The following is a 56,661-nucleotide window of genomic DNA, read 5'->3' as shown; positions in this document are numbered from 1 at the left end:
TATCGTGGGCGGCGTTGTGCACGGCCTCGATATGCGAGAAGCCGGCGAAGAAGATCAGCGCGGCGCCGAGCACCACACTGGAGATCGCCAGGATCAGACGCTGCGAGAGGGAAAGCGGGAGTGATGCCGAGGTCGACAAAGTGCTGCTGGACATGATCTGAACCTTCCAGGGTTATAGGGCGATGCTAAGGAAGGAACGCAGCACGAGCAGATCCGCTGGACCTGATTCCGACGCGTTCCCGCCCACCGCGGGTTGCCAAACGGGGCTTCCAGGCCGGTCTCCGGGCTTGCGATGACTGCTATCAGCAGCAGAGATCAAACGTCCCAGCCTGTTGGCGGGCGATCCCGGACATTCGCGTACCGTTGCGGGGGCAGCACCGGACTCGAACCGGCTTCCCGTTTCACCTTGCACACGGCGGCGCAAGACACCTGGAAAAACCGCGCTAGAACACCACGAAGTACCGATTGCGTCAACTTGTTACCAAGGCCATCCGCCGCACCGCGATTGACCGCCCCACAGGCACTGCGTAGCCTTGCCGCTTTCGAGGTTCTTCGCCGCCTGCCGGTCGCGAAGCTAAGAGGGAACACGGCAAGCCGTGGCTGCCCCCGCAACTGTGAACGACTGCTGCCTTTCAATACGCCACTGCGATGACGCGGGAAGGCGAAAGGCATGCGCCAAGCGCCGGTCGTGAGCCAGGAGACCTGCCTCGCTGAACGCTTAGAGCCTGTTTACGATCTTCTGGATTAGAACCAGACAAGGCAAAAACGCCCGAGGAAGCGCAGTTTACAAGTAGTAAATGAGCATTCCGAGGGCGTTTTTAACGCCGTATGGCCGCGAGCCAGGAGATCGTAAACAGGTTCTTAGACAACCGGGCGGGGTGATCCGGTGATGTCCGCGCGCCAGCTTCGGCTGGTGCCTGTCATCGCATTGCCCGCTCGCCGCTCCTACTGATGCCAGGGCCCTCCATGAAAACGCTCGCCAAACTTCCCGTCACCATCGTCACCGGCTTTCTCGGCGCCGGTAAAACCACGCTGCTGCGCCACATGCTGGACAACGCCGAAGGCCGGCGCATCGCGGTGATCGTCAACGAATTCGGCGAGCTGGGCATCGACGGCGCCATCCTGCAGCAGTGCAGCATAGGCTGCACCGAGGAAGAAGCCATCGGCCGCGTCTACGAACTGGCCAACGGCTGCGTCTGCTGCACCGTGCAGGAAGAGTTCTTCCCGGTCATGCGCGAACTGGTGGCACGTCGCGGCGACCTCGACCACATCCTTATCGAGACTTCCGGCCTGGCCCTGCCCAAGCCGCTGGTACAGGCCTTCAACTGGCCGGAAATCCGCAATGCCTGCACCGTCGATGCAGTCATCACCGTGGTCGACAGCCCTGCCGTGGCCGCCGGCACCTTCGCCGCCTTCCCGGATCAGGTCGACGCCCTGCGCAAACAGGACCCCAACCTCGATCATGAGTCGCCGCTGCACGAGCTGTTCGCCGACCAACTGGCCAGCGCCGACCTGGTGATCCTCAACAAGACCGACCTGCTCGACGCCGACGCCCTGGCCGCCGTGCGTGCCGAAGTGGCCGAAGAACTGCCGGAGGCGGTCAAGGTCATCGAAGCCCGTAGCGGTCAGTTGCCGCTTTCCGTGCTGCTCGGCCTGAACAGCGAAACCGAGCTGCACATCGACGCGCGCAAGACCCACCACGACCTCGAAGACCATGAAGAGCACGATCACGATGAGTTCGACTCCTTCTCCGTCGACCTGCCCGAGGCCGAGGAAGCACGCCTGCTGCAAGCCCTGAAAGACGCCGTGGGCAACCATGGCATCCTGCGCATCAAAGGCTTCGCCGCCATTCCCGGCAAACCCATGCGCCTGTTGCTGCAAGGCGTTGGCCAGCGCTTCGACAAGCATTTCGACCGCGCCTGGAAAGCCGATGAAAGCCGTATCAGCCGCCTGGTGGTGATCGGCCAGGAGCTGGATCAGGCGGCCATCAGCGCCGAGCTGCACGCCGCACTGGCATGAGTTGCCAGTGACCGCCGGAATGCAGGACCACAGCACACGCGCTGCCCGTACAGGAGCCCTTCTGCTGGGGTTCGGCACGCCAGCGACGCTCTTTCCCTCTGCACGTCCGAGCACCTGACCCATGCACCTGCTGCGCACCCAGCCCGGCGTCGCCCTGCCGGCCGACAGCATCGCCGACCTCGGCCAGACGCCCGCCGAACTGGTGGTGCTGTGCACCGGCGATTCGCACCTGTCGCTGCTCGCCGAGGTCGCCCGCCACCTGCCCGAGGATTACCCCAGCCTGCGCCTGGCCAGCCCGGCACAGCTGGGCAACCACGCTTCGGTGGACTTCTACGTCGAGCAGGTGCTGCAGCACGCCAAGGTCATCCTGATTTCCGTGCACGGTGGCGTCAGTTACTGGCGCTACGGTATCGAACGCCTGGTCGAACTGGCCGGGCGCGGGGCGAAGCTGATCCTGGTGCCCGGTGACGACAGCCCGGACCCCGAGCTGACCGGCCTCGGCAATGTCGCCGCCGAAGACGCCGAGCGCCTGTGGCAATACCTGCGCCAGGGCGGCGTGGACAACGCCCGGCAGTTCTTCCACTGCATCGCCAACCGCTACCTGGATCGCAACTACACCTGGGAAGCGCCGCGCGCCCTGCCCCGCGTCGGCCTCTATCACCCGCACAAGGGCGACGCGCACCTGGATGACTGGCGCGCCGATTGGCAGCCGAACGCACCCGTCGCCGCGCTGCTGTTCTATCGCACTCATGTGCAGGCGGCGAACACCGCCTTCGTCGATACGTTCTGCCAACGCTTGCAGGCCCAGGGCCTCAACCCGCTGCCCATCGCCGTCGCCAGCCTCAAGGAGGCTGCCTGTCTGCAACAGGTCGAGGATTGGCTGGACGAAGCCGGTGCGAGCGTCATTCTCAACACCACCGGCTTCGCTCAATCCAACCCTGAAGCACCGCAATCACGGCCATTTCGCCGCGACGTACCGGTACTGCAAGCGCTCTGCGCCCTGGACAGCGAAGAACAGTGGCAGGCCAATGCCCAGGGGCTCGGCCCACGCGACCTGGCTATGCACATTGCCTTGCCGGAGCTGGACGGCCGGCTGATTACCCGACCGATCAGCTTCAAGGGCCTGGCCTGGCGCAGCGAGCGCAGCCAGAGCGATGTGGTCTGCTACCGCGCGCACCTGCCAGGCATGGATTTCGTCGCCGAACTGGCGCGGCACTGGAGCGATCTGCAGCGCACGCCCGCAGCGGACAAACGTGTCGCCCTGGTGCTGGCCAACTACCCGACCCGCGATGGCCGCATCGGCAACGGCGTCGGCCTGGATACCCCGGCGGCCGCGCTGAATATCCTGCAGGCCCTGCAGCAGCAGGGTTATCCGGTCGATGAATTGCCGGACAGCGGTACCGCGCTGATCCACCAGTTGCTCGGCGGCGTGACCAACGACCTCGACAACCTCGACCTGCGCCCCTGCGCACAAAGTCTGGCGCTGGACGACTACCGGCGGTTTTTCGCCACCCTGCCCGAGGCCAACTGTCAGGCCGTGCTGGAGCGCTGGGGCGCGCCGGAAAACGACCCGATGTTCCGCAGCGGCCGCCTGATGATCGCCGGCCTGCGCTTCGGCCTGACCTTCGTCGGCATCCAGCCGGCACGGGGTTATCAGGTCGACGCCGCGGCGGTCTACCACGACCCCGACCTGGTGCCGCCCCACGGCTACCTGGCGTTCTACTTCTGGATGCGCCAGGTGTTCGCCGCCAATGCGGTGATCCACGTCGGCAAGCACGGCAACCTGGAATGGCTGCCGGGCAAGAGCGTCGGCCTCTCCGAGAGCTGCTGGCCAACGGCGATCCTCGGCGCACTGCCGAATATCTACCCGTTTATCGTCAACGACCCCGGCGAAGGCGCCCAGGCCAAGCGCCGCACCCAGGCGGTGATCATCGACCACCTGATGCCGCCGCTGACCCGTGCCGAAAGCTACGGCCCGCTGCGTGACCTGGAACGGTTGGCCGACGAGTACTACGACGCCAGCCAGCTCGACCTGCGCCGCGCCGCCGAGCTGCGTGGCGAGATCCTGCTCAAGGTGCGCGAAGCCAGTCTGGATCGCGAACTGGGCCTGCAGCTCAACGACGATCCGCAGAGCTGGCTGCCGCAACTCGACGCCTACCTGTGCGACCTCAAGGAATCGCAGATTCGCGATGGCCTGCATGTGTTCGGCGCATCGCCAGCCGGCCAATTGCGTCGCGATACCCTACTGGCGCTGCTGCGCATTCCCCGCGGTGATGGCCAGGGTGGCAATGCCAGCCTGCTGCGCGCCCTCGCCCGCGACCTGGCGCTTGACTTCGACCCGCTGGACTGTGATATGGCCGCGCCCTGGGCGGGGCCGCATCCGGAGATCCTGGCGAACCTCAGCGATGACCCCTGGCGCAGTTTTGGCGATACCCGCGAACGCCTGGAGCTGCTCGGGCTGAGCCTGATCGAAGCAACGGATTGCGAATCCATCGGCCCGGCCAGTGATGCCGTACTGCACAGCCTGCGAGAGCAGATCGCCCCGCTGCTCGACGCCTGTGGCGCTGCGGAAATGCACGGCCTGCTTGCCGCCCTGAATGGCCGCTTCGTGCCCTCCGGCCCGAGCGGCGCGCCGAGTCGCGGTCGTCTCGACGTGCTGCCCACCGGGCGCAATTTCTATTCGGTGGATGTGCGCAACCTGCCCACACCCACCGCCTGGCGCCTCGGAGTGCAGGCCGCCGACCGTCTGCTCGAACGCCATCTGCAGGATGAAGGCGACCACCTGCGCCAGCTCGGCCTGTCCGTATGGGGCACCGCGACCATGCGCACTGGCGGTGACGATATCGCCCAGGCCATGGCCCTGATGGGCGTGCGCCCGGTGTGGCAGGCCGGTAGCCAGCGGGTCGAACGCTTCGAGGTGCTGCCCCTGGAGCAGCTCGGCCGTCCACGGGTCGATGTAACCCTGCGCGTATCCGGTTTCTTCCGCGACGCCTTCGCCAACCTGATCCGCCTGTTCGACGACGCCGTGCAAGCCGTCATCGACCTGGACGAACCGGAAGACATGAACCCGCTCTCGGCGCGCGTCTGGCAGGAAGCCCTGGCCTTGCAGGATGACGGCCTGGATGAAGCCGAAGCACGACGTCAGGCCGGTTGGCGGATCTTCGGCGCCAAGCCCGGCGCTTACGGTGCCGGGGTGCAGAACGCCATCGAGGAACGCCTCTGGCAAAGCCGTGCGGATCTCGCCGAGGTGTACCTGAACTGGGGCGGCTACGCCTACGGCAAAGGCAGCGAAGGCACACCGGCGCGGGCACAGTTCGCCGAGCGCCTGGAGCACCTGCAGGCGGTGCTGCACAACCAGGACAACCGCGAGCACGACATTCTCGATTCCAACGACTACTACCAGTTCCAGGGCGGCATGCTGGCAGCGGTGGAAACCCTGCGTGGCGCCAGGGTGGCCAGCTACCACGGCGACAACAGCCAGCCGGACACCCCGCGCATCCGCACCCTCAAGCAGGAACTGGCACGCGTGGTACGCGCCCGCGCGGCCAACCCGAAGTGGATCGAGGGCATGAAGCGCCACGGTTACAAGGGCGCCTTCGAACTGGCCGCGACCATCGACTACCTGTTCGCCTTCGACGCCACCAGCGAGCTGGTCGACGACCACCAGTACGCGCTGCTCACCGACGCCTACCTGCTCGACCGGGACACCCGCGACTTCATCCAGCAGCACAACCCCGGCGCCCTGCAGGACATCATCGAACGCCTGCTCGAAGCCCAGCAGCGCGGTATGTGGCAGGAGCCGGGCGAGTACCGCGAAGCCCTGGAAAACCTGCTGATCGACAGCGAGGAAAGCTGAGCCCTGATATCGCGGCCGAGAGCCGGCTGCGCCACTGGCAGGGTGGATCACGCTTCACCGATCCACCCTGCCAGTGGTGGATGCACAGAGCGTCGGCTACGCGGCCCATCCCCCCCACCGCTCGCTGAGTGCAATGGTGGACAAAAAAGAGCATTGTCCACCCTTCGGCTGCTATCACCTTGAGCGCTTTTCGGCTTTTACACGCGTCCTCGGTTGCCCTGGCCTGGCCTTGGGTTTAGCCTACGCGCTCATTTCCCGAAGGAGTTTCGTCCAATGCGCCAGTAATGCCGTCGTGTCCGCACGACCTGTGATTCGCCGCCGCGGCCCCTGGCTGCGCGTGTTCACGGCATTAGCTGGAGTCATTCATGACGAACTCGCCTTTTATCGCGCTCGATCGCGTTTCCTTTCAATTCCCCAACGGCACCTTGCTGCTCGATACCCTGAGCGAGACATTCGATGCTCGCCACACCGGCCTCGTCGGGCGTAACGGCAGCGGCAAGAGCGTGCTCGCACGCCTGCTCGCCGGGCAGCTGCAACCCACTACAGGCCATATCACGCGCCCTGCCCTGTTGCGCTACCTGCCACAGATCATCACGCCACCTGGCAGCGCCAGTGTCGCCGACCTGGCCGGTATAGGCCCGCAGATCAGCGCGCTGGCGCGACTCGAACGCGGCCAGATGCACGATGGCGATATCGACTTGCTCGATGGCCAGTGGGACATCGCCGAACGCCTGCGTGCTGCGCTGCAGGATGACGGCCTTGGTCACCTTGACCTGAATGCACCCGCTGCCCGCCTCAGCGGGGGTGAATGCACCCGCGTGGCCTTGCTCGGGGCGCTGCTCACCCCTGCCGACTTTCTGATCCTCGATGAGCCGAGCAATCACCTGGACCGTGCAGGCAGGCACCGTCTCTACCAACGCCTGGCCGCCTGGCGAGGCGGGTTACTGGTGGTCAGCCATGACCGTGAACTGCTCGACGGCATGCAGCGTCTCGTCGAGCTTTCACCCAGAGGGCTGCGCAGCTACGGCGGCAACTACCGCTTCTACCGGGCGGCTCAGGAACGTGAGCGCCTGGCCGCCCAGCATGCCCTTGAGCACGCCCGCCTGGAACGCAAACGTGGCGAGCGGGAACTGCAGCTCCAGCATGAACGCCAGCAACGACGCACGGCCAGCGGCAAGCGCGCGGGCAAGGAAGGCAACCAGGCCAGAATTCTGCTCGATGCGCAGAAGGGTCGCAGCGAAGTCAGTGCCGGCCGCTTCGAACGGCGCCTGGACGAGACGCGCCGGCAGTTCGATACCGCGGTACGTGACGCAGCAGCACACGTCGCAGCCGATACCCGTATCGACCTGCATGGCCAGCAAGCGGATCTGGCGGATGGCAAGCGGGTACTGAGCCTGACGGACCTGCGCCTGCCATTCTCTCCCGGCACAGTGCCCGACCTCGAACTGTTCGGCCCACGACGCCTGGCTATCAGCGGCCCCAATGGCTGCGGCAAGTCCTCCCTGCTAGCGTTGCTGGCGGGCAGGCTAGCACCTGCTGCAGGTGAGTGTCGGGTAGACGTCACCTCGGCCTATCTCGACCAACATCTGGTCCGCCTAGGTGGCGCTGCATCGGCGCTCGAGCATTTGCGCACGTGCAACGCCGACCTCAGCGAAGCGACCGCCCGCACCCGCTTGATGCACCTGGGCCTCGACGCTGAAAAGGCCCTGTTGCCCTGTGCACGGCTCAGCGGCGGCGAACGCCTGAAAGTCGCGCTGGCCGCCGTGATCGGTGCGGCACCGGCCGCCCAGCTCCTGCTGCTCGATGAACCGGACAACCATATCGACCTGGACTCGCTGCTCGCGGTGGAAGCCATGTTGCGGGACTACCAGGGCGCCTTGGTCGTGGTGTCACACGACGCAGCCTTTATCGACGCGCTGGCACCGACAGAACACCTGCGCTGGACGTGCGCGGGCTGGCAGTACGAGCGCTGTTGACGGTGATCAGCTCCCCGCCAGGCATGACGGCGTAGCCGCCACCAGGGCATCGATAGCACAGCGTGTCTTGGCTGGCATATACGGTGCCGTGGGCCAGACGACGTGAATTGGCAAGGGCTGCCCGCGGTAGTTCGTCAGCACCGGCTCCAGTTGCCCGCGCAATACATAGTGTGCGAGCAGCCAGCTCGGCAACCAGGCCAGGCCCACGCCGGCAATGGCGGCATCGGCCACGGCCTGCAGGTCGTCCAGCCACAGCGGGGAGGCCACCCGCGCGTGGTGCAGGCGCCCTTGTGCGTCACTCAGCTCCCAGCCCGAACGCGGCCCGGCACCGCCGTAACCAATGCCTCGATGGCCGACGAGGTCCTCGATTCGCTCGATTCGACCGCAACGCTGCAGGTAAGCAGGCGAGGCGCCCAGGCCCATGGCCTGTTCGCCCAGGCGGCGGGCGCTCAGGCGGTCCGTATCGGGCAACTGGCCGATGCGTACGGTCAGGTCGAACCCTTCCTGCGCCACATCCACCAGGCGGTCGGAGAAGGAAATCTCGATTTCCAGCTCCGGGTAATGATCCAGCAGGCCCCATAGCGCCGGCGCGGCATAGTGGTGACCGAAGGCCAGCGGCACGCTCACCCGCAATCGCCCGCGTGGTTGCTGCCGGCCACTTTCCAGGACGGATTCGGCAGCCTCCAGCTCGGCCAGCGCGCGCAGGCAATGCTCGTAGTAGGCCTGCCCGTCTTCGGTCAGGCGCTGGCGACGGGTGGAGCGCTGCAACAGGCGCGTGCCCAGCCGCGCCTCCAGTCGCGCCAGCCCCTTGCCGACGGCGGAGCGGGTGAGATTCAGCCGCTCGGCGGCCTCCGTCAGGTTGCCGCTCTCGACGATTTGCAGAAAGAGTTCGACGCCGTCAAAACGTGGAGTGGCCATTCAATTGTCGCTCAAAAATCCCCAATGAATGGAAAACTTATCACGAATAAAGAAACAGATTCCCCTGAGAATGGCATGCACACCCTATGGCGCCACTCGAAGGAGATATCCCATGCCCCCCGCCAGTACCCCTACCACCGCCGACATCGCAGCGGCTCACCCGCCGCGCGCCGGCCGGGATGGCCTTGCCCTTACCGCCATCTGCCTGGTGGCGCTGATGTTCGGCCTGGAGATTTCCAGCGTGCCGGTCATCCTGCCGACGCTCGAGCAGCAACTGGGCACGGGCTTCCAGGATGCCCAATGGATCATGAATGCCTACACCCTGGCCTGCACCAGCGTACTGATGGCGGCGGGCACATTGGCCGATCGCTTCGGCCGGCGACGCATACTGGTGCTGTGCCTCTGGGTCTTCGGCCTGGCCTCGCTGGCCTGCGGGCTGGCCAGCGAGGCGTCCACCCTGATCGTGGCGCGCTTCGTCCAGGGCGTGGGAGCTGGCGCGATGATGATCTGCCAGTTCGCCATCCTCTCGCACCAGTTTCGTGAGCCCAAGGCCCGTGCCCGTGCATTCGCGCTGTGGGGTGTGATTGCCGGTGTGGGCCTGGGTTTCGGGCCGATGGTGGGGGCACTGATCCTGGCCGTGGCGGATTGGCGCTGGGTGTTTCTGGTGCATGCACCACTCACCCTGCTGACGTTGGCGCTGCTGCGTGTGAGCGTGCAGGAATCGCGCGATCCGGCTGCTCATCGTCTCGACATTGCCGGCATGACGACCCTGACGCTGACGGTGTTCGCCCTGGTCTACTTCATCACCCAAGGCACCGAGAGCGGCTTCGGCACACCCGTGATGCTCGGTTGGGCGGGCTTGTCGGTGGCCGGGCTGTTGCTGTTCATCTTCATCGAGCGGCGCAGCGCACAGCCGATGTTCGATTTCTCGGTGTTCCGCATCCAGCGTTTCAACGGCGCGTTGATGGGCTCGGTCGGCATGAACTTCAGTTTCTGGCCCTTCATGATCTACCTGCCGCTATATTTCCAGGCCGGCCTGGGCTACGACACGATGACCGCTGGCGGCGCCCTGCTCGCCTACACGCTGCCCACCTTGCTGGTGCCACCGCTGGCCGAACGCCTGGCCCTGCGCTATGGCGCCGAACGCATCATTCCGCTGGGTCTGGGCATGATGGGCACAGGCTTTATCGTCATGGCTGCGGTCAACCAGGCCGATCAGCCCAGCATTGCGCTGATTCTTCTCGGCTGTGCCATTGCCGGCGCGGGGCTGGCACTGACCAACTCGCCCACCACCAACACCACCACCGGCTCGGTCTCGGCCGACCGGGCCGGCATGGCCTCGGGCATCGACTTCAGCGCCCGACTCATCACGCTGGCACTGAACATCGCCCTGATGGGCCTGGTGCTCATACTCGGGATCGCCCAATACCTTGTCGATGTGCTGCCCGGTACGACAGCCGCGCAGTGGGCCACCCTCAGCCAGGAGATTGCAGCCGGCAAACTGGACACCCTGACCTTGCCAGGGCTGACGGAGACAGGCCCGGCAATCGCCCAGGCCGCACTTCGCCACGGCGCGGGTTGGACCATGCTCTACGCAGGTCTTGGTGCTTGCGCGCTTGGCCTGCTGAGCAGGCTGTTCTTCCGGCGCGGCAAGGGTAATACGCAGTAGACCGCTAACGTTTAATGCGCCCCCAGAACGAAAACGGGCCTGCGTTGCAGGCCCGTTTTCATTGAAGGGGAGCTATCGGCTGCGCAAGCGCTCCGCTGCCTCGAGCAACATCTGCTCGGTACCCACCCAGCCCAGGCAGGCATCGGTGATCGACACACCGTAACGCAGTTCGCCGCCAAGGCTCTGCGCGCCGTCGAACAGGTGGCTCTCGATCATCACCGCACGCAGTGCGGCATCGCCGGCCAGGCGCTGGTCGAGCACGCTGCGCAGCACATCGGGTTGGCGCAACGGGTTCTTGCCGCTGTTGGCGTGGCTGCAATCGACCATGATCCGCGGCGTGATGCCCTGCCGTTCCAGCTCGGCCCGCGCCACCGCCACGCTGGCCGCATCATGGTTGGGGCCGCCATGGCCACCGCGCAGGACCAGGTGGGTATCCGGGTTGCCCTGGGTCTCTACCAGCGCTGGCCGGCCGTGACCATCGACGCCGAAATGCTGATGGGCGTGAGCCGCCGAACGCATGGCGTCACAGGCGATGCCGAGGCTGCCGTCGGTGCCGTTCTTGAAGCCCACCGGCATCTCCAGGCCGCTGACCAGCTCGCGGTGCACCTGGGATTCGCTGGTGCGCGCACCGATGGCAGCCCAGCCGAGCAGGTCATCGAAGTAGCCGGCCACCAGCGGTTGCAGCAGTTCGCTGGCCAGCGGCAAGCCCTGCTCCAGCAGGCGTAGCATCAACTGACGCGAGCGTCGCAGGCCCTCGGCCATATCGCTGCTGCCATCCAGCGCCGGGTCGTAGACCAGGCCTTTCCAGCCCACCGTGGTCCGTGGCTTTTCCACGTAGGCGCGCATCACCAACAGCAGACGATCACTCACCCGTTCGCTCAGTGCGGCCAGGCGCCCGGCGTACTCGAGCACGGCCTGCTCGTCGTGCAGCGAGCAGGGGCCGACCACCACCAGCAGGCGCGGGTCGCTGCCATCGAGAATCGCGCGAATGGCCTGGCGCTGCTGTTGCACCTGGCGAGCCAGTAGCGGGGCTAGGGGCAACTGCTCGCGCAACTGGCTGGCGCTCGGCAGGGGTGACGTCTGGCGCCGGGCACTGGAGACCAGGTGCAGGTCGGCGTTGGCGGCGGGCGAAAGGCGGGGGGAAACGGCTGCGGTCATGCTGGACTCCTCGGCCGGCGCGGGCTGGGCCGCGCGCGGCGTGCTATCTGCTGGATGTTCGATTCAGGGGAATGGCGGCGCTGCGGGCGGTAAATCGCCAGTCGTAGCGGGAGTCGGCGTAATAGGTGGCGTATGCGGTCATGATCGATTCCTCGTGATGCTGTGGCTGGCCGTTATTGGCCGGAAAAAACAAAACCCCCGGTCGGGTGGCCGACCGGGGGTTTCGAGAAACTGTCTGGTGGCGACCCTGCTTGCTAGGGCGCCTGTGGGGTATCAGGCGCGCCTATGGCTAAACCAATACCCATAAAAGGAATAACCAGCCGCGGCCGCCACGACTTGCGCACGCGCAATCACGACGCGGAAAGCATCGAGGGCGGCGAGCGAAAGGGACGAGGCAGACGACATGGGAAACTCCGTTGAATGTCCCGCAAGGTAATCCATCGGGCGCCAGGGTTCAACACCCGGCACACAACCTCATAAAGAGTGGCGCCAGTGGCCGGCCGTGCTTGTTACCATGCACGCCTTGCTCCCGCCGGAACCTCACCATGACCGACACGCCTCACTTCCCCCTCGCCGCCGTGGTGGGTGCCGACGACCTCAAACTGGCGCTGTGCCTGGTCGCTACCGACCCGGCCATTGGTGGCGTACTGATCGAAGGGCCGCGCGGCATGGCCAAGTCGACCCTGGCCCGCGGCCTCGCCGAGCTGCTGCCCAGCGGCCAGTTCATCACCCTGCCGCTGGGCGCCAGCGAGGAACGCATCGTCGGCACCCTCGACCTGGATGCCGCCCTGGGCCAGGGGCGCGCGCAGTTCTCGCCAGGCCTGCTGAGCAAGGCCGATGGCGGCGTGCTCTATGTCGACGAGGTCAACCTGCTGCCCGACCATCTGGTCGACCTGCTGCTGGATGCCGCCGCCAGCGGTATCAACCACATCGAACGCGACGGCATCTCCCACCGGCATACGGCGCGCTTCATCCTCATCGGCACCATGAACAGCGAGGAAGGCGAACTGCGCCCGCAGTTGCTCGACCGCTTCGGCCTCAACCTGGCCCTCGACGGCCAGCCGCAGCCCGAGCAACGGGCAGAGATCGTGCGCCGGCGCCTGGCGTTCGACAGTGACCCGCAGGCCTTCCTGCAGCACTGGCATAGCGAGCAGGATGCCCTGCGCCAGCGTTGCCAGACTGCCCGTGAACGGCTCGCTGCGATTGCCCTGGACGGCCCGGCCCTCGACCTGATCACCCAGCGCTGCTTCAGTGCCGGTGTGGACGGGCTGCGTGCCGACCTGGTCTGGTTGCGCGCCGCACGGGCACATGCTGCCTGGCGCGGCGCGGACAGCATCGAGCCCGAGGATATCGATGCCGTGGCGCACTTCGTCCTGCGTCACCGACAGCGCCAGGCAGCCGCCAACACCGCGCCGCCGCAACACTCAACGCAACAACCCACTCAGCAGCCCGTGCAGTCACCGGCTACGCAACAGAACGAACCTCGCCAGGGTGAAGGTCAATGGGGCGAACTGCCCGCGCAGCCACAGAGCATCGGTGAACGGCGCGAACCGCCACGCTGGCCAAAAAAGCCCTGAGCATCCGCCCACGCCCAGCCCCTGGCGCGGATGCCAGACCCGGGCCAGGCAAGCAGGCAGGCGGCCATAACGGCGCGGCCCGCAACGGCAGGCTCGGAAGTATTGACTGGCCAGCCACGCTGCTGAACGGACGCCCGATCCGCCGCCGCGACCTGATCCGCCGCCCCCGCAGCAGCCGTCCGGAACAGCTCTGGGTCGTCATCGTCGACGCTTCCGCCTCGACCCGCCGCCAAGGCGCCTTGGGCAAGGCCAAGGGGCTGCTGCTCAGGCTGTTCGAGCAGGCCTACCGCCAGCGCGCACGGATCGCCCTGCTGCACGCCACCGGCAACCAGCCCCAGTGGCTGTGGCAAGGGCGCAAGAGCGCCACCGCCCTGCACCACTGGCTGCAGGACCTCGGCGCCGGTGGTGGTACGCCGTTGATCGACGCGGTGCGCCAGGCGGCACACTGGCAATTACGCCGGCAACGCCTGAAACCCGGCGAACAACAACGCCTGCTGATCCTCACCGATGGTCGCCTGCGCGATTGGCAACCCCTGCCAGCCTGCGCCTGTCCAGCCCTGCTGGTAGACCTGGAAAGCACCAGCATCCGCCTCGGCCGCGCGCAAAAGCTCGCCAGCGAACTGGGCGCCGACTACCGCCATATCGACTCACTGCTCAGCCATTGAGCGCTGGCGGCATAAGCCCATAACCAAACGATCTACATCTTTCTCCCGTCTCGTTGCACATACAGGGACCAGGCCGCCGCGTAGCGGTCGCCCCTATTCTGCACAGGACGTTTCATGCTTACCCCATTCCGCCATCACCACGCCTGCCAAGCCGGCCCCCGCCTGCCATCGTGGAGGCGCCCATGAGCCATTACCTCGACGCCGCGCAGCGTCTCGATATCGAACGCCTGAGCCAGGATTTCACCGGCCGTACCGAATGGCCCACCTGGCTGCTGCTGATCGGCGTGCAAGTCGCCTGGTTCGGCCTGCTGCTGGGCAGTTCGTGGCTGGGCGTGTGGCCCACTACCCTGCTGCTGATTCCGCTGGTGACGCTGTGGATGTCGGTGCAGCATGAGCTGCTGCATGGCCATCCGACCCGCTGGGACGCGCTGAACAAGGTGCTTGGCTATGCCCCTTATGCCGTCTGGTATCCCTACACGCTGTATCGCGACAGCCACCTCACCCACCATCGCGATGAAGACCTGACCCTGCCCGGCGTCGACCCGGAAAGCCGCTACCTCGACCAGGCCAACTGGCGCCACAGCCCGACCCTGCTTCGCGCCCTGCTCTGGCTGAACAAGACCGTACTGGGTCGCCTGTTGATCGGTGCCCCGCTGGCTCTGCTAGGCCTGGCCAGTAGCGAACTGCAGCGCCTGCGCCAGGGCGACCGGCAAGCCTGGACGATGTGGCTGACCCACGGCAGCCTGACCGTACTGATGCTGCTGTTCATCGAGCACTACAGCGTGCTGTCGGCCTGGCACTACCTGCTGCTGGTCAGCGTGCCCGGCCTGAGCCTGGCGATGCTGCGCTCGTTCTACGAACACCGCCCCCATGCCAACCCCGAACAGCGCACGGTGATCAACGAAGCGGCCTGGCCCTGGACCTGGCTGTTCCTCAACCTGAACCTGCACCTGGTGCACCACGACCTGCCCAGCCTGCCCTGGTATCGCCTGCCCCAGGTCTATCGGGCACGCCGTGAACAATGGCTGAGCCGCAGCGGTCACTTCCATATCCAGGGTTACAGCCAACTGGTGCGCCAGCATGGCCTGCGCCCGGTGGACAGCCCCGCCCACCCCTTTGCCGAAGGAGCGCGCCCATGAGCACCGGTTACGCTGAACTGCATATGTACACCGCACCCGATGCCATCCACGCAGCCAATGAAGCCTGGCTGACCCTGATCCTTGAGCGACTGGGCGCCCAGCGTTTGCCAGCGCAGCACCTGCCCCTGCACGCGCTGTTCGAGTCCCCGCAGTTGCTCTTCACCCAGACCTGTGGCTACCCGCTGATGACGGCCCTGCGTGGTCGCGTGCAGGTGATCGGGCGCCCGGCCTACGACCTTCCGGACAGCCACGACGGCAGCCATTGCAGCCTGCTGCTGGTCCGCCAGGATGATCCCCGTGAGACGCTTGCCGAGCTGCACGGCTGCCGTGGCGCGATCAACAACGAAGACTCGAACACCGGCATGAACCTGCTGCGCCACACCCTCGCACCCTGGCAGCGCGACGGGCGTTTCTTTTCCAGCCTGGCGCTCAGTGGCGGCCACCGCAACAGCTTGCGGCTGCTGCGCGAAGGCGTAGTCGACCTGGTTGCCGTGGACAGCGTCACCTATGCCTACCTGGCCCGCGCCGGCAGTGAAGAAGTCGCCGGCCTACGCATCCTCGCCCGCAGCGCGCCGAGCCCGACCCTGCCCTATATCGGCCCGGCATCGCTGACTGCCGAACAGGCCGGGCAGATCCGCAGCGTGCTGAACCAGACCCTGCATGAGCATCCCGATATCGCCGCGACCCTGGCGATCAGCCAGGTATTGCCCGCCAGCGAGGCGGATTACCAGGTGCTGCTCGATTACCAGAACCAAGCCAGGCAACGCGGCCTGACTCATCTTGAACCCACTCTTTAATTCCTAAAAAGAATATAAATCTACAACTACGGTATTTTTACAGAATAAGTGGCTTTGTTAGCATGCGGCCACCGGAACACCGGACTTCCTGTGCATCAACCCGAGTCTGGAGCAGTCATGTCCGGTGCTGAAAATTCTCATAGCGAATACGTGGGCCTGCTGTTTCGTAGCCATTACGACTGGCTATGCAGCAGGTTGCGCCGTCATCTGGACTCCACGGCCAGTGCCGAGGACATCGCCGCGGAAACCTTTGTCCAGGTCCTGAGTTCGCCCAGCGTGGCGCCGATCCGCCAACCACGCGCGTTGCTCACGACCATCGCCAAGCGCCTGATGTACCAGCTCTGGCGCCGGCGCGATCTGGAGCGGGCCTACCTCGATGCCCTGCGCGATGACAGCCTAGAGGAGTCCTCCTCCCCCGAAGAACTGTCGCAGATGTTCGAGGCGCTGCAGGTGATCGATAGCCTGCTCGACGGACTTCCGGGCAAGGTCAAGGCCACCTTCCTGCTCTCGCAGGTCGACGGCCTGACCTATCCGGAGATTGCCGCCACGCTGGGTATTTCCCAGCGCTCGGTCAGCGACTACATGAGTAAGGCCTTCAAACGTTGCCTGCAAGCCAGCCTGGAGTGACATGAGCGAAAGCACCCCCACCGAGCAGTTGATCGAACAAGCCACGCAATGGCTGGTGCTGCTGCGCTCCGGTGCGGCCAGCGAGGCCCAGGTGCAGGCCTACCAGGCCTGGCGCGCACAGGACCCACGCCACGACCACCTCTGCGCGCAACTGGAAAGGACGCTCGGCGTCTTCCAGGTGCCCATTGCCCAGGGCATCGGCAGTGGCGTACTGAACCGGGCCATCGGCACCACCAGTCGACGCAAGGTGCTGCAAGGGGCCCTGGTTGGCGCCGGCGTGATGCTTGGCGCGGGCTTCATCTCCCATCGCATCAGCCCTTTCAACGGACTGACTGCCGACCTGCGTACCGCCACCGGCCAACGCCAGCGGATCGCGCTGGACGATGGCAGCGAGCTGATCCTCAATGCACGCAGTGTCGTCGACCTGAACTTCAGCCGCGAACAGCGCCTGCTGCGCCTGTACAGCGGCGAACTGCTCGCCCGCGTGACCGACGATAGCCGGCCCTTCAGGGTGCAGACGCCACAAGGCCTGGTCCAGATTCAGAACAGTCAGTTGCTGGTACGCCAACGCGATACCCAGAGCCAGGTCATCGCCTTCGAAACCCCGGCGGAGATTGCGCTTCAGGGCGGTGATCGCCTGCACTTGCAGGCCGGCCAGCACATCAGCTTCGACGGCAATCGCTTCGGCACACCAAGCCCTGCTCTCCTTTCGGAAACAGCCTGGGTCGATGGTTTTCTCGAGCTGCATGACCGTCCACTGAGCGACGTCATCGACGCCCTGCGCCCCTATCGCGCCGGTGTTCTTCGCCTCGACCCGCAGATTGCCGGGTTGCGCGTCAGCGGCCTGTTCCGCCTCGACGACAGCGACCTGGTACTGGATTCCCTGGAACGCACCCTGCCCATTCGCGTAACACGCCGGACCAACCTGTGGGTGAGTCTGGTCGCCGCCTGACTCTCGACCGCACAGCCTGCCCATGCCGGGATGGCCGGTCGGCGCGCATTCAGCACGCCTTCCGCTTTAGAACCTGTTTACGATCTCTTGCCCGGCGGCCATACCGCGTTAAAAACAGGCTCGGAATGCTCATTTACAGCTCGTAAACTCCGCTTCCTCACCTGTTTTTGCCTTGCCTGGCTCTAGTCCAAAAGATCGTAAACAGATTCTTAGATCCTTTTGGAGTGACGAAATAGAGCCTGATAACAATTAGGTTCTAACGCCATAACAAAACGATCTGCAAGTTTTCTCCTCGCCATTGCACACCTATCCCGAACGGCGCCAATGGGGCGGCGTATTGAATTCGAGGAGGGAAGCCATGCTGCGTCATCACATGTCCGCGTTTCAGCGCAGCGCGCTGTCCCTCACCCTGGCTCCGCTGACCAGCCTGTTCCTGCTCAATGCCCAGGCCAGCGAGCAGGCCTACCACATCGACGCCGGCCCACTGGACCAGGTGCTGCTGCTGATCAGCCGCCAAAGCGGCCAGGTGATTTCCTTCACCCCCGAGGTGGGTCGTTATGCCTCCGCGCCGGTCAGTGGCAGCCTGTCTGCCGAACAGGCGGTCAAGGAGGCCCTGCGCGGCTCCGGCCTGGTGCTGCAGATCAGCCCCGGTGGTGCCTTCATCGTCAAGGAAGTGCCCGCAAGCCAGGCCCCTGCCGAGCAAGCAGCCCAACCCGCGATCACCGCGCCGACCCTGGGCCGGGTGGTCTCCATCGGCACCCGCCGCCATGGCATCACGACCCTCAACAGCGTCACCCCGGTGGATGTGATCACCGTCGCCGAACTCAAGCAGAGCGGCGCCACCAGCCTCAACCAGGCCCTGTTCCAGCTGCTGCCCTCGTTCAATTTCCCGCAGAACCAGAGCGCCACGCGGGGGCAGATGCCCAAAGGCGCCTCGCTGCGTGGCTTGTCCCCCGACCAGACGCTGGTGCTGGTCAATGGCAAGCGCCGGCACGCGTCGGCCGTGGTGAACATATCGGCGGGCGTGCCCTTCATCGGCACGCAACTGGTCGACCTGGACATGATTGCCCTGAGCGCCATCGACCACATCGAGGTCCTGCGCGACGGCGCCTCCGCCCAATATGGCTCCGATGCCGTGGCCGGGGTGATCAACATCGTGCTCAAGGAGCGCGACAGCGGCGGCCAGTTCAGCAGCCAGGTCGGCAAATACGCCCAGGGCGACGGCTTCAGCAAGTCGGCCGATGGCTGGTACGGCCTGTCGCTACCAGGCGACGGATTTCTCAACCTGAGCGCCAGCAGCCTGACCAGCAAACCCACCGAAACCGGTACCTCCTACATCGCCGATGATCAATGGCAGACGCCACGCTGGGGCGGCGCCGACCGTGATCGCCTGAACCTGGCAGCCAATGCCGAAACCGGGCTTAACGAGCAGTGGCGCCTGTACGGCTTTGCCCTGTGGACCCATGACGAGTCGCACAACAACACCTCGCCGCTGCTGGCAACCAGCCCCAACAACGTACCGAGCATCTACCCCAACGGCAGCACGCCGAACTATCGCTTCCGCTACGAGGATGCGGCGCTGACCCTTGGTGCACGTTTCAATGACGAGCGCATCGGCCGTCTCGACATCAGCGCCACCTATGGCCGGGACCGGCACGATGAGCACGCCAGCAACACCCTGAACCCGAGCTACGGCAGCGCCAGCCCAACCCGCTTCCACGTCGTGGAACTGGTCAATGAACAGACCAACCTGACCCTGGATTACGCCCACGACCTGAGCATCGCAGGCTCCGATAACCCACTGACCTTCTCTGCCGGCGTGGCCTGGCGCAACGAGCGCTATCGCCTGCGCCCAGGCGATGCCAGCTCGTACTCCTTCGGCGGCGTCAGTGGCGTGCAGATTGGTGCAGTGCAGGCCTCCGGACTGACGCCCGACGATGCCGGCACGTACACCCGGCAGGTCAGCGGCCTCTATCTGGGCCTGGAAAACCAGCTCACCGACAAACTCCAATGGGGCGTTGCCGCACGCAGCGAGCACTACAGCGACTTCGGCTCGACCACCACCGGCAAGCTCTCGGCGCGCTATGAAATCACCCCGCAGGTCGGCGTGCGCGCCACCCTCAACAGCGCCTACCGTGCCCCCACACTCGGGCAGATCGGCACCTCCTGGACCACTACCACCAACAACGATGGCAGCGGTAACGGGCTGATGACGCGCATCCTGCCGGTCGATCACCCGGCAGCCCAGGCCCTGGGTGCGGAGAAGCTCAAGCCGGAGCAATCCACCAACTACTCGGTGGGCCTGGTCCTGCGCCCCACCGAGCAAGCCTCGCTGACGCTCGATGCCTACCGTATCGATATTCGTGACCGCATCCTGTTCAGCGGTGGCATCGCTGGCCCGGAGGCCGAACGGATTCTCGCCGATGCCGGCTTCGGCCAGTACCGCTGGGCCCAGTTCATGACCAATGCCGCCGATACCCGCAGCCGCGGCATCGACCTGGTCGGCAGCTACGCCCTGGACCTGCAGGAACACGGCGAACTGACCCTGTCCGCCGGCTACACCCGGGTACGCACCCAGCTCGACAAGGTGCATGCCAACCCTAATGGCTTCGAGGTGGTCACCCGTGAGTCGCGTGGCTACCTGGAACATGGCTATCCGGACGACAAACTGATTGTCGGTGCCGTGCATGTTCGCGGCCCCTGGACCATCAGCCTGTCTGCCACCCGCTTTGGCGAATACCGCAAGTACGCGGTGCAGGCGAGCAATGCCCAGTATGACCAGACGTTTTCCGCACAGTGGATCGCCGACCTCGATATCGGCTATGCCGCGACCCGCCACCTGAAGGTGTCGCTGGGCGCCAACAACCTGTTCGACAGCCACCCCGACACCTTCGACCAACGCCACCTGCAGGCCCGGGCACAGCGCTACAGCCATCTGTCACCTGCGGCGCCAGAGGGCGCGTTCTATTACACCCGTCTGACGTATGACTTCTGATTACCCGGCCCCGCTCACCCCACTCATGGACTTGATCAAAGAACCAGAACACCCCTGACGACAGCCTGAAACACCGAATCAACCCGACAACTTTTTTCAACTTCGCACGTGGGCGAAGCGGGTTCGTATTGCCGAAAAACAGCCGTTTCACCGTTTGAACGTACCACCCAAAACACAGGAAGCAGGTAATCGGAAACTGCGCATCACGCGCACTTCCCCGCCCTATTTCGAACGCTGTACAACAACGAGGAGAGTGTTATGTCCACCACCAAAACCGGGGAAACCCCGGGTATTCATATCGAACGCACCCCACGCTGGGTTCGCGTACGTTTCGCCGGGGTCACGGTTGCCGACAGCCGCAATGCGCTGCTGGTGATCGAGCGTGGCACGCTGCCGCGTTACTACTTCCCGAAGAAGGATGTACGCACCGACCTGCTGGTCGAGTCGAGCCACAAGACCCGCTCCGAAGTCGCCGGCCAGGCCACCTGGCTGAGCCTGGAATCCGGTCCGCGTTTTTCCGAGGACGCCGCCTGGTTCTACAGCTCGCCGACACCCGCCGCCAAGGAACTGAAGGACTACATCAGCTTCGAGTGGAACAAGGTGGACAGCTGGTTCGAAGAAGAGAAGGAAGTCTTCCGCCACGCACGCGACCCGTATCACCGTGTCGATGCGGTAGCCAGCTCGCGGCACATCAAGATCGTGCTCGGCGGTGAAGTCATCGCTGAAAGCCGCCGCGCCCTCCTGGTCTTCGAGACCGGCATCCGCACCCGCTACTACCTGCCTCGCCTGGACGTACGCGAAGACCTGCTCACTCCCACGCAAACCCACACCCGCTGCCCCTACAAGGGCGAGGCCTCCTACTGGACAGCCAAGGTCGGCGGCCGCGAGTACAAGGACATCGTCTGGGGCTACATCGACCCCATCGCCGAGTGCCCGAAGATCGCCGGCTACTACGCCTTCTACAACGAGAAGGTCGATGCGGTTTACGTCGACGACGTGAAGGAACCAGCCGAGCTGAGCTGGAACCGTCGCCTGCCGGTAGAAGGTTGAGAGCAGCCAGCATGAATAATCAGAATTCGATCGCCAACACCCGCACGCTGCTCGCCTGCGCCATCGCTGCCGCACTCTCCGGCACCACCCTCGGTGCCTTCGCCGACACGCCTGAAAAGCCCGTCGACAAACAGGCCGCGGCACTCGCCAGTCGCCTGGACACCGTGGTGGTTGTCGGTACCCGCAGCCGCGACACCACCGTGCTGACCAGCACCGCCCCGGTCGATGTGATCGGTGGCGAAGAGCTGACCAAAACCGGCGCCACCACGCTGAACCAGGCGCTGTGGCAACTGGTGCCGTCGTTCAACTTCCCGCAGAACCAGCCGACCACCCGCGGCCAGAACCCCAAGGGCGCCTCGCTGCGCGGCCTGTCCACCGACCAGACCCTGGTGCTGTTCAACGGCAAGCGCCGGCATGCCTCGTCCATCGTGCAGATTTCTTCCGGCCTCGGCCTGGGCACGCAACCGGTGGACCTGGATGCCATTCCCTTCAGCGCCATCGAGCGCATCGAAGTGCTGCGTGATGGTGCCTCCGCCCAGTACGGCTCCGACGCCATCGCCGGGGTGATCAACATCATCCTCAAGAAGAAAACCGGCAGCGGTGTCACCGGGCAAATCGGCCAGTTCGCCCAGGGTGAAGGTCTGCGCCGCTCGGCCGGCGGCTGGACCAGCTTCGACCTGCCTGGCGACGGTTTTCTCACCCTCAGCATCGATGCGCTCGACGCCGACAGCACCGACAACTCCAAGCTCGACACCGCCCAGCATTACTTCAACGGTGACCCGCGCGAAGCGACCGTCGACCGCCGCCACCCCATCGGCTCCCCCGAGCGCAAGGTCTACAACCTGGCCCTCAACGCCGAAGGCAGCCTGAGCGATGAAGCCCGTCTGTACGGCTTCGCCACCTACGGCAACAGCGAGTCGCGCAACAACGTGATCGGTGTGCTCTACCCACGCTCGGACTGGAACGTGCGCAACCTGTACCCGGACGGTTCGCACCCTTGGTACAAGTACCGCAACGAGGACATTTCCGGCACCGCCGGCCTGCGCATCGGTGATGAGTCCAGCGGCCTGTTCGATTTCAGCGTCAACTACGGCAGCAACGACCACGACGAGAACATCTACGACTCGGTGAACCCGAGCTATGGCCTCAACAGCCCGACCGACTTCCTCGTCGCCCGCCTGAAGAACCAGCAGCAGAACGTCGCCCTCGACTACGTGCGCGACTTCGACGTGTCCGGCCTGGCCGGTCCGCTGACGATTTCCTCGGGCCTGGCCTACCGCCACGAGCGCTACTCCGTGGGCGCTGGCGACTACGCCTCCTACGCCAACGGCGGTGTGCCGATCCTCGATGGTCCCAACATCGGCAAACCCGCCAACGGTGGCGCCTTCCAGGGCCAGGGCATCCAGACCGTGGACGCCGGCAGCTACACCCGTGGCGTGAAGAGCGTGTACCTGGGCGCGGAAACTCTGGTGACACCAGAGCTGACGCTGAGCCTGACCGGCCGTGCGGAGAAGTATTCGGACTTCGGCTCCACCACCAACGCCAAGCTGTCCGCGCGCTACGAGTTCATTCCGGAAATCGCCTTGCGCGGCACCATCGGCACCGGCTACCGGGCACCATCGCTGGGCCAGATCGGCACCTCCTGGACCACCTCCACCGGCACCATCCTGGCACCGGACGGCACACCGCTGCTGACACGTATCGTCCCGGTCGACCATTCGCTGGCCAAAGCCCTGGGTGCGACCAGCCTCAAGCCGGAGAAATCCACCGACATCAACGTCGGCCTGGTGCTGCGCCCGACCAGCAACTCGTGGGTCACCCTGGATGCCTACGACATCAGCATCCGTGACCGTATCACCCTTAGCGAGCGCCTCAGCGGCACAGCCGTCACCAATGTGCTCAACGCTGCGGGCTACACCAACTATGCCGCGGTCCAGTACTTCACCAATGCCGCCGATACCCGCACCCGCGGCTTCGACCTGGCCAGCCGCTACCTGCTCGGCCTGAACGGCTACGGCGACCTGGAGCTGTCGGCCAGCTACGCGCAGTACAAGACCAAGATCACCGACGTGAAGGGCAACCCCAACGGCTTCGTCACCTTCGGCCGCGCGCAGACCCTGTACATGGAAAAAGGGCATCCGGAATCGCGCCTGCTGCTCAGCTCCAAGTACACCCTTGGCGCTTGGTCGGCACAGGTTTCGCTGTCCCGCTTCGGCAGCTACATCGCGCCCAATGCGGCCAACCCGGCGCTCGACCAGACCTTCTCGCCGCTGTGGAAGACCGACATCGACTTCGGTTTCAAACCCACCGCCAACCTGGGCATCAACGTGGGCGTGGAAAACGTCTTCGACAAGCGCCCGGACGAGAACAATGACCCGGCCAGCCGCCAGCGTTACGGCTCGTCTGCCGCCGTCGCACCGGAAGGTGCGTTCGTCTACACCCGCCTCAGCTACGACTTCTAACTTTCGCCACGGAGCAAGCCCCATGAGCAATGACGATTCCATCAGCAACCTGCTGAAAAACAGCCCGCTGAGCCGGCGCAAGATCCTCGGTTATTCGGCCACCCTGGGGGCGGTCGGTGCCCTCACCTCGCTGACCTCCGGCCTGTTCTCGGCCTCTGCCGAAGCCGCCGAAGCGAGCGCCGGGAAATACCCGACACGCATCCTCATCGAACCGACCCCGCGCTGGGTGCGCGCCAAGTTCAACGACGTATTCGTGGGCAATACCCAACGCGCGCTGTTCGTTCACGAGCAGGTGCCCAATGGCTGGAAAGCACCGGCCTACCTGTTCCCGGAAAAGGACATCCGCAAGGACCTGCTGGTCTTCAGCGGCGTGACCGAGAAAGCGGACCGTGCCGGCCTGGCCACCTTCTATCACGTCAAGGTCGGCGGCAAGGTCTACGAGAACGCCGCCTTCTCCTACGAGAAACCGCTGCCTGGCGCCGAGGCGCTCAAGGGCCATATCGGCTTCGTGTGGAAGAAGGTCGACCAGTGGCTGGAAGAAGAAGAGACCATCTTCCAGCACCCGCGCGACCCTTACCACCGTGTCGATGCCATCCCCAGCTCGCGCCACATCAAGATCGTGCTGGGTGGCAAGGTCATCGCCGAGAGCCGTCGCCCGGTCATCGTCTACGAAACCGGCATCCGCCCGCGCTACTACCTGCCGCGCGTGGATATCCGCGAGGAGTACCTGACCCGTACCGAGTTGCACACCCGCTGCCCGTACAAGGGTGAGGCGTCGTACTGGAGCGCCGACATCGACGGCAAGCAGTTCGACAACATCGTCTGGTCCTACCCCTACCCGTTCCCGGATGTGCAGAACCTCTCCGCGTTGCTGTCGTTCTACAACGAGAAAGTGGACGCGGTGTATGTCGATGGCGTGAAGGAAGAAGATCAGGTGTGGAATGGCGGCAACAATGTCTTCTATGTCTGATACCTGCCAGCCAGGAGGTGCCGCCCGCAAGGGCGGCGCTCTGCCACGAACGGCACGCGCCACGTGGCTGACCGGCCTGGTCGCCGGGTTGCTGATCAGCAGCCCGCTGGCCCATGCCGACACCAGTGAAAGCGCAGCCCAGACCAGCCCCCGCGCGGTGGTCAGCCTGGTCAGCGAGTCCGCCACGGTCGCGCCGGGGCAAGCCGTGCGCATCGGTCTGTGGCAGAAGCTCACCCCACGCTGGCATACCTATTGGCGCAATCCGGGTGATGCCGGCACGCCACCGGATATCCAGTTGAACCTGCCCGCCGGCGCCAGCGCCAGCGAGATTGCCTGGCCCGGCCCGGATGCACTGGCCTTCGGCCCGCTGGTCAACTTCGGTTATGACCACGAAGTGCTGCTGCCCATCACCGTCACGCTGCCGGACACCCTGCGTCCCGGCGACGTGGCCCGCATCGAGGCCGACGCCAGTTGGCTGGTATGCGCCAACGAATGCATTCCTGAAGAGGGACACTTCACCCTGGAACTGCCCGTCGCCGAGCAGGCCGTTGCCGCGCGCGACGAAATTCGTGCGGCCTTCGCCCGCAGCGATGCCCGCCTGCCGGTGCCCTCACCCTGGCCGGCCGAGGTGGCTATCGACGCTCAGGCGCTGACCCTGACCCTGGAGGGTGAAGGCATTGGCCAGGGAGCGATCGCCAAAGCGTTCTTCTTCCCCTTCGACTGGGGCGTTATCGAGCATGCCGCACCGCAGGCCCTGACAGTCAACGACGGTCATCTGCAACTGAGCCTGCAACGTGGCATGGCCCTCGACCCCAACGCCGCGTTCGCCGGGCTGCTGGCCGTCAGCGATGCCGAGGGCAACCGACGCTGGCTGGAACTGACCGCCGCCCCAGCGGCACTCGGCGCACACGCCAACCCGGCGACAGTCGCCGCTGTGGCGCAATTGCCGCTGGGCCTGGGCAAGGCTGCGCTGTTCGCCTTTCTCGGCGGGCTGATCCTAAACCTGATGCCCTGCGTCTTTCCGGTGTTGGCCATGAAGGCCATGTCGGTGGCGCAACTGTCGGGTGGCGAACTGAAGCGCATCCGCCTGGCCGGGCTGTTCTACACCCTTGGTGTGCTGACCGCCTTCGCCCTGCTGGCGGCCGCGCTGCTCACGGTGCGTGCGGGCGGTAGCGCGGTGGGCTGGGGCTTCCAGTTCCAGTCGCCCTGGTTCGTGACGCTGATGGCCTGGCTGCTGCTGTTGATCGGCCTCAACCTGTCCGGCGTGTTCGAGATCGGTGCGCGCCTTGCCGGTGCCGGGCAGTCGCTCACCGAGCATCAGGGCTACAAGGGCACGTTCTTCACCGGCCTGCTGGCAGTGGTGGTGGCGACGCCCTGCACCGCCCCGTTCATGGGCGCGGCCCTGGGTACGGCCCTGGCCGCACCACCGCTCGAAGCGCTGGCCCTGTTCCTCGCCATGGGCCTGGGCCTGGCATTGCCCTATGCCCTGCTCGGTGTGGTGCCGCAGGTGGCGCGCTGGCTGCCGCGTCCGGGGTTGTGGATGGTGCGCCTGCGCCAGGCCCTGGCTTTCCTCATGTACCCATCCGCCGCCTGGCTGGCCTGGGTGCTGGCCCAGCAGGCCGGTGACCTCGGCGTACTGGTGGTCCTGGCCGGCGCCGTGCTGGTGGCCTTGGCCGCCTGGCTGTATGGCCTCAGCCAGCAGGTGCGGCGCCGGGCCTGGCTGGCACAGGTACTCGGGGTGTTGGTCCTGGCCAGCGCTGTCGCCCTGCTGCCGCTGCTGCCGGAAAGCGGCAGCAGCACCACGGCGGCTCGCCCTTCATCCGCCACCTACGAAGCGTTCTCCGCGAAACGACTGGCGCAACTGCGCGCAGAAGGCCGCCCAGTGTTCGTCAACATGACGGCCGCCTGGTGCATCAGTTGCCTGGTCAACGAACGCGTCGCGCTGTCCACCGGTGCCGTGCAGCAGAGCCTGAAGGATCGAGGCATCACCTACCTCAAGGGTGACTGGACCAACCGCGACCGCGAGATCGGTGACTACCTGCGTGGCTTCGGCCGCGATGGCCTGCCGTTCTATGCCTTCTACCCAGCCGCAGGCCAGGAGCCGGAGGTACTGCCTCCGGTACTCAGTGAAAGCCTGCTGCTCTCGACATTCAGCGGAGCCGCCACGCCATGACGCGCTCCGCTGTACACCTCCTCATTCAACCCAATGGGACAACCCACATGATCAAACGCAATCTTCTCGCCTCCTGCCTGCTGCTTGGCGGCCTCCTGAGCGGTGCTCAAGCCCTCGCGGCCGGCCTCGTCATCGGCGAACCCGCCCCCGATTTCACCCTGCAGGACAGCGACGGCAAGACCCGCAGCCTGGCCGAGTTCAAGGGCAAGACCGTGGTGCTGGAATGGAGCAGCCCGATCTGCCCCTTCGTCAAGAAACACTACGAGAGCGGCAACCTGCCCAAGCAACAGCAGGAGGCGACCCAGCAGGGCGTGGTCTGGCTGACCATCAACTCCACCGCCACCGGCCGCGAAGGCCTGGTCAACGGAGAAGAAGCCAACCAATGGCGCAAGGAGCAGCACGCCGCGCAAACCGCCTACCTGATCGACCCGGACAGCAAGGTCGCCTTCGCCTATGGCGCCAAGACCACACCGCACCTGTTCGTCATCGATGGCGAAGGCAAGCTGCGCTACAACGGTGCCATTGACAGCGTGCCGAGCACCAAGGTCGAGGACCTCAAGCGTGCCCAGCAATACGTGCCGACGGTGCTGGCCAAACTGGCCAAGGGTGAGGCGGTGGAAAAACCGATCACCGCGCCTTACGGCTGCTCGGTGAAGTATCCGGTGGTCAATCCTGATGAAGAGGAAGACTGCGGCTGCTGATGGTTAGCTGCTGATGATTGCAGGGCGCTCCATCTTCTTTGGCAACAGCCTGGAGACGGGCGCCCTGTTATTCCTTTAATGAATAAACAAATAAATTAAAGGAACTTTTTGTTTTCAAAACCCTTTGCTACTGTCCGCTTCGCCGGACAACCGGATCTCCCTCTGCCACCTTATCGAGTAACACCAGGTGTCCGGCTCCGAGCGACTTCGAAATCAATACATGGATGCGCTGTTCCGTGGTCATTACCAGTGGCTGCGCACGCGTGTGCAATCCCGACTAGGCTGTGCCTTCGGTGCGGATGACATCGCCGCCGAGACCTTCGTGCAGGTCATGGCCGTACCGGATCTGCTCGACCTGCGCCAACCCCGCGCCCTGCTCACCACCATCGCCCAACGCCTGATGTACCAGGGCTGGCGGCGCCGTGACCTGGAGCGTGCCTACCTGCAAGCCCTGGCCCTGGAGCCGGATGTGGAGGCGCCCTCGACCGAACACATGGCGCAGCTGCTGGAAGCCCTGGAGCGCATCGACCACCTGCTCGAACGGCTGCCGTCCAAGGTCAAGGCCACCTTCCTGCTGTCCATGGTCGACGGCATGACCTACGTGGAAATCGCCGCGCACCTGGGCATTTCCTTGAGTTCGGTGAAGCAGTACATGACCCAGGCGCTGGAGCGCTGCTACCGCATGGGGGCCGAATGAGCCGCACGACATCAGAACAGGACCCGCTGGTGCAGCAGGCCATCCGCTGGATGGTGCTGATACGTTCCGGCGCGGCCGACAGCGTGGAGATCGACGCCTACGCCCGCTGGCGCGCCGCCGACCCACGTCACGACACGGCTTGCCGCCGCCTGGAAGATACCCTCGGGGTGTTCCAGATTCCCGCCGAATTCGGCGCCAACGGCACCCTGGTGCAACGTGCCCTGGATACGCCCACCACACGCCGTCGCGTGCTGCAGCGCAGCCTGCTGGGTGCCGGTGCCCTGATGACCGCTGGTTGGCTGGGCAACCGGGTGGCGCCGGGTCAGCGACGTGCTGGCCGACCTGCATACCGCCACCGGTGAACGGCGCACCTTCCGCCTGGATGACGGCAGCGACCTGATCCTCAATGCCCGCAGCGCCGCCGACCTCTATTTCGATGCGCGTCAGCGCCGCGTGGTGCTGCGCAGTGGGGAGTTGCTGGCACGCGTCGCCCGCGATGCCGCCCGGCCCTTCATCGTCGAGACCCCAGCCGGCCAGGTGCAGACACTGGGCAGTGAGTTCGCCGTACGCCGCGTGGGGGCTGCCAGCCGCGTGGTGGTCACCCAGGCGCAGGTGCACGTGGCCACCCGCAGCAATACCCGCCTGGATCTGGCAGCCGGCCAGGCCGTGCATTTCGACCGCGACGCCTTCGGCCGTATCGAACCGGCGCAGGCCAATGAAACTATCTGGGTCGACGGTTTCGTCGAAGCCCGCGACCGCCCGCTGGGCGAGATCATCGACGCCTTGCGCCCCTACCGCACCGGCGTGCTGCAACTCGACGAGTCGATCAGCGCCTGGCGGGTCAGCGGGTTGTTCCCCCTCGATGACAGCGACCTGGCCCTGGCCTCCCTGGGCCAGACCCTGCCGATCCGTATCACCCGGCTCAGTGCCTTGTGGGTACGCGTGACCCCTGCCTGAAGCAGCCGCCTGCAAGCGTTCATGAAAAAAATCAAAATTTTCTGCCTGTTTTTCCTCGCTCGCGCCACAAGCAATGAACACAGGCACAGATACGGCACTGCCCTCGAGGCTGAGCGGCAAACGTTCGCAATCTAAGCACAGAAGAAACCGATCTAACCCTTTTCCGGTACTCGCTCCACAGAAAGGGTAATCGCCATGCCGGCGATGCTTTTTTCCATCTGGGGAGATTCATCCATGTCACATCCTTCCACGCGCTGGAGCCGCCTGGCCCTCGCCATCATGCTCGCCGGGCCGTTGGCCGGCATTCCCTTGGCACAGGCCGAGTCTGCTGCCGTCGCCCAGGAATACCGCATAGCCGCCGGTCCCCTCGACCAGGTGTTGTTGAACATCGCCCGGCAAAGCGGCCGCGCCATCTCCTTCGACCCGGCCGTGAGCCAGCGCAAGGCGCCAAAAGTCGAAGGTCAGTTCTCGGTCGAACAGGCCATCGAACGTGCCTTGCAAGGCAGTGGCCTGGTGTTGCGCAGCAGCCCGGAAGGCGCCCTCAGCATCGTCGCCGGCAGCGTACCGGCGGCCAGTCTTGCTCCCGCTGCGCGGGCAGCCAGCGCCCCGCAGGCCAGCGACATTCCGCAGCTCGACCGCGTGGTCGCCATCGGCACCCGGCGCAACAATGCCACCGCCCTGACCAGCGCCGCTCCGGTGGACGTGATCAACGCCAGCGAACTCAAACAGACCGGCGCCACCAGCCTCAACCAGGCGCTGTTCCAGTTGCTGCCATCGTTCAACTTCCCGCAAAACCAGAGCGCCACCCGCGGCCAGGACCCCAAGGGCGCGTCCCTGCGCGGCCTCTCGCCCGACCAGACGCTGGTGCTGATCAACGGCAAGCGCCGCCATGCCTCGGCAGTGGTGAACATCTCCGGTGGCGTGCCCTTCATCGGTGCCCAGCCGGTGGACCTGGACATGATCCCGCTGAGCGCCATCGACCACGTCGAAGTCCTGCGTGACGGCGCCTCCGCCCAATACGGCTCCGATGCCGTGGCCGGGGTGATCAACATCGTCCTCAAGGAGCAGGACAGCGGCGGACAGCTCAACACCCAGCTCGGCAAATACTCGCAAGGCGACGGTTTCAGCAAGTCGGCCGACGGCTGGTTCGGCCTGGCCCTGCCGGGTGACGGTTTCCTCAACCTGAGCTTCAACGGCCTGAACAACAAGCCCACTGACATCGGTGACAAATACGAAGCCGACGGCATTCTGCAGGACCCGCGCTGGGGCGGCGCGAGCCGGGAGAAATTCAACCTGGCGGCCAACGCCGAAGTCGGCCTGAACGACCAATGGCGCCTGTACAGCTTCGCCACCTATGGCCGCGACCAGTCGTTCAACAACACCCCGCCGCTGCTGGCCAGCAACCCGAACAACGTGGCCGCGATCTACCCGAACGGCACCATCCCGCGCTACCGCTACCGCTACGAAGATGCCGCCCTTACCGTCGGCGGCCGCTTCGAGGATGAGCGCATCGGGCGCCTCGACCTCAGCGCCACCTATGGCCGCGACAAGCACGACGAGCGCGCCTCCGACACGGTCAACCCGAGCTACGGTGCCGCCAGCCCGACCAGTTTCGACGTGGCCACGCTGATCAACGAACAGACTAACCTGGCCCTGGATTACGTGCGTGAGCTGGATGTCGACTGGTCGAACCAGCCGCTGACCTTCTCCAGCGGCCTGGCCTGGCGTGACGAGCGCTATCGCCTGCAAGCCGGCGACCCCAGTTCCTACTCCTACGGTGGCATCGACAATGTGCAGATTGGCGCGGTGCAGGCTTCCGGTCTGACTCCGGACGATGCCGCCACCTACACCCGCCAGGTCAGTGGTTTCTACCTGGGCCTGGAGCACCAGCTCACCGAGGCCTTCCAGTGGGGCGTGGCCGGGCGTACCGAGCACTACAGCGACTTCGGTTCGACCACCACCGGCAAGCTCTCGGCACGCTACGAGATCACCCCGCAGATCGGTGTGCGCGCCACCCTCAACAACGCCTACCGGGCGCCTACCCTGGGGCAGATCGGCACGTCGTGGACCACCACCACCAACCTCAACGCCAACGGCGATCCGGTGCTCACCCGCATGCTGCCGGTCGACCACCCGGCCGCCAAAGCCCTGGGTGCGCAAGACCTGAAGCCGGAGAAGTCCAACAACCTGTCCCTTGGCCTGGTGTTGCGCCCGACCGAACAGTCCTCGCTGACCATCGACGCCTACCAGATCAGCATTCGTGACCGCATCCTGTTCAGCGGTGGCATCTCCGGTCCCGAAGCCGAACGCATCCTTACCAATGCCGGGTTCGGCCAGTACAGCTGGGCACAGTTCATGACCAACGCGGCCAACACCCGCACCCGGGGCGTGGACATCGTCGGCAAATACAACTTCGCCCTGCAGCAGTACGGCGACCTGGCACTGTCCGCCGGCTATACCCGCGCCAAGACCACCATCGAGAAAGTCCACGAGAACCCCAACGGTTTCGACGTGCTGACCCGCGAATCGCGTGGCTATCTGGAGCACGGCTACCCCGAGGACAAACTGCTGCTGGGCGCCGTGCACCGCATCGGTGCCTGGACCACCAGCCTGTCGACCACCCGTTATGGCGAATACCGCAAGTACGCGCCTTCGGCGGCCAACGCCCAGTTCGACCAGACCTTCTCTGCGCAGTGGGTCACCGACCTGGACATCAACTATGCCTTCAATGCCCAGTTCAAGCTGTCGGTGGGGGCCAACAACCTGTTCGACAGTCATCCCGATGACTACAACCAGCGGCTGCGTCAGACCCCGGGACAGCAGTACAGCTTCCTGGCACCTGCCGCGCCGGAAGGAACCTTCTACTACACCAAGCTAACCTACGACTTCTAGGCCATGCGAAGGCCCGCCCGGCAACGGCGGGCCGTACCCGGCCAGAAGCACTATCAGGAGACGATATGCAATCGATCAGACAGTTGCTGGGCTGCGCGCTACTGGCGCTGGGCCTGCTGAGCCAGAGCGCCACGGCGGAACAAGCTCGCCAGCCGATTCACTTCGGTGACCTCACCTGGGAAAGCGGCAGCTTCATCACCGCCCTCCTGCGGGTGATCGTCGAAAACGGCTACGGCTACCCCACCGATACCCTGCCAGGCAGCACCATCAGCCTGGAGGCCGCACTGGCCCGCAATGACATCCAGGTCATCGCTGAACAGTGGGCCGGACGCAGCCCTGGCTGGATCAAGGCCGAAGCCGCCGGCAAGGTCTTCGCCCTGGGCGATACCGTGAAGAACGCCAACGAAGGCTGGTGGGTACCGGCCTACGTGATCGAGGGCGATGCGGCCAAAGGCATCCCGGCGCTGGCGCCGGACCTGCGCTCGGTCAGCGACCTGGCGCGCTACAAGGACGTGTTCCGCGACCCGGAAACGCCCGACAAGGGCCGCTTCCTCAACAGCCCCACCGGCTGGACCTCGGAAACCGTCAACACACAGAAACTCAAGGCCTATGGCCTGACCGACAGCTACGTGAATTTCCGCACCGGCTCCGGCGCGGCGCAGGATGCCGAGATCAGCTCGGCCATCCGTCGCGGCAAGCCGGTGCTGTTCTACTACTGGTCGCCCACCCCGCTGATGGGCCGCGCCAAGCTGATCAAGCTGGAAGAACCGCCCTTCGATGAAGAGGCCTGGAAAACCCTGGCCGACGCCAGCAACCCCAACCCGCGCGGCACCCGCTCGCTGCCAGCGCACCTGGCCATTGGCGTGTCGGCGCCACTGCACCAGTCACACCCTGAACTGGTCACCTTCTTCGAGAAAGTCGACCTGCCCATCGACACCCTCAACACACTGCTGGCGCACATGAGCGAGAAGCGCCAACCGGCCCGCGACGCCGCCCTGGGTTTCCTGCGCGACAACCCGGAAATCTGGAAAGCCTGGCTGCCCGCTGACGTCGCTGCGCGTGTCGAGGCCAGCCTGTGAGTTCGCCGTTTCCCGAAACCCTGCATTACTCGATAGCCGAGCCGGTCAACCGCTTCGTCGACTGGCTGGTGCTGAACTACGGCGATGCCCTGCGCCAGTTCTCCGACACCCTGCTGCAATTGGTAGTCGGCCTGGAAAACCTGTTGCGCCTGGCCCCCTGGTGGCTGCTGCTGATTGTGGTCGGCGCGCTGACCTGGCATGCCTCGCGCAACTGGCGCAAGGCGCTGTTGCTGGTCGGCCTGCTGTTCCTGATCGGCGTGGTCGGGCTGTGGGACAAACTGCTGCAGACCTGCGCCCTGGTGCTGGTCTCGACCGGCCTCAGCGTGCTGATCGGCGTACCGATTGGCGTGCTGCTGGCCAGCCGACCCACGGCACGCAAACTGCTGATGCCGCTGCTGGACATCATGCAAACGCTGCCCAGTTTCGTGTACCTGATTCCGGTGCTGATGCTGTTCGGCCTGGGCAAGGTGCCGGCGATCTTCGCCACACTGATCTACGCCCTGCCGCCACTGATCCGCCTCACCGACCTCGGCCTGCGCCAGGTCGACCCGTCAGTGCGTGAAGCGGCACGCTGCCTTGGCGCCAGCCGCTGGCAGAGCCTGCGCCATGTGCAATTGCCATTGGCCCTGCCGACCATCATGACCGGGCTGAACCAGACCGTGATGATGGCGCTGTCGATGGTCGTGGTGGCCTCGATGATCGGCGCGCGCGGTCTCGGTGAAGATGTCCTGACCGGCATTCAAACCCTGAACGTCGGCATGGGCGTGGAAGCCGGCCTGGCCATCGTTGCCCTGGCCATCGTCATCGACCGCATCACCCAGGCCTACGGGCGCTCGGCTCCGCTCGAAAACAACAAGGACTGACCGTCACTTGCTGTGCTCCGGCGACGTAGGTCCCTCGACCACGCCGCGGGGGCCGGCAATGCCCCAGACGATCAGACCGAGGAACGGGAACAGCACGATTCCCAGCGACCACAACGCCTTGGTTTCCACTCCCGTGTCGCTGCGAAACACACTGACGATGGCCCACAGGTCGAGCAGCATGACGATCGCCACCAAGGCGATCAGCAGGTAGGTCAGTAGATCCGGCATATCGTGCCCTCCTCAGGTGCAGCCATAGGGTTTCGGCCCGGCGAATGAGGCGAGGGTTCCATCCGGGCGACCACAGGTAGCGCCTGACCACCGGTAATCATTCTCCCTGAACGATTGGCAAACGCGGGGCGTCGGAACCTGTGTGCACCCGATCAACCCTTCGTTAATCAACGCACGCTACCCGTTACCGGGACAATGTCGATATGGGAGAAGACAAGTGACTACCACTGACGTGAAAGACACCATCAAGACTCTGAACACCCTGATCGAGACCAGCAAGGATGGCGAGGCTGGCTTCAAGGTCTGCGCTGAAGACGTCAAACGCCCCGACCTGAAAACCCTGTTCCTCGACCGCGCCCAACAATGCGGCCAGTCAGCTGCCGAGCTGCAACGCATCGTCCGCGAACTGGGTGGCGACCCCGAGGACAGCACCAGCCTGGGCGGTGACCTGCATCGTCGCTGGGTCGACCTGAAGTCCCTGGTGACCGGCAAGGACGACACCGCCGTACTCAACGAATGCGAGCGTGGCGAAGACGTGGCCAAGAAACACTACGCCGAAGCGCTGGAAAAACCACTGCCGCCGCAAATCCGCTCCGTGGTGCAGAGCCAGTACGAGGGTGTGTTGCGTAACCACGACCAGATCAAGGCCCTGCGCAACAGCGCCCGCGCCAGCTGATCCGATCAGGCGCAACGCAAGAACCGCCAGGGGTTAGCCCTGGCGGTTTTTTATTGGCTATCACGCTGACGGCCATCCTCAAGTGCGGTGTGCACAGCGTCCCTACCCTGGGATGCCTAAGCCTGCGGATACCAGCGCGGCGTGTACACCCACTCGCCACCATCGGCGCGGGGGAAGCGCCGGGTGGTGCTGGAACCGATGATCACCAGGGTACGCATGTCCACCAGTTCCGGCGTCAGCTCGCCCAGGGTGACGATGCGCAGGCGCTCGGCCGGGCGACCGATATCACGGCCCAACACCACCAGCGCCTCGGGGGCGCGATGGCGGCGCACGATCTCCAGCGCCTGGCCCAGCTGCCACGGCCGTGATCTGGAAATCGGATTGTAGAAGGCCATGGCCAGATCGGCGGCGGCGGCATGGTCGAGGCGTTTTTCGATGATCGACCAGGGCTTGAGGTTGTCCGACAGCGACAGCATGCAGAAGTCATGGCCCAGCGGCGCGCCAGCCTTGGCCGCGGTGGCCAGTGCCGCCGACACGCCCGGCAGTACCTGCAGCTCGACCTGGTGCCAGCTTTGCTCCACCGAGGCTTCCAGCGCTTCCAGTACGGCGGCGGCCATGGCGAACACGCCCGGATCACCGGACGAAACCATCACCACGCGGCGGCCCTGCGCGGCCAGTTCGAAGGCATGGGCGGCACGTTGCAGTTCTTCACGGTTGTCGCTGGCATGCAGCACCTGGCCGGCGTGGAACGGCCCGGCCATGTTCACGTAGGTCTCGTAGCCGAGCACGTCTTCGGCCTCGTCCAGCGCCTGGCGCACCGCCGGGATCATGCAGTCGGCAGCACCTGGGCCAAGGCCGACCACGCTCAGCAGACCACGCGGCCTGCCGATGGCAGCCGCCGCGTGTGGGTCGTCTGCCAGGTGCAGGCTGATGCCATCGGTCGTATGCATGGCAGGCGGCAGCGCGCGCGCGCTATCGATAAAGCGCAGCGGCACAGCCAGGGCATTGGCCGCCTCGAGCAGTTCCGTCGACCCCATCTGCCCACGCCCGGCGATCAGCGCCGACAAGGCCGCTTCAGCCAGGCCGGCCTCGGCCAGGGCCGCACGAATCCGTGCCGGCAGATCCGCCGAGGTCTCCTGGCACTGCACCAACAGCAGGCGTGGGTGGATCAGCAATTCGTCCGCCCCGGCCCGCGACTGTGGGCTGACCCGGATACTGCGCGTGGCCTGCTCGCTCACCGGCAGCCGCGCCTCCGCCAACCAGGGCGCCGCGCCGTCGATGCGCACGCTCTGCCCTCCGAGCAGGTCGCTGACCAGCCGTTTGCCCTGCTCCAGGTCGGCCAGCACGTAGCCGTCCGGCGGGTTGAGCACGCAGGTGCCGAAACGCAGTTCGCCGCTGGTGGTGATGGCCGGCGCCACGGCCAGCAACGCCGCCATCTCGCGGGCCATCAGGTTGACCCCGCCGAGCCCACCAAGCAGCGGCACCACCGCGCTGCCGTCTTCGGCCACGGCGAGCACCGGCGGTTCAGCGCCCTTGCTGGCAAGCAGCGGCGCCAGGCTGCGAATGACGATGCCGGCGGCGCACAGGGCGATGATCGGTGTCCCCGCGCGATACAACCCGCGCAGGGTCTCGCCGAAATCGTCATACAGCTGATCGGCACCCTCGGCACGGCCGCGCAGGCCATGCACAACGGCTTGCGGGTAAAGGGCCTGCAGACGGCGGGCCGTGGCCAGCGCGCTGGCACCGAGGATGATCAGGGCGGGAGTGGTGGACATCTCAGGCTCTCGAACAGGAATCCGTGGCTCGCAGCCAGACGCTCCGGGCATCCGACAAGCACTCGTCAATCAAATCAGGGGGCACTCAGCCGCGCCATTTCTCGCCAGGGATCACCACCAGCGAGAAGTACGGCGAAGCCATCGGGTCGACCTCGTCCAGCGGCACGATGCGCTGATTGTCCATGGTCGCCCGCTCCACATAGCGCGCGCGTTCGGCCAGGCCCAGCTCGCCGAGCACCCGACGCACCTTGTCGAAGTTGCGCCCGAGTTTCATCACCACCGCCGCATCGGTAGCCGCCAGGCGCTGCTTCAATTCGTCCTCGGGCAGCACGCCGGAAAGCACCGAAAGGTGCTGGTTGCGGTACACCAGCGGCACGCCGAGCACCGCCGCCCCGCCGAGCATCGAGCACACGCCGGGAATCACCTGGGCCTGGTAGCGTTCGGCCAGACGGTCATGCAGGTACATGTAGGAACCGTAGAAGAACGGATCACCTTCGCAGATCACCGCCACGTCGCGCCCGGCATCCAGGTGCTCGGCGATCTGCACCGCGCAGGTGTCGTAGAAATCGCTGATCACCGTTTCGTAGGACAGCGGCGGTTCGAGCTTCTCGGTGGTGACCGGATAGACCAGCGGCAGGCGCTGCTGGCTCTCGCACAGGTGCTGTTCGATGATGCCGAAGGCGTTGCCGCCCTGCCCCTTGCTCGCCTTGGCCTTGGCCACGAAGTAGCCCACCACCGGCGCGGCCTGCAGCAGACGCAGGGCCTTGAGGGTGATCAGTTCCGGATCACCGGGGCCGACGCCGAGCCCCAGCAGACGTCCTTTGCCCGCCATCATTCGACCTCCGTGGCCAGCGCGTTGACCGCAGCCGCAGCCATGGCGCTACCGCCGCGCCGGCCACGCACGATGACATAGGGCACGCCACGGCTGTCAGCGGCGAGCAGGTCCTTGGACTCCGCCGCGCCGATAAAGCCCACCGGCATGCCGAGGATCAGCGCCGGCTTGGGCGCGCCGGCGTCGATCATCTCCAGCAGGTAGAACAAGGCGGTCGGCGCATTGCCGATCACCACCACGCTGCCTTGCAGGTGCTCGCGCCAATGCTCCAGCGCCGCCGCTGAACGGGTATTGCCCAACTCGCGCGCCAGCGCCGGCACATCCTCGCCATGCAGGGTGCAGATCACCGGGTTGTTCGCCGGCAAGCGGGCACGGGTGATGCCCTCGGCGACCATCCGCGCATCGCAGAGGATCGGCGCACCGGCAGCCAGGGCCGCACGCCCGGCGGCGCCGGCTCCGGGCGAGAAGCGCAGGTCCTGCACCACGTCGACCATGCCGCAGGCGTGAATCAGCCGCACCGCGAGCTTTTCCAGATCGGCCGGAATGGCGCTCAGGTCGGCCTCGGCGCGGATGGTGGCGAAGGACTGGCGATAGATTTCCTGGCCATCGCGGATGTAATCAATCATGCGGAATTCCTGATTCGGGCTGCGCGGCGAACCAGGCGCCGGCTTCTTCGAGACTGAGAGAGGGGGCCAGCAGACGGCCGAAGCCAGCAGCATCGGGCGCCCGCTGATACAACTGATAATCCCCGCCGGGCTGGGCCAGCAGGGTGAAGGCCGCCACATGGGCGGCGGCGCAAGAACGCGGGCAACCGCACAGGTGAACCTGCGGCGCGCGTCCTTGGGCGGTGAGCAGCGTCGCCAGCCGACGGGCATCAGCCTTGGTATCGGCCAGCCCCTTGGCGCAGGCCTGCGAGCCGGTGCAGGCCAGCAGTTGGCCAAGTGGCTCGTGCCGGTCGACGACCAGACCCAATTCGCCAAGGGCCTGCAACACCCGCGAACTGGCAGCGGCGGGAATATTCGGCAGCAACACGCCTTGCCAGGGCGTCAGGCGCAGTTGGCCATCGCCTTCGCGCTCGACCAGATCGGCCAGCGCCAGCAACTGCCTAGCCTCAAGACGCCCCAGGGGCGCCCCCGCCACCAGCATATGCAGGTCATTCTGACGCTGCACATGGGCGCCAAGTGGTACGCCAATCGCGCTCGACTGCTCGACCTCGTCCGTCACCGCGCGCAAAGCAAAGGGCAGACGCGCCTGCAAGGCCTCGACAAAACGGGTTATCCCAACCTCTGCCAACAGATGGCGCATACGCGTCTGTTGCACGTCAGCCATCTCAAGGAACAGCTGCAAGACGGCACTCACCAAAGGCACGACCTGAGCCAGGGTGACCGCCGCCAGTGGCGGCTCGACCGGGCAACCGGCCAGGCCGAAGGCCAACAGCGGCTCGCTGCCAGGCACGGCACGCAACCACAGGTCATGGGGATGTTCGCGCATGGCCAGGGCTTCGCCGCCATCCAGCTGCACAGCGAACTTGGGCGATAGGGCGTGGAAAGCTGGGGTGTCCTGCAGCAGCGCCAGCAGGTCGTCGGCCAGCGGGTGCACATCCAGCAACGCTGCCGGGTCGAGGCCCGCCGCCGGGCTGATCAACAGGTTGCGCACATCGTCCGCCCCCGCCGTGCGCGGCCCCAGGCCTGCCGCCAGCAACGCGGCGATCAACGCATCGCGCCGCTCATCGCGTACACCGCGAATCTGCAGGTTGCTGCGGTTGGTCAGCTCCAGCACACCGCTGGCGCAGCCCATGGACGCTCGCGCAATGGTCCGGGCCTTCTCGGCCGGCAAGATCCCGCAAGCAAGCTTGACCCGGCATATGCCACCGTCCAGCGCCGGCACGATACGCAGCAGGCCGGGGCAGGCAGAGGGGCGAATGGCTGGGTTGGCGTTGGGCAAGGCGAGGTCCAGGGATGGTCGATTCACACGCCGGATAGGGTTCGGGGCCGGCGTTTTCGGCAGCCGCTGCACACCTCACAAAGGTCTGTACGGGAATGCCAGGGCGTAGCCCGGAAACCGGGCCCTGCAGAAGGCGCTATTATGCCCGCTTTGCCCGGCCCGGCGACAATTCAGCTCGTCGGCAGGCAGGCGACGCTCGATGAGGATGGCGCAATGGCGCAGTGGTTGACGGTTGTGGGAATCGGTGAGGACGGCTATGCAGGCCTGGGCAAGACAGCCCGCCGGGCGCTGCTGAATGCCCAGCGGATCGTTGGCGCCTCGCGCCAGCTCGACCTGCTGCCCCCGTGCATCCGTGCCCCACGCCAGGCCTGGCCCAGCCCGTTCAGCCTGGAGCCGGTACTGGAACAGCGCGGCACGCCGGTCTGCGTGCTGGCCAGCGGCGATCCCATGCTGTTCGGCGTCGGCGCCAGCCTGGCGCGCCAGGTGACGAGCGAGGAACTGCGGGTATTACCGGCGCCCTCCTCCTATTCACTGGCTGCCGCCCGCCTGGGCTGGCCCCTGCAAGACGTGACCCTGCTGTCGGTGGTCGCCCGCCCGCTGGCCGCGCTCAACGGCCACCTGCATGCTGGTCGACGCCTGTTGATCCTGTGCAACGACGGCAGCAGCCCGGCGGCGATTGCCGAGCTGCTGCGCGAACGCGGCTTCGGACCCAGCCGCCTGAGCGTGCTGGAGCACCTTGGCGGCCCGTTGGAGCGCCGCGTCGACGGCCAGGCCGATGGTTGGGCCTTGCCACAAGCCGCCGCCCTCAACCTGCTGGCGGTGGAATGCCTGGCAGGCGCTGACGCCCTGCCGCTGCCGCTGACCTGCGGCCTGCCGGACAGCGCCTACCAGCACGACGGCCAACTGACCAAGCGCGACGTGCGCGCCGTCACCCTGGCCCGTCTGGCACCACGACCAGGTGAACTGCTGTGGGACGTCGGCGCCGGTTGCGGCTCCATCGCCATCGAATGGATGCGCGCCCATCCCAGTTGCCGCGCCATCGCCATCGAGGCAGATGCCGGTCGCCAGGGACTGATCGCCCATAACCGCGACGCGCTTGGCGTACCCGGCCTGCAGTTGGTGAGCGGCGCTGCCCCCGAAGCGCTGAACGGCCTGGAGCCGCCGGATGCGATCTTCATCGGCGGTGGCGTGACCGTGCCCACCGTGCTGGAGCAGTGCTGGCAGCAGCTCAAGCCAGGTGGGCGCCTGGTGGCCAACGCCGTTACCCTGCAGAGCGAGGCAATGCTGATGGGCTGGCGTGAGCGCCATGGCGGTGAGCTGACCCGCCTGCAAGTCGCCCAGGCTCAACCGCTCGGCGGCTTCGACACCTGGCGCAGCGCCCTGCCGATCACCCTGCTGGAGCTGCACAAACCGCTGGGCAGCCCGACATGAAGCGCATCCTGCTGCTGGGTGGCGTAGGCGATGCCCTGCGCATTGCCCGGCGTCTGGGCCCGGCACACATCTACAGCCTCGCCGGGTTGGGTAAGGTGCCCAGCGACCTGCGCTGCCAGGTGCGGGTCGGTGGCTTCGGCGGCGCGGCCGGCCTGGCCAGCTTTATCCGCGCGCAAGGCATCAGCCTGCTGCTCGACATCACCCACCCGTATGCGGCGCAGATCAGCCGCAACGCGGCCCAGGCAGCAGAAGACGCAGGTATTCCCTGCTGGGCCCTGCGCCGTCCGGGCTGGCAACCAGGCCCGCAGGATGACTGGCGTACGGTGAACGACTGGGACGAACTCTCCCTCGCCCTGCACGCCTTCCAGCGCCCCTTCTTCACCCTTGGCCGCGAACCGCTACAACACCTCGACACGATTCCAGCAGGGCAGTTCTGGACCATCCGCATGCTCGACGAGCACCCCGGCAATGCGCGCGCGCGGGTGATCGGCAATCGCGGGCCGTTCAGCCTGGACGAAGAGCGCGACCTGTTCGCGGCGGGCAATTTTGACGTGCTGATCAGCAAGAACAGCGGCGGCGATGCCACCGAAGCCAAGCTGCAGGTCGCCCGCGAACGCAGCCTGCCAGTACTGCTCCTGGCCCGCCCGGAGCTGCCGGAGGTGGACCGCACCTTCGTCAGCTGCGACGCCTTGTGGCAAGCGTTGCCAGATGGTCTCGGGTAGACTGCCGCGCCTCAGAAACCCTCTGCGGCGACCGCCCGGAACGGTTCAATACTTTACGGATACACGATGACCACCGCCCTGCCCCATCCATACTCCCGCGTGCTCTATGTCGGCCCAGACCTGCAACGGGGCTCGTTCGCCGAACTGTTTCAGCGCCAGCTGGTAGCAGCGCGGAACGAATCGGCACTGGCCGATATCGTCGACACCACGGAGGGCTACGACGCACTCTGGCAAACCGTTCGCGCCAGCATCGCCGCCGGGCAATTGCCATTGCTACTGATCGATCTCGACCCGAATTCGAGCAGTCCCTACCTCGACTGGCTGCGCAGCGAACTGCAACAACTCACCAGCGATCCGGCCATACAGGCGCAACTGCTGGTCGCCCGTGGCGATGCGGCTGCCGTGGACATACTCGACACGCTGATCGAACACCGTGAGTCGCACCTGGACTGCGTGACCGTCGCGCCACTGCCGGGCGCTCACGCCTGGTCATGCATCCCCGAACACGATTATCGCGTGCTGCTGTGCAACGGCCCTCGCTGCACGCGCCGTGGCGCACTGCCTCTGTGGAAAGCCCTGCGCGAGCAGCTCAAGGCCGCCGGCAAGCTGGAGTGCGCAGGCGGCGTGCACATCACCCGCACGCAGTGCCAGTTCCCCTGCGATCAGGGGCCGACACTCAGCGTCTACCCGCCAGGTGCGTGGTATCAGGTGCAGAACGAAGAGGAGGTGCGCACGCTGGTGCAGGAGCGCTTCGTCGAAGGCCGCGAAGTCCCGGCGCTGTTGATGCGGCCGCTGCCGGCGTGATCGGCGCGCCTGTCAGAACTGCGCCCGTGGTGCGCATGGCGCACCCTGCAAAAGCAACGGCTTCGTAAGGCGCGCTGTGTATTCAGCCGAAATTACAGGTTCATCACATCGAGAAAGCGCGGAGTGGCGCTTTCGTCGATCTTCAGGCTGTTGAAGTCGAACAGGTTGCGGTCGGCCAGTTGCGACGGCACCACGTTCTGCAGCGCGCGGAACATGATCTCGGTACGCCCCGGCGACTTGCGTTCCCACTCCACCAGCATCTCCTTGACCACCTGACGCTGCAGGTTTTCCTGGGAGCCGCACAGGTTGCACGGGATGATCGGGAACTCCTTCATGTCCGAGTAAGCCTGGATGTCCTTCTCGCTGCAGTAGGCCAGCGGACGGATCACCACGTTGCGCCCGTCGTCGGCACGCAACTTGGGTGGCATGGCCTTGAGGGTGCCGCCATAGAACATGTTGAGGAAGAAGGTTTCCAGGATGTCGTCGCGGTGATGCCCGAGGGCCATCTTGGTCGCGCCGATCTCGTCGGCGAAGGTGTACAGCGTGCCGCGGCGCAGGCGCGAGCACAGCGAGCAGGTGGTCTTGCCTTCCGGGATCTTCTCCTTGACCACCGAATAGGTGTCCTTCTCGACGATGTGATAGGCCACGCCAATGGATTCCAGGTAGGCCGGCAGCACGTGCTCAGGGAAGCCGGGTTGCTTCTGGTCCATGTTCACCGCGACGATTTCGAAGGAGATCGGCGCAACCTTCTGCAGGTACAGCAATACGTCGAGCATGGTGTAGCTGTCTTTGCCGCCGGACAGGCAGACCATGACCTTGTCGCCCTCTTCGATCATGTTGAAATCGGTGACGGCTTCGCCGGCCAGGCGGCGCAGGCGTTTCTGCAATTTGTTCTGGTTGACCGAGAGGCTGCTGGACATGCGCGGGAAATCCGGGGGAAGGCGAAAAGCTGGCCATTTTACGCACAAAGCCGGCTCACGGCAGCCCGTGTTAGGCTCTGAGCGCACATTCCCACTCCCTGATGGCCGGCCTTCCGATGAACAGCGACCTCGACCCCGCCCAGTCACTCTGCGAGCAGGTGCATGAACTGCTGCGGGGAACACCTGCGGGCATCAGCGAGTTCGAGTTGATTCAGCAGCTCAAGAGCCGGCACTCCACGCATATCCCCAACCTGCCACTGGCCGACAAGCTGGTGCTGTTTCGCACGCATTTCCTGCTGTTCAACGCCCTCTACCTGTTGCGCGAACAGCTGTGGCAGGCCCAGCAGGCGCACGTGGACATCAATCCGCTGTGCGTCCGCCTGCTGCCCTGGAGCCCCGGCCAGGCGGCACTCGCCGAACGCGATCCCCTGCGTGACTACTACCTGGACCTGCGCCACCTGCGCGAAACCGGCGAAGACGACGTGGAAAAGCTCTTGGCCAGTTTCTGGACACGCATGCAGGGCGGCGACGAAAAACGTGCCGCACTGGAGCTGTTCGAACTGGACCTGGACCAACCAATCAGCCTTGCCGTCATCAAGCTGCGCTATCGGCAGCTGGTGAGCCAGCATCACCCCGACCGAGGTGGCAACACCAGTCGTCTGCAGTCGATCAATCTGGCCATGGAAATACTTCAGCGTTATTACCGCTGACCTGAACATCGCGATTCGCTCTAAGCCACGCACCGCGCGGGCTGCAGCCTTTGCCTATACTGCGACATACGGTCGCAGTGATTCGAACCGATACCCGCCATCGCTGGACGACGCGGAGCGGGCCTCTTGTTCGGGGCGGCCGACAATAAAAAAGAGGAGGTGTCTGCATGATCCACCATGTTTGGGGGCTCTTCACCCATCCCGACCAGGAGTGGCAGGAAATTCGTGGCGAAGAAGAAAGCATCAGCCACATGTACCTGACCCACGTTCTGATTCTTGCTGCCATCCCGGCACTCTGCGCTTACTTCGGCACCACCCAGGTGGGCTGGACGGTAGGTAATGGCATGCCGGTCAAACTGACCGAATCCAGTGCGTTACAAATGACCGTCATGTCGTACCTGGCGATGCTGGCCGGGGTCATCGTGATGGGCGCGTTCATCCACTGGATGGCCCGCACCTATGCCGCCAACCCAACCCTGACCCAATGCGTGGTGTTTGCAGCCTATACCGCCACACCGCTGTTCATCGGTGGCATAGCCGCGCTTTACCCCAGCCTGTGGTTGGCGATGCTGATCGGCACGGCAGCGGTGGCCTACACGGTGTACTTGCTGTACACCGGCCTGCCAACCTTCATGAACATCTCGACTGAAGAAGGCTTCATGTTCTCCAGCTCTGTCCTGGCCGTCGGCCTGGTGGTGCTGGTGGCAATGATTGCCTGCTCGGTGATTTTCTGGGGGCTGGGCGTCGGCCCGGTATACATCAGCTGAATCATGACGTTGAAGCAGAAGCCGCCATCAGGCGGCTTCTTCGTTTCTGCAGGGCCGAAAAAGGTTGAACCCCCTGGTGGCATAGCGCGCTCTAACCTATGACGCCGATGCAAAAGCATTCATCGGGCCACCACCCTTGCCCAAGGAGGAACGCCCCATGGCTCCGCATTTTCTCACCCTGTTCACGCGCCCGGATGCTGCCTGGCACGAGATCCGCCAGGAAGAGGAACGCAACAGCGTGCACTACCTGAGCCACCTGCTGCTGCTCGCCCTGATACCCGCGGTCAGCCTGTTTATCGGGACCACGGAGGTTGGCTGGAGCCTGGCGGAAAACGAGCGCGTAACCCTGGACACCCGCAGCGCGCTGCTCCTCAGCATAACCATCTACCTGACGACCCTGCTCGGCACCCTGATCATGGGCGGGTTCATTCGCTGGATGTCGCGTACCTTCGAGGCACGTCCAACGTTGAACCAATGCATCGGCTTCGCCGCCTATACCGCGACGCCGCTGTTCATCGCCGGACTGGCCTCGCTCTACCCGAGCCGCTGGCTGGCAGTGGCTGTGCTGGGCCTGGGGTGTGCCTACTCCACCTTCCTGCTGTTCGTCGGCCTGCCGACCTTCATGCGCCTGCGACAGAACCAGGGACTGGTCTATGCCGGTTCGGTGTGGGCCGTGGCAGTGCTGGTCCTGGTGACGCTGCTGGTATCGGCCATCCTGCACTGGAACATGTACCTGCAACCGAACTACGAGCGTGCGCCAGCCACTGACCAGGCTTACCCGACGCAGGATGAACGCCCGCAATAGCGCCAGTCGACAGGCGGACAATTGGAGATAGGGTCTCCTCCCGAGGGATTGCGGCATAATTGCCGGCTTCTGGAGGAGCCGCATGCCCGAGTCGCTCAACAACCGCGTGGAAGCCTGCTATCAACAGGCCGAAGCCTTCTTCAACCGCCGCTTTCCCCGACCCGAGGTCAGCTTCAAGCTACGTGGGCAAAAAGCGGGGGTAGCCCACCTGACTGAAAACCTGCTGCGCTTCAATCCCAAGCTGTATGCGGAAAACCGCGAACATTTCCTCAAACAGACCGTGGCCCACGAAGTCGCGCACCTGATCGCCCATCAGATGTTCGGTGGACGCATCCAGCCTCACGGCGAAGAATGGCAACTGATCATGCGCGGCGTTTACGAGCTGCCGCCGGATCGTTGCCACACCTATGACGTTGGCCGGCGCAAGGTCACGCGTTTCGTCTACCTCTGCCAATGCCCGAACAGCAGCGAATTTCCCTTCTCCGCCCAACGCCATTCACTGGTAGCCAAAGGCCGACGTTACTTCTGCCGGCGCTGCCGGGCGACGCTGGTATTCAGCGGTGAACAACGTGTCGAATAGCGTCTACCCCATGACCTTGCCGGCCTTGAGCTCGGCGATCTGCTCGTCGTTGTAGCCAATTTCGCGTAGTACCTCGGCGCTGTGGGCACCTACCGCGACACCAATGTGCCTCGGTGCATCCAGCCCACCGGAAAAACGGATCGGGCAGGCAATCTGCCGCTGGGCCGCCCCGCCCTCGCGTGGCACCTCGGTGACCAGCCCGCGCGCCTGGAGCTGCGGGTGCTCGACGGCTTCGGCCAGGCCCAGCACCGGTTCGACACACGCATCCACAGCAGCAAAACGCTGCTGCCATTCGGCGAAGTCGCGCTTCTCGATCTCGATTTCGATCTCGCGCTTGAGCGCGCGCTGGTCTTCCGCCTTGGGCGAGAGGCCGCGTGCAGCCAGCTCCGGGCGCCCCAGTTGTGCGCAGAACTGCTGCATGAACTGCGGCTCCAGGCTACCCACCGACAACCAACGGCCATCACGGGTGCGGTAGTAATCATAAAAGCTGCCGCCATTGAGCGCCTGGCCTTCCATCTCCGGCTCCACGCCGCCGGCGAGGAAGCCGGCACCGGACATGGCGTGCAGGCTGAATGCACAATCGGTCATGCTGATATCCACGTGCTGCCCCTGCCCTGTCTGCTGGCGTTGCACCACCGCAGCGAGCAGACCGATAACGCCATGCAGCGAACCACCCGCGATATCCGCCACCTGCATACCCAGCGGCAACGGCCCGCTCTCGCGTCGTCCCGTGTAGCTGGCCAGGCCGCTCAGGGCCAGGTAGTTGAGGTCATGACCGGCACGATCCCGGTACGGCCCGGTCTGCCCATAGCCGGTAATCGACACATAGATCAGCCGGGGATTGATCGCCTTCAAGACGTCGTATCCCAGCCCGAGTTTGTCCATCACGCCCGGCCGGAATTGTTCCAGCAGGATGTCGTACTCCTCGACCAGTCGATGCACCACCGCGAGCGCGCCGGGCTGTTTGAGATCCAGTGCCAGCGAACGCTTGTTGCGGTTGAGGTAGGCGTGGCTGGTCGAACAACCGCCCTCGAAGGGGGGCAGCACGCGGACCAGATCTGCACGGGTCGGCGATTCCACACGCAGCACCTCAGCGCCCATGTCCGCCAGCAGCAGCGAAGCGAACGGCCCAGGCAGCAGGGTAGAGAAATCGAGGACTTTCAACGAAGACAACGGGCCAGACATGACGACTCCAGAATCAGAAAGGGTCAACAGGCAAGCTTGAACACACGCTGCGTATCTACGCCGGTTCTCGCTCTCGGCTCGAAACGGGAGCTCGGCTCTGCTCAGGCAACGAGGCGACGCGCGTGACGAAACGTTGCCAGCGAACGGTACCTTTAACAATGCATGGGGGTTGACCCACGGCCTTGATGGCCCACGCTGGTTGAACGTGCCCTCAGGGTAGGTGCCGTTGACGGCCTCGCTCAATGACCCAAGCGCTCGGCGCCATTGACCCAATCGCCCAGGCGCGCAACTGCTCCACAACATTGCCCTTCAACTGTAGATTGCGCGCCCGCCCATGCGGCGTATCCTTTGCGCTCCCGCAAAGGAGCCGCCCGTGCGTCCCGCCGACTATTTCCGCCTGCTTGCCCTCGCTGCCATCTGGGGCGCGAGCTTCCTGTTCATCCGCATGCTGGTGCCGCAGGTCGGTGCGTTGCCCACCGCCTTCGGCCGTGTACTGCTGGCCACACTGGGCCTGCTGGTGATCATCCAGGTCATGCGCAGCGGCTGGGATTACCGCGGCAAGCTGGGCAAGGCGCTGCTACTGGGCGTGGTCAGTTCGGGGATTCCGTTCGCCATGTACGCACTCGCCGCTCAGCACCTGCCGGCTGGTTACTCGGCAGTATTCAATGCCACCACCCCGTTGATGGGCGTATTGATCGGGACGCTGTTCTTCCATGAACCCGCCACACCGGCGAAATTCGGCGGTGTGTTACTCGGCCTGGCTGGCGTTGGCGTGCTGACCCGCACCGGGCCGATGGCTTTCGACACGGAGCTGCTACTGGGCGCCGTCGCCTGCCTGGTCGCCACCAGTTGCTACGGTTTAGCCGGCTTTCTCACCCGTCGCTGGATCACCCAGCAGGGGGGCGTCGACGGTCGCTTGCTGGCCTTCGCCAGCCAGCTCAGCGCCAGCCTTCTGCTGCTACCCTTCATGCTCTGGAAACTGCCTAGCCAGACTCTTGCACCCTGGCTCGAGCCTTCGCTGTGGCTGGCATTGGCCGGTCTGGGCCTGGTCTGCACATCCCTGGCCTATATCCTGTATTTCCGCCTGATCGCTGATGTTGGCCCGGTCAAGTCGATGGCCGTGACCTTCCTCATTCCACCGTTCGGCGTGCTCTGGGGGGTGTTGTTGCTCGATGAGCCGCTGTCCTGGGCCTATCTGTATGGCGGCGTGCTGATCGCCATGGCGCTGTGGCTGGTCTTGCGTCCCAGCCCGGCGCCTCGCACCTGAATCCGCGCGGCCTGCCAGTAACCTGGCAGGCTGGCCTCGTCGATCAGGGTTGCAGTTCCTGCTCGGTAAACAGATCGCTGAACAGCATGCTCGACAGATAACGCTCACCGGAGTCCGGCAGGATCACCACGATGGTCTTGCCCTGCATCTCCGGCGCCTCGGCCATACGCACCGCCGCTGCCATGGCTGCTCCACAGGAAATGCCACAGAGGATGCCCTCTTCCTGCATCAGGCGCAGGGCCATGGCCTTGGACTCGTCATCGGAAACCAGCTCGACGCGGTCGACGATGGACAGGTCGAGGTTCTTCGGCACGAAACCGGCACCAATGCCCTGCAGCTTGTGCGGGCTGGGTTTGACCTCTTCGCCCGCCAGGGTCTGGGTGATCACCGGCGAGCCAATCGGCTCCACCGCCACCGACAGGATCGGCTTGTGGCGCGTGTGCTTGATATAGCGGGAAATACCGGTGATGGTGCCGCCGGTACCGACGCCCGCCACCAGTACATCGATGGCACCGTCCGTGTCGTTCCAGATTTCCGGACCGGTGGTTTTCTCGTGAATCGCCGGGTTCGCCGGGTTCTCGAACTGCTGCGGCTGGAAGTACTTCTGCGGGTCGGAGTTGGCAATCTCGGCGGCTTTCTCGATAGCCCCTTTCATGCCCTTGGCCGGTTCGGTCAGGACCAGTTCAGCGCCCAGGGCCTTGAGCACCTTGCGTCGTTCCAGGCTCATCGACGCGGGCATGGTCAGCAGTAGCTTGTAGCCACGTGCCGCCGCAACGAACGCCAGGCCGATACCGGTGTTGCCGGAGGTGGGCTCGACCAGGGTCATGCCCGGCTTGAGCACGCCGCGCGACTCGGCATCCCAGATCATGTTGGCGCCAATCCGGCATTTCACCGAATACCCTGGGTTGCGCCCTTCGATCTTGGCCAAGATGGTGACGCCCTTCGGCCCCAGGCGATTGATCTGCACCAACGGTGTATTACCGATGGATTGCGCGTTGTCTGCATAAATGCGGCTCATGGCGTTTGTCCTTGTCGATACGCGAGCCCGTCAGCCTATGCCGCATGACCCGGATCGTCCAGCCGCAGACAGGTCGAACTCTCGACAGCACGTTGCAGTCCATCAAACAGACGCGCAGAAACGGATGCCCTGATGAAACGTCGCTACAGCCTGCCCTTGTGGCTCCTGCTTGGCCTTGTCGGCCTGGTGGTGGCGCTGCATATCGCCCTGCCCTACGTGATCCGCGACTACCTCAATGGCAAGTTGGCGGACATGGGCGACTACCGCGGCCACATCACCGACATTGACCTGGCCTGGTGGCGTGGTGCCTACCAGATCAACGGTCTGCGCATCGTCAAGACCGACGGTCAGGTTCCCGTACCGCTGCTCGACGCACCCACTATCGATATTGCGGTGAGCTGGCACTCGCTGTGGTACGAGCACGGTATCGTCGCCCAGGTGATCTTCACTGCGCCGGAGCTGAACTTCGTCGACGGCGGCAAGGATCAAAGCGCCTCACAGACCGGTGCCGGTGTCGATTGGCGCGAACAGTTGAACAAGCTGCTACCCATCACCCTCAACGAACTCCGGGTTGTCGACGGCACCCTCGGCTTCCACAACTACAGTGCGAAACCACCGGTCAACATCAAGGCCAACAAGATCGAGGCCAGCCTGTACAACCTGACCAACGTTGCCGATGCCAGCGGCTCGCGGGTGGCCCGTTTCGAAGGCAAGGGCCTGCTGCTCGATCACGCGCCCATAGAAGCCACGGCAGTGTTCGACCCATTCCACAACTTTCAGGACTTCGCCATGCGCCTGCGAGCCACCGGCATCGAACTGCGCCAGCTCAATGACCTGGCCAACGCCTACGGCAAGTTCGACTTCAATGCCGGCAGCGGTGACCTGGTGATCGAGGCCAGCGCCGAGAACGGACAGCTCAGCGGTTATATCAAGCCCCTGCTGCGCGATGTGGAGGTATTCAACTGGCAACAGGATGTGGAGCGCGACGACAAAGGCTTTTTCCGTTCCATCTGGGAAGCCCTGGTCGGTGGCAGCGAAAAAGTGCTGAAGAACCAGAGCAAAAACCAGTTCGCCACTCGCGTCGAACTCAGCGGCAGTGTGGAGCAGCAGAATGTCAGCGCCTTGCAGGCCATCCTCGGCATTCTGCGCAATGCCTTCATCAAGGCCTTCAATACCCGCTTCGAGAACAGTCCGCCATCGGAATGAGCCCGCGAATCGCTGCCCAACTCAGCTAAAGTCGGGCCCCTGGCGAAGAATGTGGTCGATAACCGCGTGACCCGCCATTCAGTGACTGAATGGCACGTCTGCGTTCACACTCCACCTCCACGCACGTTATAGTCGCCACTTTCGTACATACCGAACCACCCGGTTTCGCCACGGGCGTTACCGTTCGAGGATTTCCAGATGAAGTTCGAAGGCACCCAGTCCTACGTCGCCACCGACGACCTCAAGCTCGCGGTCAACGCCTCCATCACCCTGCAGCGTCCGCTGCTGGTCAAGGGCGAGCCAGGCACCGGCAAGACCATGCTCGCCGAGCAACTGGCCGAAGCCTTTGGCGCCAAGCTGATCACCTGGCACATCAAATCGACCACCAAGGCTCACCAGGGTCTGTACGAGTACGACGCGGTCAGCCGCCTGCGTGACTCGCAGCTGGATTCGGACAAAGTCCACGATGTGCGCAACTACATCAAGAAAGGCAAGCTGTGGGAGGCCTTCGAGTCCGAAGAACGCGTGATCCTGCTGATCGACGAGATCGACAAGGCCGACATCGAGTTCCCCAACGACCTGCTGCAAGAACTCGACAAGATGGAGTTCTACGTTTACGAGACCGACGAGACGATCAAGGCCAAACAGCGCCCGATCATCATCATCACCTCGAACAACGAAAAGGAACTGCCGGACGCCTTCCTGCGCCGCTGCTTCTTCCACTACATCGCCTTCCCTGACCGCGAAACACTGAAGAAAATCGTCGACGTGCACTACCCGAGCATCAGCAACGAGCTGGTCGCCGAGGCGCTGGACGTGTTCTTCGATGTACGCAAGGTGCCGGGCCTGAAGAAGAAGCCCTCCACCAGCGAACTGGTTGACTGGCTGAAGCTGCTGATGGCCGACAACATCGGCGAAGCAGTGCTGCGCGAGCGCGATCCAACCAAGGCCATTCCGCCACTGGCCGGTGCCCTGGTGAAGAACGAGCAGGATGTGCAGTTGCTCGAGCGCCTGGCGTTCATGAGCCGTCGCGCCTCGCGCTGAGCAGTCCATGTATCACGGCAGTTGCCTCTGTGGCGCGGTGACCTACCAGGTCGACGCGCCCATAGATTCCGCGACCCATTGTCATTGCACACAATGCCGTAAAGGGCACGGCGCGGCGTTCGCCACCTACACCAACGTGCGTCGAGAACATTTTCGGTTCACCCAGGGCGAGGAATCGGTTGTCGTGTTCAACTCTTCGCCGGGTGTGAGCCGGACGTTCTGCCGCCACTGTGGCACCAACCTGCAATGGTTCGCCGAGCACCCCTACCCCAACTGGCTGTCGATCGCCCTGGGCACGCTGGATACACCACTGACGAACATCGCGCAGAAGCACATTCATACCGACTCATGCGCTGCCTGGTACCGTCTAAGCGACAGCACGTCTGTCGAAATGCGCGATTGAGGACATCCCATGCTGCTCAACCTGTTCAATGAAATGCGCGCAGCCAAGGTGCCGGTTTCGGTACGCGAGCTGCTCGACCTGATCAATGCGCTGAAACAGCACGTGATCTTCGCCGACATGGACGAGTTCTACTTTCTCGCCCGCACGGTGATGGTCAAGGACGAACGCCACTTCGACAAGTTCGACCGCGCCTTCGCCGCCTACTTCAAAGGCCTGGAGAAGCTCGACGACTTCCTCGAGGCGATGATTCCCGAAGACTGGCTGCGCAAGGAATTCGAGAAACACCTGACCGACGAGGAGCGCGCCCAGATCCAGTCGCTTGGCGGCCTGGAGAAGCTGATCGAGGAGTTCAAGAAACGCCTCGAAGAGCAGAAAGAAAGGCATGCCGGTGGCAACAAGTGGATCGGCACCGGCGGCACCAGCCCGTTCGGCTCCGGCGGCTACAACCCGGAAGGCGTGCGCGTCGGCGATGCCGGCAAGCGCCAGGGCAAGGCGGTCAAGGTCTGGGATCAGCGCGAGTACAAGAACCTCGACGACCAGGTCGAACTGGGTACGCGCAATATCAAGGTGGCCCTGCGTCGCCTGCGCAAGTTCGCCCGTGAAGGTGCGGCAGAAGAGTTCGACCTGGGCGGCACCATCGACCACACGGCGAAGGACGGCGGCCTCCTCAACATCCAGATGCGCCCGGAGCGGCGCAACACCGTGAAGCTGCTGCTGTTGTTCGACATCGGCGGTTCCATGGACGCCCACGTCAAGGTCTGCGAGGAACTGTTCTCGGCCTGCAAGACCGAGTTCAAGCATCTCGAGTACTTCTACTTCCACAACTTCATCTACGAGTCGGTGTGGAAGAACAACCTGCGCCGCACCAGCGAACGCTTCTCCACCCTCGATCTGCTGCACAAGTACGGCGCCGACTACAAGGTGATCTTCATCGGCGATGCGGCCATGGCGCCCTACGAGATCACCCAGGCCGGCGGCAGCGTCGAACACTGGAACGAGGAAGCCGGTTACGTGTGGATGAAGCGCTTCATGGAGAAGTACAAGAAGCTCATCTGGATCAACCCGTACCCCAAGGATGCCTGGAGCTACACCGCTTCGACCAACATCGTGCGCGAGTTGATCAACGACCAGATGCACCCGCTGACCCTGCGTGGACTGGAAGAAGGCATGCGCTTCCTTTCGAAGTAACTCGCGTCCGCCACAAACGGAAAAGGCCCCAATCGGGGCCTTTTCTTTTGTGGCTGCACGTAGGGCAGGCGCATTGCGTTGCCGACCCTACGCCGACAAGGGCATGACGAACTCAGCGCTTGTCGTCTTCCGGTTTGTTCAGGTCCAGCACGGTGGTGGCTGGGGCCACAGGCGCGGGTTCTGCCACGGCAGCTACGGGCTCCACGACTGGAGCGGCCACTTCGGCTTTCTTCTTGCCGAACAGGCGCTTGCCCAACCAACCGAAGAGCAGTACCGGCACGATCCACAGTTTCTTCAGCAGAATCAGCAGCGTGGCGAACAGACCCGCCTTGGCCGCCAGCTTGCCGGCGATCAGGGCACCAATGCCATACGCCGCGACCTCATCGATATCCGGGTTGAAATCGGCGTAGCGATGGCCCTGATTGAATTCGGTCATGGCCAGCACCGTCGGTACGTTCTTCTGGATATCGGCCAACTGATCCATGTTGGCAATGAAGTTCAGCACCAGTACACCCTGGCGGCCCAGCACGCGGATGTTGTAGTTGAGGGTGTTTTCCTCACTGTCACCGAACTTGAGCTCCTTGGCCCAATGCAGCTTCTTGCCTTCGGCGTCGTAGTGCGGCTGATCGGCCCAACCAACCAGCTCGACAGACTCGTAGCCGTTCTCGGCGCGCCACGCGTTATCGGTACGGGCCTCTTCCTGCAGATCCTTGAGCATGTCGGCGTAATCGATATCGCCGGCATCCTCGTCGGATACATAGCCCTTCTTTTCATACTCGACGGTCACAGCCCAGGACTCTGCAGCCAGCGGCGAAATACCGGCAGGCAACACCATGCCCAATGGCAGCTCGGCGTCCGGAGGGTTGCCCCAGGCCTCGACTAGCAGCCGCTCGGCATCCTCGCCATTGAGGAAGACGTAATTGGCCGGCAAATTGAGGGTGGCGAGGTTATCGCCAAGAATGATCTTGCCTTGCTGGAAATTCAGGCTGTCGATGAACGCTTCTTCGTCGAACTCCTCACCTTCCTCTTCGTCCTCGCTGATTTCCTCTCCTGCCGTCACCTGCTCAGAGGCATTCGTGTCGACCTCCTGAACCGAGGGATTGGCATGAGCGAGAGGGGTAACGGCAAACAACAGGGCGGCAAGGATGACTTCCTTGATCGACATATGAACTCCATGACGATGGGGGCTTGATTGAAGGGCGCCACCCTAACATGGAGGTGATTGAAATTCGGCGAGCCAGCGCAACTTTTTGAAACATCCAGGCTGAATGTTTCAGCGCCAGTGACGTTGTTCCGTCTGGATGATGCGGTGCTTGCGCCCGAAGCCCAGCGTCCAGCCCGCCGCAAGCACGATCAGTTCCACCAGCCAGGCCAGCACCAGCGCACAACCAAGGCCCCAGGCAATCGCCTGCGGCGCCAGCAAGACCTGGTAGGTATAGGCATCGACGGTTTCCTGGAACAGCTCCGGGTCAGCCGAAGTCATCAGGTGGGCCACCTGGGTGTACCAGGGACCGTGCATGGCCAACCACTCGTCCTCCAGCAAATTGGCACGGGTTACCAGGCGATTGACGCTATCGGCGTCACTGCGCATCACCGCATCGGTGCTGGCCCGGTAGTGAGCGACCAGGGCATCGAGGTCATCCTTGAAGAAGCGATGAGCCGTTTCGCGAAAGCCGCTGAGGCTTTGCTCCGACTCGGCGCGGTGCGCATCCACCCGCTTGCTGTAATCGTCGATAAACCCTGGCACCTGCACGCCAATCAGCAAACCGAGACCGAACACCACCAGACGCAGATAACCCCTGAACATGCCTTACTCCCCCATTTGCCCATGAGCGACCCGCTCACCACGACGCCACAGGCTCCACTCACCGGGCTGGAACAGCGTCCAGCGCTCGTTATCGGTCAGCGGCTCGGTGGCGATCACCGTGACCACGTCGTTCGGCGTGGTTTCGGACTGGAAATCGACGATGACATCGACATCTTTCAAGCGCGCCGGGCCAAACGGTGCGCGGCGGGTGATCTGTGCCAGTTTGGTCGAGCAAAAGGCGAACAGCCAGTCACCATCACTGAGCAGGCAGTTGAACACACCCAGGCGACGAAATGCCTGAGCCGACTGGATCAGCACCGGCAGCAGCACTTCCACTGGCACAGGCTCGGGGAAGGCGTTGCGCACCCGGTTGAGTAATTCACAGAACGCCGCCTCGCTGTCGGTATCGCCCACCGGTCGGTAGAAGCTGTGCTGCGGGGCAAAATCGGCCAGTTGTCCGTTATGGGCGAAACACCAGTTGCGCCCCCACAGTTCGCGCACGAATGGGTGCGTATTGCTCAGGCAGACCTTGCCGACATTGGCCTGGCGGATATGACCAATCACCGTTTCGCTCTTGATCGGGTAACGCTGTACCAAACGCGCCACCTCGGACTCGACACTCGCCGACGGGTCCTGAAACAGGCGCAGGCCACGGCCCTCATAGAAGGCGATGCCCCAGCCATCGCGGTGCGGGCCCGTACCGCCGCCCCGCTGCATCAGCCCGGTAAAGCTGAAAACGATGTCGGTCGGGACATTGGCGCTCATGCCGAGCAATTCACACATGGTTCATGGTTCTCGTTGCAGGGCGTTGCGCAGTACATCCGCCTCACGCTGCAGGCGGGCCTCGATGGCCTTGCGGCCGAACGGCAGGAAGCGCGTCAGGATGCGCCAGATCAACGCCGGCAAATCACCCGGACGACGTGGCAACAGGTGCAGGTGCAGATGAGGGACGTGTTGGTTGGCTACCGGCCCATCGTTGATCATCAGGTTGATCCCGGCAACCCCAAGGCCGCTGCCATACAAGGCCTGGGCAACCCGCGCGGCGAGCGCCAGCAAGGCGTCGCGCGGAGCTGCCGAGAGATCGGTGAGAAACGGCGCGTGCTCACGGGTAATGATCAGCACATGAGCCGGGCGCAGGGGGAAGATATCCAGCAGCA

The 56,661-nt window shown here is 64.6% G+C and carries 50 protein-coding genes and 2 riboswitches (2 of these 52 running past the window's edge); of the genes, 35 read left to right on the top strand and 15 right to left on the bottom strand.

Translation table 11 applies throughout. The features are described 5' to 3' along the window. Positions 1–154, bottom strand: the 5' portion of a protein-coding gene (locus tag ACWPW0_RS07065; protein ID WP_447590438.1) for a CbtB domain-containing protein. Its footprint begins 32 nt before the window's first position; the window shows 154 of its 186 coding nt (coding positions 1–154); the start codon lies at positions 152–154; its stop codon lies off the left edge, out of view. Between the two features lie 101 nt (positions 155–255). Next, positions 256–448, bottom strand: a riboswitch (cobalamin riboswitch). 80 nt (positions 449–528) lie between these two features. Beyond that, positions 529–724: riboswitch (cobalamin riboswitch) on the top strand. A 242-nt stretch (positions 725–966) separates the two neighbouring features. Here ACWPW0_RS07065 and cobW point away from each other — a divergent pair. The 3 genes from cobW to ACWPW0_RS07050 all read left to right on the top strand — a co-directional run bounded on the left by cobW (position 967) and on the right by ACWPW0_RS07050 (position 7,851). Further along, positions 967–2,019, top strand: coding sequence for a cobalamin biosynthesis protein CobW (cobW, locus tag ACWPW0_RS07060; protein WP_454254856.1), 1,053 nt, complete (start codon positions 967–969; stop codon positions 2,017–2,019). 121 nt (positions 2,020–2,140) lie between these two features. After that, positions 2,141–5,875: a cobaltochelatase subunit CobN gene (gene cobN / locus ACWPW0_RS07055; protein ID WP_454254855.1), complete on the top strand. Its 3,735-nt coding sequence runs from the start codon at positions 2,141–2,143 to the stop codon at positions 5,873–5,875. A 365-nt stretch (positions 5,876–6,240) separates the two neighbouring features. Beyond that, a complete protein-coding gene (locus tag ACWPW0_RS07050; RefSeq protein ID WP_454254854.1) occupies positions 6,241–7,851 on the top strand; it encodes an ATP-binding cassette domain-containing protein in 1,611 nt (536 codons plus the stop codon). A 6-nt stretch (positions 7,852–7,857) separates the two neighbouring features. On the opposite strand, the gene ACWPW0_RS07045 is transcribed toward ACWPW0_RS07050, so the two are convergent. Further along, the gene (locus ACWPW0_RS07045) at positions 7,858–8,769 is read right to left on the bottom strand and encodes a LysR family transcriptional regulator (protein ID WP_454254853.1); all 912 of its coding nucleotides are present in this window, start codon (positions 8,767–8,769) and stop codon (positions 7,858–7,860) included. Positions 8,770–8,881: 112 nt separating this feature from the next. Here ACWPW0_RS07045 and ACWPW0_RS07040 point away from each other — a divergent pair, with 112 nt between their 5' ends. After that, entirely contained in the window at positions 8,882–10,438 is a 1,557-nt protein-coding gene (locus tag ACWPW0_RS07040; RefSeq protein ID WP_454254852.1) for an MFS transporter, read from the top strand. A 72-nt stretch (positions 10,439–10,510) separates the two neighbouring features. On the opposite strand, the gene ACWPW0_RS07035 is transcribed toward ACWPW0_RS07040, so the two are convergent. Beyond that, entirely contained in the window at positions 10,511–11,596 is a 1,086-nt protein-coding gene (locus ACWPW0_RS07035) for a 3-deoxy-7-phosphoheptulonate synthase (RefSeq protein ID WP_454254851.1), read from the bottom strand. Between the two features lie 545 nt (positions 11,597–12,141). Between ACWPW0_RS07035 and ACWPW0_RS07030 the strand changes: the two genes are divergently transcribed. From ACWPW0_RS07030 to ACWPW0_RS06945, 18 genes are all read left to right on the top strand, one after another. After that, entirely contained in the window at positions 12,142–13,173 is a 1,032-nt protein-coding gene (locus ACWPW0_RS07030) for an ATP-binding protein (RefSeq protein WP_454254850.1), read from the top strand. Between the two features lie 2 nt (positions 13,174–13,175). Then, the gene (locus ACWPW0_RS07025; protein ID WP_454256705.1) at positions 13,176–13,838 is read left to right on the top strand and encodes a vWA domain-containing protein; all 663 of its coding nucleotides are present in this window, start codon (positions 13,176–13,178) and stop codon (positions 13,836–13,838) included. 182 nt (positions 13,839–14,020) lie between these two features. Continuing rightward, positions 14,021–14,977, top strand: coding sequence for a fatty acid desaturase (locus ACWPW0_RS07020; RefSeq protein ID WP_454254849.1), 957 nt, complete (start codon positions 14,021–14,023; stop codon positions 14,975–14,977). After that, positions 14,974–15,774, top strand: coding sequence for a phosphate/phosphite/phosphonate ABC transporter substrate-binding protein (locus ACWPW0_RS07015; protein WP_454254848.1), 801 nt, complete (start codon positions 14,974–14,976; stop codon positions 15,772–15,774). Before ACWPW0_RS07020 ends, ACWPW0_RS07015 begins: the two co-directional genes overlap by 4 nt. A 117-nt stretch (positions 15,775–15,891) precedes the next feature. Next, positions 15,892–16,401 carry a sigma-70 family RNA polymerase sigma factor gene (locus tag ACWPW0_RS07010; protein WP_454254847.1) on the top strand — a complete coding sequence of 170 codons (510 nt, stop codon included), beginning with the start codon at positions 15,892–15,894 and terminating at the stop codon, positions 16,399–16,401. A gap of 1 nt (position 16,402) precedes the next feature. Beyond that, positions 16,403–17,353: a FecR domain-containing protein gene (locus tag ACWPW0_RS07005; RefSeq protein ID WP_454254846.1), complete on the top strand. Its 951-nt coding sequence runs from the start codon at positions 16,403–16,405 to the stop codon at positions 17,351–17,353. A gap of 373 nt (positions 17,354–17,726) precedes the next feature. After that, on the top strand, positions 17,727–20,348 hold the full coding sequence (locus ACWPW0_RS07000; RefSeq protein WP_454256704.1) for a TonB-dependent receptor domain-containing protein: 2,622 nt from the start codon (positions 17,727–17,729) through the stop codon (positions 20,346–20,348). A gap of 258 nt (positions 20,349–20,606) precedes the next feature. After that, entirely contained in the window at positions 20,607–21,398 is a 792-nt protein-coding gene (locus tag ACWPW0_RS06995; RefSeq protein WP_447590415.1) for a DUF427 domain-containing protein, read from the top strand. An 11-nt stretch (positions 21,399–21,409) separates the two neighbouring features. Next, the gene (locus ACWPW0_RS06990; protein WP_454254845.1) at positions 21,410–23,860 is read left to right on the top strand and encodes a TonB-dependent receptor plug domain-containing protein; all 2,451 of its coding nucleotides are present in this window, start codon (positions 21,410–21,412) and stop codon (positions 23,858–23,860) included. A gap of 22 nt (positions 23,861–23,882) precedes the next feature. Then, positions 23,883–24,830 carry a DUF427 domain-containing protein gene (locus ACWPW0_RS06985; RefSeq protein WP_447590411.1) on the top strand — a complete coding sequence of 316 codons (948 nt, stop codon included), beginning with the start codon at positions 23,883–23,885 and terminating at the stop codon, positions 24,828–24,830. Further along, the gene (locus ACWPW0_RS06980; protein ID WP_454254844.1) at positions 24,814–27,003 is read left to right on the top strand and encodes a protein-disulfide reductase DsbD family protein; all 2,190 of its coding nucleotides are present in this window, start codon (positions 24,814–24,816) and stop codon (positions 27,001–27,003) included. The genes ACWPW0_RS06985 and ACWPW0_RS06980 overlap by 17 nt, the downstream gene beginning before the upstream one ends. Before the next feature lie 47 nt (positions 27,004–27,050). After that, a complete protein-coding gene (locus ACWPW0_RS06975) occupies positions 27,051–27,704 on the top strand; it encodes a redoxin domain-containing protein (RefSeq protein WP_447590407.1) in 654 nt (217 codons plus the stop codon). Positions 27,705–27,891: 187 nt separating this feature from the next. Further along, complete coding sequence (locus ACWPW0_RS06970; RefSeq protein ID WP_447590405.1) at positions 27,892–28,401, top strand: sigma-70 family RNA polymerase sigma factor; 510 nt, start codon at positions 27,892–27,894, stop codon at positions 28,399–28,401. After that, the gene (locus ACWPW0_RS06965) at positions 28,398–28,763 is read left to right on the top strand and encodes a FecR/PupR family sigma factor regulator (protein ID WP_454254843.1); all 366 of its coding nucleotides are present in this window, start codon (positions 28,398–28,400) and stop codon (positions 28,761–28,763) included. The genes ACWPW0_RS06970 and ACWPW0_RS06965 overlap by 4 nt, the downstream gene beginning before the upstream one ends. Beyond that, on the top strand, positions 28,732–29,358 hold the full coding sequence (locus ACWPW0_RS06960) for a FecR domain-containing protein (RefSeq protein ID WP_454254842.1): 627 nt from the start codon (positions 28,732–28,734) through the stop codon (positions 29,356–29,358). The genes ACWPW0_RS06965 and ACWPW0_RS06960 overlap by 32 nt, the downstream gene beginning before the upstream one ends. A 234-nt stretch (positions 29,359–29,592) precedes the next feature. Continuing rightward, on the top strand, positions 29,593–32,250 hold the full coding sequence (locus ACWPW0_RS06955; RefSeq protein ID WP_454254841.1) for a TonB-dependent receptor domain-containing protein: 2,658 nt from the start codon (positions 29,593–29,595) through the stop codon (positions 32,248–32,250). Between the two features lie 65 nt (positions 32,251–32,315). After that, the gene (locus tag ACWPW0_RS06950) at positions 32,316–33,329 is read left to right on the top strand and encodes an ABC transporter substrate-binding protein (protein WP_447590399.1); all 1,014 of its coding nucleotides are present in this window, start codon (positions 32,316–32,318) and stop codon (positions 33,327–33,329) included. Beyond that, positions 33,326–34,192, top strand: coding sequence for an ABC transporter permease (locus ACWPW0_RS06945; RefSeq protein WP_447590397.1), 867 nt, complete (start codon positions 33,326–33,328; stop codon positions 34,190–34,192). The genes ACWPW0_RS06950 and ACWPW0_RS06945 overlap by 4 nt, the downstream gene beginning before the upstream one ends. Positions 34,193–34,195: 3 nt before the next feature. On the opposite strand, the gene ACWPW0_RS06940 is transcribed toward ACWPW0_RS06945, so the two are convergent. Then, complete coding sequence (locus ACWPW0_RS06940) at positions 34,196–34,420, bottom strand: PLD nuclease N-terminal domain-containing protein (RefSeq protein ID WP_447590395.1); 225 nt, start codon at positions 34,418–34,420, stop codon at positions 34,196–34,198. Positions 34,421–34,637: 217 nt separating this feature from the next. Between ACWPW0_RS06940 and ACWPW0_RS06935 the strand changes: the two genes are divergently transcribed. After that, positions 34,638–35,096 (top strand): PA2169 family four-helix-bundle protein, encoded by a 459-nt coding sequence (locus ACWPW0_RS06935; protein WP_454254840.1) that lies wholly within the window; start codon positions 34,638–34,640, stop codon positions 35,094–35,096. A 116-nt stretch (positions 35,097–35,212) separates the two neighbouring features. On the opposite strand, the gene cobJ is transcribed toward ACWPW0_RS06935, so the two are convergent. From cobJ to cobG, 4 genes are all read right to left on the bottom strand, one after another. Beyond that, positions 35,213–36,871, bottom strand: coding sequence for a precorrin-3B C(17)-methyltransferase (gene cobJ / locus ACWPW0_RS06930; protein WP_454254839.1), 1,659 nt, complete (start codon positions 36,869–36,871; stop codon positions 35,213–35,215). 85 nt (positions 36,872–36,956) lie between these two features. Next, positions 36,957–37,706, bottom strand: coding sequence for a precorrin-2 C(20)-methyltransferase (locus ACWPW0_RS06925; protein ID WP_454254838.1), 750 nt, complete (start codon positions 37,704–37,706; stop codon positions 36,957–36,959). Next, positions 37,703–38,329 (bottom strand): precorrin-8X methylmutase, encoded by a 627-nt coding sequence (locus ACWPW0_RS06920; RefSeq protein ID WP_447590387.1) that lies wholly within the window; start codon positions 38,327–38,329, stop codon positions 37,703–37,705. Before ACWPW0_RS06920 ends, ACWPW0_RS06925 begins: the two co-directional genes overlap by 4 nt. Next, positions 38,322–39,647, bottom strand: a complete 1,326-nt coding sequence (gene cobG, locus ACWPW0_RS06915; RefSeq protein ID WP_454254837.1) for a precorrin-3B synthase — start codon at positions 39,645–39,647, stop codon at positions 38,322–38,324. The genes ACWPW0_RS06920 and cobG overlap by 8 nt, the downstream gene beginning before the upstream one ends. 213 nt (positions 39,648–39,860) lie before the next feature. On the opposite strand from cobG, the gene cbiE reads away from it, so the two are divergent. From cbiE to ACWPW0_RS06900, 3 genes are all read left to right on the top strand, one after another. Beyond that, complete coding sequence (cbiE, locus tag ACWPW0_RS06910; RefSeq protein ID WP_454254836.1) at positions 39,861–41,078, top strand: precorrin-6y C5,15-methyltransferase (decarboxylating) subunit CbiE; 1,218 nt, start codon at positions 39,861–39,863, stop codon at positions 41,076–41,078. Beyond that, a complete protein-coding gene (locus tag ACWPW0_RS06905; RefSeq protein WP_454254835.1) occupies positions 41,075–41,800 on the top strand; it encodes a cobalt-precorrin-6A reductase in 726 nt (241 codons plus the stop codon). Before cbiE ends, ACWPW0_RS06905 begins: the two co-directional genes overlap by 4 nt. Positions 41,801–41,866: 66 nt before the next feature. Beyond that, positions 41,867–42,604 carry a (2Fe-2S) ferredoxin domain-containing protein gene (locus ACWPW0_RS06900; RefSeq protein ID WP_454254834.1) on the top strand — a complete coding sequence of 246 codons (738 nt, stop codon included), beginning with the start codon at positions 41,867–41,869 and terminating at the stop codon, positions 42,602–42,604. 92 nt (positions 42,605–42,696) lie between these two features. Here the strand turns inward: ACWPW0_RS06900 and ttcA are convergent, their stop codons facing one another. Next, the gene (gene ttcA / locus ACWPW0_RS06895; RefSeq protein ID WP_447590377.1) at positions 42,697–43,524 is read right to left on the bottom strand and encodes a tRNA 2-thiocytidine(32) synthetase TtcA; all 828 of its coding nucleotides are present in this window, start codon (positions 43,522–43,524) and stop codon (positions 42,697–42,699) included. A gap of 116 nt (positions 43,525–43,640) precedes the next feature. Between ttcA and ACWPW0_RS06890 the strand changes: the two genes are divergently transcribed. The 4 genes from ACWPW0_RS06890 to ACWPW0_RS06875 all read left to right on the top strand — a co-directional run bounded on the left by ACWPW0_RS06890 (position 43,641) and on the right by ACWPW0_RS06875 (position 46,386). Beyond that, positions 43,641–44,234, top strand: coding sequence for a DNA-J related domain-containing protein (locus ACWPW0_RS06890; RefSeq protein WP_454254833.1), 594 nt, complete (start codon positions 43,641–43,643; stop codon positions 44,232–44,234). 167 nt (positions 44,235–44,401) lie between these two features. Continuing rightward, positions 44,402–45,001, top strand: a complete 600-nt coding sequence (locus tag ACWPW0_RS06885) for a Yip1 family protein (RefSeq protein ID WP_447590373.1) — start codon at positions 44,402–44,404, stop codon at positions 44,999–45,001. Positions 45,002–45,158: 157 nt separating this feature from the next. Then, positions 45,159–45,806 carry a Yip1 family protein gene (locus ACWPW0_RS06880; protein WP_454254832.1) on the top strand — a complete coding sequence of 216 codons (648 nt, stop codon included), beginning with the start codon at positions 45,159–45,161 and terminating at the stop codon, positions 45,804–45,806. Between the two features lie 82 nt (positions 45,807–45,888). Beyond that, the gene (locus ACWPW0_RS06875) at positions 45,889–46,386 is read left to right on the top strand and encodes a SprT family zinc-dependent metalloprotease (RefSeq protein WP_454254831.1); all 498 of its coding nucleotides are present in this window, start codon (positions 45,889–45,891) and stop codon (positions 46,384–46,386) included. Positions 46,387–46,389: 3 nt separating this feature from the next. On the opposite strand, the gene ACWPW0_RS06870 is transcribed toward ACWPW0_RS06875, so the two are convergent. After that, entirely contained in the window at positions 46,390–47,571 is a 1,182-nt protein-coding gene (locus tag ACWPW0_RS06870; RefSeq protein WP_454254830.1) for a CaiB/BaiF CoA transferase family protein, read from the bottom strand. Between the two features lie 373 nt (positions 47,572–47,944). Between ACWPW0_RS06870 and ACWPW0_RS06865 the strand changes: the two genes are divergently transcribed. Beyond that, positions 47,945–48,838 carry a DMT family transporter gene (locus tag ACWPW0_RS06865; protein ID WP_454254829.1) on the top strand — a complete coding sequence of 298 codons (894 nt, stop codon included), beginning with the start codon at positions 47,945–47,947 and terminating at the stop codon, positions 48,836–48,838. Positions 48,839–48,881: 43 nt separating this feature from the next. On the opposite strand, the gene cysK is transcribed toward ACWPW0_RS06865, so the two are convergent. Continuing rightward, positions 48,882–49,856, bottom strand: coding sequence for a cysteine synthase A (gene cysK, locus ACWPW0_RS06860; RefSeq protein WP_447590363.1), 975 nt, complete (start codon positions 49,854–49,856; stop codon positions 48,882–48,884). 132 nt (positions 49,857–49,988) lie between these two features. On the opposite strand from cysK, the gene ACWPW0_RS06855 reads away from it, so the two are divergent. From ACWPW0_RS06855 to ACWPW0_RS06840, 4 genes are all read left to right on the top strand, one after another. Further along, positions 49,989–51,062: a DUF748 domain-containing protein gene (locus tag ACWPW0_RS06855; RefSeq protein ID WP_454254828.1), complete on the top strand. Its 1,074-nt coding sequence runs from the start codon at positions 49,989–49,991 to the stop codon at positions 51,060–51,062. Between the two features lie 198 nt (positions 51,063–51,260). Beyond that, the gene (locus tag ACWPW0_RS06850) at positions 51,261–52,106 is read left to right on the top strand and encodes an AAA family ATPase (RefSeq protein WP_447590355.1); all 846 of its coding nucleotides are present in this window, start codon (positions 51,261–51,263) and stop codon (positions 52,104–52,106) included. Positions 52,107–52,113: 7 nt separating this feature from the next. Continuing rightward, positions 52,114–52,509 (top strand): GFA family protein, encoded by a 396-nt coding sequence (locus tag ACWPW0_RS06845; protein WP_454254827.1) that lies wholly within the window; start codon positions 52,114–52,116, stop codon positions 52,507–52,509. A 9-nt stretch (positions 52,510–52,518) separates the two neighbouring features. Further along, the gene (locus ACWPW0_RS06840; protein WP_447590351.1) at positions 52,519–53,697 is read left to right on the top strand and encodes a vWA domain-containing protein; all 1,179 of its coding nucleotides are present in this window, start codon (positions 52,519–52,521) and stop codon (positions 53,695–53,697) included. A gap of 112 nt (positions 53,698–53,809) precedes the next feature. Here ACWPW0_RS06840 and ACWPW0_RS06835 read toward each other — a convergent pair whose 3' ends face one another. From ACWPW0_RS06835 to ACWPW0_RS06820, 4 genes are all read right to left on the bottom strand, one after another. Beyond that, complete coding sequence (locus ACWPW0_RS06835) at positions 53,810–54,862, bottom strand: DUF2167 domain-containing protein (RefSeq protein ID WP_454254826.1); 1,053 nt, start codon at positions 54,860–54,862, stop codon at positions 53,810–53,812. A gap of 108 nt (positions 54,863–54,970) precedes the next feature. Further along, positions 54,971–55,504, bottom strand: coding sequence for a DUF2937 family protein (locus tag ACWPW0_RS06830; RefSeq protein ID WP_454254825.1), 534 nt, complete (start codon positions 55,502–55,504; stop codon positions 54,971–54,973). 3 nt (positions 55,505–55,507) lie between these two features. After that, positions 55,508–56,287 carry a class II glutamine amidotransferase gene (locus ACWPW0_RS06825; protein WP_454254824.1) on the bottom strand — a complete coding sequence of 260 codons (780 nt, stop codon included), beginning with the start codon at positions 56,285–56,287 and terminating at the stop codon, positions 55,508–55,510. Positions 56,288–56,290: 3 nt separating this feature from the next. Next, a protein-coding gene (locus ACWPW0_RS06820; RefSeq protein ID WP_454254823.1) for an HIT family protein crosses the window boundary here: on the bottom strand, positions 56,291–56,661 show its 3' portion. Its footprint extends 76 nt past the window's final position; only the last 371 of its 447 coding nucleotides appear in the window; the start codon falls outside the window, past its right edge; its stop codon occupies positions 56,291–56,293.

It is taken from the genome of Pseudomonas sp. Marseille-Q8238, assembly GCF_965111915.1.
Note: the sequence above shows the minus strand (reverse complement) of the source record. Positions and strands in the feature narration are given on the sequence as shown.

Excerpts from the sequence above, each read along its gene's own strand:
- cobW (WP_454254856.1), top strand. The coding sequence starts at position 967 with ATGAAAACGCTCGCCAAACTTCCCGTCACCATCGTCACCGGCTTTCTC.
- cobN (WP_454254855.1), top strand. The coding sequence starts at position 2,141 with ATGCACCTGCTGCGCACCCAGCCCGGCGTCGCCCTGCCGGCCGACAGC.
- ACWPW0_RS07050 (WP_454254854.1), top strand. The coding sequence starts at position 6,241 with ATGACGAACTCGCCTTTTATCGCGCTCGATCGCGTTTCCTTTCAATTC.
- ACWPW0_RS07045 (WP_454254853.1), bottom strand. The coding sequence starts at position 8,769 with ATGGCCACTCCACGTTTTGACGGCGTCGAACTCTTTCTGCAAATCGTC.
- ACWPW0_RS07040 (WP_454254852.1), top strand. The coding sequence starts at position 8,882 with ATGCCCCCCGCCAGTACCCCTACCACCGCCGACATCGCAGCGGCTCAC.
- ACWPW0_RS07035 (WP_454254851.1), bottom strand. The coding sequence starts at position 11,596 with ATGACCGCAGCCGTTTCCCCCCGCCTTTCGCCCGCCGCCAACGCCGAC.
- ACWPW0_RS07030 (WP_454254850.1), top strand. The coding sequence starts at position 12,142 with ATGACCGACACGCCTCACTTCCCCCTCGCCGCCGTGGTGGGTGCCGAC.
- ACWPW0_RS07020 (WP_454254849.1), top strand. The coding sequence starts at position 14,021 with ATGAGCCATTACCTCGACGCCGCGCAGCGTCTCGATATCGAACGCCTG.
- ACWPW0_RS07015 (WP_454254848.1), top strand. The coding sequence starts at position 14,974 with ATGAGCACCGGTTACGCTGAACTGCATATGTACACCGCACCCGATGCC.
- ACWPW0_RS07010 (WP_454254847.1), top strand. The coding sequence starts at position 15,892 with ATGTCCGGTGCTGAAAATTCTCATAGCGAATACGTGGGCCTGCTGTTT.
- ACWPW0_RS07005 (WP_454254846.1), top strand. The coding sequence starts at position 16,403 with ATGAGCGAAAGCACCCCCACCGAGCAGTTGATCGAACAAGCCACGCAA.
- ACWPW0_RS07000 (WP_454256704.1), top strand. The coding sequence starts at position 17,727 with ATGTCCGCGTTTCAGCGCAGCGCGCTGTCCCTCACCCTGGCTCCGCTG.
- ACWPW0_RS06995 (WP_447590415.1), top strand. The coding sequence starts at position 20,607 with ATGTCCACCACCAAAACCGGGGAAACCCCGGGTATTCATATCGAACGC.
- ACWPW0_RS06990 (WP_454254845.1), top strand. The coding sequence starts at position 21,410 with ATGAATAATCAGAATTCGATCGCCAACACCCGCACGCTGCTCGCCTGC.
- ACWPW0_RS06985 (WP_447590411.1), top strand. The coding sequence starts at position 23,883 with ATGAGCAATGACGATTCCATCAGCAACCTGCTGAAAAACAGCCCGCTG.
- ACWPW0_RS06980 (WP_454254844.1), top strand. The coding sequence starts at position 24,814 with ATGTCTTCTATGTCTGATACCTGCCAGCCAGGAGGTGCCGCCCGCAAG.
- ACWPW0_RS06975 (WP_447590407.1), top strand. The coding sequence starts at position 27,051 with ATGATCAAACGCAATCTTCTCGCCTCCTGCCTGCTGCTTGGCGGCCTC.
- ACWPW0_RS06965 (WP_454254843.1), top strand. The coding sequence starts at position 28,398 with ATGAGCCGCACGACATCAGAACAGGACCCGCTGGTGCAGCAGGCCATC.
- ACWPW0_RS06955 (WP_454254841.1), top strand. The coding sequence starts at position 29,593 with ATGTCACATCCTTCCACGCGCTGGAGCCGCCTGGCCCTCGCCATCATG.
- ACWPW0_RS06950 (WP_447590399.1), top strand. The coding sequence starts at position 32,316 with ATGCAATCGATCAGACAGTTGCTGGGCTGCGCGCTACTGGCGCTGGGC.
- ACWPW0_RS06940 (WP_447590395.1), bottom strand. The coding sequence starts at position 34,420 with ATGCCGGATCTACTGACCTACCTGCTGATCGCCTTGGTGGCGATCGTC.
- cobJ (WP_454254839.1), bottom strand. The coding sequence starts at position 36,871 with ATGTCCACCACTCCCGCCCTGATCATCCTCGGTGCCAGCGCGCTGGCC.
- ACWPW0_RS06925 (WP_454254838.1), bottom strand. The coding sequence starts at position 37,706 with ATGATGGCGGGCAAAGGACGTCTGCTGGGGCTCGGCGTCGGCCCCGGT.
- ACWPW0_RS06920 (WP_447590387.1), bottom strand. The coding sequence starts at position 38,329 with ATGATTGATTACATCCGCGATGGCCAGGAAATCTATCGCCAGTCCTTC.
- cbiE (WP_454254836.1), top strand. The coding sequence starts at position 39,861 with ATGGCGCAGTGGTTGACGGTTGTGGGAATCGGTGAGGACGGCTATGCA.
- ACWPW0_RS06905 (WP_454254835.1), top strand. The coding sequence starts at position 41,075 with ATGAAGCGCATCCTGCTGCTGGGTGGCGTAGGCGATGCCCTGCGCATT.
- ACWPW0_RS06900 (WP_454254834.1), top strand. The coding sequence starts at position 41,867 with ATGACCACCGCCCTGCCCCATCCATACTCCCGCGTGCTCTATGTCGGC.
- ttcA (WP_447590377.1), bottom strand. The coding sequence starts at position 43,524 with ATGTCCAGCAGCCTCTCGGTCAACCAGAACAAATTGCAGAAACGCCTG.
- ACWPW0_RS06890 (WP_454254833.1), top strand. The coding sequence starts at position 43,641 with ATGAACAGCGACCTCGACCCCGCCCAGTCACTCTGCGAGCAGGTGCAT.
- ACWPW0_RS06885 (WP_447590373.1), top strand. The coding sequence starts at position 44,402 with ATGATCCACCATGTTTGGGGGCTCTTCACCCATCCCGACCAGGAGTGG.
- ACWPW0_RS06880 (WP_454254832.1), top strand. The coding sequence starts at position 45,159 with ATGGCTCCGCATTTTCTCACCCTGTTCACGCGCCCGGATGCTGCCTGG.
- ACWPW0_RS06875 (WP_454254831.1), top strand. The coding sequence starts at position 45,889 with ATGCCCGAGTCGCTCAACAACCGCGTGGAAGCCTGCTATCAACAGGCC.
- ACWPW0_RS06870 (WP_454254830.1), bottom strand. The coding sequence starts at position 47,571 with ATGTCTGGCCCGTTGTCTTCGTTGAAAGTCCTCGATTTCTCTACCCTG.
- cysK (WP_447590363.1), bottom strand. The coding sequence starts at position 49,856 with ATGAGCCGCATTTATGCAGACAACGCGCAATCCATCGGTAATACACCG.
- ACWPW0_RS06855 (WP_454254828.1), top strand. The coding sequence starts at position 49,989 with ATGAAACGTCGCTACAGCCTGCCCTTGTGGCTCCTGCTTGGCCTTGTC.
- ACWPW0_RS06850 (WP_447590355.1), top strand. The coding sequence starts at position 51,261 with ATGAAGTTCGAAGGCACCCAGTCCTACGTCGCCACCGACGACCTCAAG.
- ACWPW0_RS06845 (WP_454254827.1), top strand. The coding sequence starts at position 52,114 with ATGTATCACGGCAGTTGCCTCTGTGGCGCGGTGACCTACCAGGTCGAC.
- ACWPW0_RS06840 (WP_447590351.1), top strand. The coding sequence starts at position 52,519 with ATGCTGCTCAACCTGTTCAATGAAATGCGCGCAGCCAAGGTGCCGGTT.
- ACWPW0_RS06835 (WP_454254826.1), bottom strand. The coding sequence starts at position 54,862 with ATGTCGATCAAGGAAGTCATCCTTGCCGCCCTGTTGTTTGCCGTTACC.
- ACWPW0_RS06830 (WP_454254825.1), bottom strand. The coding sequence starts at position 55,504 with ATGTTCAGGGGTTATCTGCGTCTGGTGGTGTTCGGTCTCGGTTTGCTG.
- ACWPW0_RS06825 (WP_454254824.1), bottom strand. The coding sequence starts at position 56,287 with ATGTGTGAATTGCTCGGCATGAGCGCCAATGTCCCGACCGACATCGTT.